Consider the following 55549-nt stretch of genomic DNA (forward strand, 5'->3'; position numbering starts at 1 on the left):
GCTGCTGGACGAGCAGCCCAGCGCGTTGGCGCGGCTGGTCGATGTGCTGGCGCGCAGCGCACTGCTGGCCGAACGCCTGGCGGCGTATCCGCTGCTGTTGGACGAATTGCTGGACGTACGCGTGTCCGGGCCGATGCCGGATGCCGCCGGGATGCTGGCCGAGTGCCAGCAGGTGCTGCCGGTGGAGGATCCCGAATCGCAGCTGCGCTGGCTCAACGAGACGCGGCTGGCGCTGAGCTTCCGCATGGCGATGGCCACGCTGGACGGCCGCCAGGGCGCGGTGGACAGCACCCGGCAACTGGCCGAACTGGCGCAGGCGGTGGTGGTCACCGTGCTGGCAATGGCCGAGGCGGACATGCGCGCCGCACACGGTGAGATTCCCGGTGGCCGCTTCGCGATCATCGGCTACGGCAGCCTGGGTGGCCTGGAACTGGGCTTCGGCTCCGATCTGGACCTGGTGTTCCTGCACGACAATCCGGCCGGCGTGGACGCCAGCGACGGCGCGCGTCCGCTGGAGCCGGGGCGCTGGTATGCGCGCCTGGCGCAGAAGGTGATGGCGCTGCTCGGTGCGGTCACTGCTGCGGGCCGCCTGTACGACATCGACGTGCGCCTGCGCCCGGATGGCGGCAAGGGTTCGCTGGTGTCTTCGCTGGCCAGTTACACCGAGTACCAGCGCGAGCGTGCGTGGACCTGGGAACACCAGGCCCTGGTGCGCGCGCGTGGTGTGGCCGGCGATGCCAGCCTGCTGGCTGACTTCGAACAGGTGCGTGCGCAGACGCTGGGCCGCGAACGCGATCCGGCCACGCTGTATGCCGATGTGTTGAAGATGCGTGGCCGCATGCGCACCGAACTGGACCGCAGCGATGCCGCGCGGTTGGACCTGAAGCAGGGCGCGGGTGGTGTGGTGGACCTGGAGTTCCTGCTGCAGACCGGCGTGCTGGCGCGCAGTGCGCAGCATGCGGCGCTGCTGCAACCACGCGATACGCCGTCGTTGATCGATGCGCTGGCGGTTGCCGGTTTCCTGCCGGAAGACACGGCGCAGGCGCTGCATGGCGCGCATGCCACGCTGCTGGACGTGGGTCTGGCCTGCACGCTGGATCGACGTCCGCGACTGGCACCGACCACGCCCGCGATTGAAGAGGCGTGTGCCGCGATTACCGCAGCGTGCAGAGCTGCAGCGTTGCCGTTCGCCTGAGTGGTTGCATCCGCCAGAGCAATGGCTTGCTTTGGGTAGGTGCCGACCGTTGGTCGGCACTATCTTTCAGCGGCGATGAACTCTGATGGAGCGTGCCGACCAACGGTCGGCACCCACCGGATCAATGGCTCGGCGATGACCTGCCGGACCGATGATCTGGCCGTTGGCCTGCTGTTGGTAGGTGCCAACCTTGGTTGGCACAACCCGTCAGCGTTCATGACCCCGGCCACAGCGTGCCAACCAAGGTTGGCACCCACCAGAGCATGTGCGGTCAGCTGGCGGCGCGCAGCGGCGCCATCTTCCACAGCAACGCGCGGAACGGCGCCAGCAGGCATACGCCGATGGCCAGCTTCACCGCCAGGTCACCCGCCGCCCAGCTCACCCACGGCAGGGCGGAACCGGCAAATGCGATCGACCAGAAAATGGTGGTATCCACCGTCGCGCTGCAGGTGGTGGCCACCATCGGCGCACGCCACCAGCTGCCACGACGCAGGCGGTCGAACACGGTGATATCCAGCAGCTGCGCCACGATGAACGCCGAGCACGAGGCAATCGCAATGCGCGGCGTGGCCACCCAGATCGACAGCAGTACCGCCACCGCGAAACCGATCCACGCCACGCGGCGCGCCGGGCCCGGGCCGAAGCGGCGGTTGATCAGGTTGCTGACCAGGAACGCGACCGGATAGCTGAAGGCACCCCAGGTCAGCCAGTCATTGATCGGGTACTGCACCAGTACGTTGGACAGCAGCACCACTGCGCCCATCGCCAGCACCGCCAGCACCAGGGCGCGCGGGGTCAGCGGGGCAAACACAGGGGCAGGACGCACGGACATGGCGAGCCAGGGGGACAAAGGGGGATCGCCCATTATCCGCCCGGCCCGCGGCAACGCCAAAACCGGTCGTTCAGCTTTACAGCACCTCGCTCATCACGTCGCCGGCGGCGTAGGCGGTCGGCACATAGGCCAGCGCCTGGCCCTGCGCGCTCTTCACGGTCCAGCCGGCGCCGGCGTCGGTCGGGTCGAAGCGCACCTGCTGGCCAACGACGAAGCCGGCGACCGGGTCATCGCCTGCAGCCGCCGGCCATTGCAGCGTTGCGGTCTGGTCGGCCTTGCCAGGTACCTGCAGGTGCACCTGGCGATCACCGGCTGGCGTGGTGGCGACCTGCTTCACCTCCATCGGCGGCAGCGGAACCGCCGGTGTGCGTGCGGCGACCTTGCCGTTGCGCTCGCTGGCCTTGAACGGGGCCTTGGACAGTTCGGCCAATCCCATCGACGTGGCCAACGGAATCGACAGCACGATCAGCGACGTGACCAGCACGCTGGTCTGGCCGCTGTTCAACTGTGGCGCGGCGCCGGCATGGACGGTGGGCACCACCAGCGCCGAAAGCAGCAGGGCAGTGGCGGGAACGCGCAGGCAACGGAACATGGAGACCTCCTGGTCAGGGTGGGGACGGCGGCTCAGCGCCGGGTATCGAAGATGTCGCGCGGGCCGGTGGCCTCGGGCAGGTATTCCAGCGGGCGGCCTTGGTTGTCCTTCAGCTGCCAGCCCTGGTCGTTGCCAGTGGGCTCGAAGTTCACGGTCTGGCCCACGGTGAACTGCACGGCCGGATCGCCGATTCCGCGCGGGTACTGCATCGACGCGGTGTTCTGCGGGTCGTTGGCATCACGCAGCAGCACTTCGCGGCGGCCGTCGACGGTGGTGGCGATGGCGCTCACCTCCATCTGCGGCAGCTTGATCTGCTGCTGACGGGCCAACGGGCGACCCGCATCCGCCGCATCCTGGGCTTCCTTCGCTGCAGCCGCACGTGCCGAGGTGACCATCTGCGTGGACATTTCGAGGCTTGGCCCCTGCGGGCCCGGGTCATGGATGATCACGATGCGGCGTTCGGCATGGGCGGCATTCGCGGCGAACAGGCCGGCGACGAACACCATCGACATCAGGGAAGGCAGCAGCGGACGCATGTCGTTCTCCTCGCGGGATTCAGGGCGTGGCGGCGGCAGCACCGGCCACCGGTACATGGGGGATCACCAGTTCCTGCTGCAGTTGGCTGCGCTGGTGCAGGAAGTCGAATACCGATTCCACCGTCACCACCGAATAGTTGCCGGAAATGCGTTCGCCGGCCGGATGGTCGGTGGTGGTGGCGTTGGCCACGAACAGGCGCGCACCCACGCGCTTGCCGAGGCCGATATGCAGCACGCTGGGCTGGTACTTCTGCTGGCGCAGCCACTGCTGTGCCTGTTCGCGCTTGACGATGGCCGGCGCGCCTTCGGTCTGCGCCATCGCTGCGGCCAGCACTTCCAGCACCCACTGGTTGGAGTTCTGGTAGTCGGTGGCGAACGGGTAGGCGACCACGTTGTACCTGGTTTCGTGCAGCGCCTTGGGCTGGATCGAGGGCGACACCAGCATCGCCTTCAACGCGGCACGCAGCGGCGCCGAGGGCACGCCGATGCGCAGGTCGGTATGGCCGCCGCTCTCGCCGACGAAGTTGCCCAGCCCTTCGTGGTACAGCTGCGAGCTGTCGGTCTTGCAGCGGTTGAGCAGGTGCATCGCGCGCCAGCGGCCGTCGTCCTCGCGCAGCAGGAACGCCAGGTGGCTGTGGCGCAGGCCGTAGCGGCTCAGATCCTGGCCACCGCGCGCGGCGACCACCACGTCCACATCGGCCAGCGCATCCAGGCGCTCGGCGGTGGTCCAGGCCACGTCCAGCATCGCCGCCTGCGACGCCACGCTCGGGTAGCGCTCGCGGCACTCGGTGCTGTTGGCCCATGCCGGTGCGGTCGCCAGCAGGCTGGCGATCAGCAGGGCGGCGCGGGGCAGGCGGGAGAAACGATCCATGTCGATACCTTCAACGGCGGGCAGGCCCGCGCGCCGATCATACGCCGCTCAGCGCAGCGGGCGGTCCACGCCCTTGCGCTTGAGTTCCCTGTCGCAGGCATCGCTGATCGGCGCGATCGGCAGCGGCGGGCGCTCGCCCGTCTTCGGATCGCGCAAGGCCGGTTGTTCGCGATACGCGTCCAGCTGCTGCTGGCACTGGTAGGAAATCGGGTCCAGTTCGGTGGGCGTGGTGGAGCAGGCAGCGAGCAGGGCCAGGGGCAGCAGGAGCAGGGTGCGCATGAAGACGTTCAGCGTGATGGGGGAAGCTGGACTCTAACCGCGCAACCGGATCGAAATGTTCAGAAAACGCTGCGCGCCCGGCACCACCGCAATGCCAGGCGCCCAGGATTGCCAGCCAGCGGCCGGCACTACCCCAGCGCCAGGCGTTGCTTCACTTCTGCCGCTACCCGAGCGGTCTCGCGCAGCGGCTCGATGCGGTCGTACTGCCAGTCCAGCCAGTGCGCCTGCAACCGCCCGCGCTCGCGCAGCTGCTGCTGGAAGCGCGCCAGCCGGCCTTGCACGGTATTGGCCAGCGCCACCATCACCGGCATGCGCGTGGCGCAGGCTTCAGAGAGCAGGTTCACCGAATCGGGCGACACCACCACGCGGTTGGCCCAGCCGAGCAGGCCGCCATAGGGATTGGTGCCGTCGCCGCCGTCGCCCCAGATCACGTGCGGCAGGTCGGTGAAGGTCGCGCGCAGGATCTCGGCCAAGGCCGGCGGCGTGCGTCGCGAGGTGGTGGCCAGGAGGCTGCCGCCTTCGCTGCGGATCTGCTCGGCCAGCGCCTGGAACACGCCCACCATCGCGGTCTCGTCCCAGGGCGCCAGCGGTGTCGGCCCGCCCACCAGCAGCGCGGTGCGCGGGCCCGGCAGGGTGCTGAAGCCGGCGAACGCGGCGCGGCCCCAGGCCAGCCAGTCATCGTCCACCGGGTTTAGGCTGCCGAGCAGGGTCAGCACGTTGCTGCCGCGCAGGGCGTCGTGTTCGGGTACCACCACCACATCCCAGTGGCGAGCGTTGATGCGCGGGTCGAGGATCTGCACCACCTGGCTGCCACGTGCGCGTAGCACGCGCAGTGCGCCGGCGGCCTGGCGACCACAGCCGATCGCCAGCGCCGGGGCGTCTGCCGCCAGCGTCGCGAAGGCCTCGCCGTAGCCGTTCACATCACCGGGCAGCCGCCGCGGCGACAGCCAGCGCCAGGGTGCGCGGGGCTGCAGGACCAGCGGCCGATGGGTGCCCTGGCGCAGCGCAGAGGCCAGCGCGACCGCCTGGCGGACATTGCCCGCACGGCCGTCCGTGACCGTCCAGGGCGCACTCGATCGTTTCACCTGTGGCATTAATTCGTTTCAGCCCTGCTGGGTGTTGCAACAGTCGCGACACTCTACACTGCGGCTCGTCGTTTCGCCCCGCGCCGCCCGCGGGCACTGACTTCCCTTAGCCGCCCTGGAGATCCACCGATGTCCCACGCGCTCGACGCTGCTGCCCTCGATCAGCTGTTCCGTACTGCCCGTACCCAGAACGCCTTCCTCGACAAGCCGGTTCCTGAGAGCCTGTTGAAGGAACTGTACGACCTGGTGAAGTGGGGCCCGACCGCCGCCAACACCACGCCGGCCCGCTTCGTCTTCGTCACCTCGAAGGACGCCAAGGACAAGCTGGCCCCGGCCCTGTCCGAAGGCAACCTGGCCAAGACCATGGCCGCCCCGGTCACCGTCATCATCGGTTTCGACCTGGACTTCCACGAGAAGCTGCCGTACCTGTTCCCGCACACCGATGCCAAGGCCTGGTTCGACGGCCCGCAGGAAGGCCGCCACGAAGCCGCCATCCGCAACGGCAGCCTGCAGGGCGCCTACCTGATCCTGGCCGCACGCGCGCTGGGCCTGGATGCCGGCCCGATGTCCGGCTTCGATGCAGCCAAGGTGGATGAAGCGTTCTTCGCCGGCACGTCCATCAAGTCGAATTTCCTGGTCAACCTGGGTTACGGTGACTCGGCGGGCCTGTTCCCGCGTCTGCCGCGCCTGTCGTTCGACGAAGCGGCGCGCATCGCGTAAGTCGCTGTATCGGTTTCGGGCCGTCATCTTGGCGGCCCCTGTTGTCCCCACCCTACGATCCGGAGAGTTCCTGAGATGAGCGCCACCCGTAAACTGCTGCTGCCGCTGGCCCTGACCCTGGCCATCGCCGCCTGCTCCAAGCCGGCCGACACCGCTGCCCCGGCCGCCGATGCCGCCGCCCCGGCCACCACCGAGCAGGCCGCCACCCCGGCTGCTGATGCCGCCGCTGCCGCGCCGGCTGCTGAAGCGATCAAGATCGCCTCGGGCACCTACAAGCTGGACCCGACCCACACCGACGTGCTGGCCCAGTGGAGCCACTTCGGCTTCTCCAATCCCAGCGCGCACTTCGGCAACGTTGAAGGCACCCTGGTGTACAACGCCGAAGACGTGACCAAGTCCACCGTGGAAGTGAAGCTGCCGCTGAGCGGCCTGAACAGCTTCACCGCCAAGTTCGACGAGCACCTGAAGAGCGCCGACTTCTTCGACGCTGCCAAGTTCGCCGATGCCACCTTCAAGAGCACCAAGGTGGAAGCCGCTGGCACCAACAAGCTGACCGTCACCGGTGACCTGACCATCAAGGGCATCACCAAGCCGGTCACCCTGGACGTCACCGTCAACGGCGGCGGCGAGCACCCGATGGCCAAGGTTCCGGCCGCCGGCTTCGATGCCACCACCACCCTGAAGCGCAGCGATTTCGGCGTCGGCGCCTATGCCCCGAACGTCAGTGATGAAGTGAAGATCCGCATCACCACCGAAGCCACCGGCGAAAAGCCGGCTGCTTGATGCATCCAACTCACTCGTCGTGAGAAGGCAGAAGGCCCGCTGAAAAGCGGGCCTTCTTTTTGGGTGCCGGTAGAGCCGGCCGCTGGCCGGCTGCATGCGGGGTGCCCGATGCTGATGGGGTTGCCGGCCAGCGGCCGGCACTAACCGGTAGACGCCAACCTGCATCTGGTGGGTGCGGACCGTTGGTCCGCACGATCCCTCAGCGCAGCGCGCCCAACCATGCCACGCACGCTTCGCTTGGGCTCTGCTTGGCCTTCACCGTCATCCCGCTCACGCGCACGAAGGTCTGCGCGGCCTGCGCCACGACCTGGCGTGCGATCAGCGCGGCCTGCTTGGTCGCGGCCTGCTGCTTGCGCAGCTGCACGATGTTGATCGAAGGCCGGCCCACCGGCGCGTACTTCTGGTCGCGGCGCAGCACGTCGGCCACCTGCGCCACTTCGAACTCGGCCTGCAGGTAGCGGTGCTGTGCCTCCACCAGCTCACGCAACGGCGTGCGCAGGGCGGCGGTGTCGGCGAACGCGGCCAGCGCAGCATCGCAGGCGGCGTCATCGGCAAAGCGGGTACGCAGCGCGTCCACGCTGGCCAGGGTCAGTTTGGCCATGTGGGCCTCGTTGCTGCAGGAAAGGAGCGCGATTGTCGCATTGCTTGCCGGCTGATGCGTTGAACCGGGCGGCGGAATACCTGTAGAGCCGAGCCCACGCTCGGCTCATCGCGCGTAGCGCGAGGGTGGAGCGAAAAGCAGCCGAGCGTGGGCTCGGCTCTACATGGTCAAGGGCGTGCGGACCAACGGTCCGCACCCACCAAGCAGGGTCCGCACCCACCGGCTGCCCGGTCAATCGCCGTCGGTTTCGTCCGGGTGGGCCTTCCAGTAGCCGGTCGAGCGGATCCAGTCGCGTGGCACGCCCAGGTGGCCTTCGATGAACTTGCGCATCATCCGCGCGCGACGCGATTCGGTGGCGATCCAGTAGAAGACATCACCTTCCGGCGCCTCGAAGTCGGTCAGCATGTCTTCCAGCAGGGTGCTGGTCGCCGCCGGGAAGCCATTGCGCTCCAGCCAGTGGATGCGCACGTTCTCGTACTGCGGCAGGTCCTGGCGTTCAGCCTCATCGCGCACTTCGATGTACGCCTGCACCTCGGCACCTTCCGGCAGCACGTCCAGCCAGCGGGCGATGGCCGGCAGCGCGGTTTCATCGCCGATCAGCACATAGGCGTCGTAGGTGTCGGCCACCACGAACGAACCGCGCGGGCCACCGATTACCAGCACGTCGCCGGCCTGCGCCTGCTCGGCCCACGGCCCGGCCACGCCCTGGTCGTGCAGCACGAAGTCGATGGCCAGCTCGCCGGCTTCGTGGTCCCACCAGCGTGGGGTGTAGTCGCGGGCGGGCGAGGGCTCCTTGCCGTCCGGGTAGCTGCGGCCTTCGGCGGTCAGCACCGGCAGCACCATCTCGCCCGCAGCGTTGGGGAAGAACAGCTTGATGTGGTCGTCGGCGCCGGGCGAATCGAAGCCGGCCAGCGCGTCGCCACCCAGCACGATGCGGCGCATGTGCGGGGTGACCTCTTCAGTGCGCAGCACGGTCAATTCACGGAAGCGCACATCCAGGCGCAGGCGCGTGTTGTTATGTTCGGTCATGGGGTTACCTGTAAAGGTGTCGCGCGGGGGCGCGCGGCGTAGGGGAGACCTGGCTGGATTCAGTCTGGCTGGGTCGTTGAAAGCGGTGATGCCTCGCTACCGGCGGTACCGTTGAGCAGGGCAGACGCCCGCGTCAGCAGCGCCGCCACTTCGTCCGCCTCGCCCTCGGCCCAGCGGCCGTGGTGATGCACCAGCGCCCGCTTGAACTCGCGCAGGGCGCAGGCCAGCGGCGCCGGCAGCGAGGCCTTGGTGATCTCGCGGGCGCGGTCGAAGGCACGCCGCTGCGCCAGGCGCACCTGGGTGCGCTGCACCTTCAGCTCGAACTCGCCGGCGGCGGTGATGCGGAAGATCCGCTTGCCGTCCACTTCCTCGGCCTCGATCCAGCCGGCCTGCTCGAAGCTGGCCAGCAGCGGGTACATGGTGCCGGCGCTGGGCGTATAGGCCTGCATGAACTGGTTGCTGATCAGCTGCATCAGCTCGTAGCCATGGCGCGGCTGCTCGCCGATCAGGGCCAGCACCAGCAGGCGCAGGTCGCCGCGGCTCAGCACACGTGGCTGGCCGTTGCGGCGGGGCACCGCCGAATCGATGGAGCGGGCTCTGGGAGAGGGGCTTCGGCTCATTTCGATATATCGGTAAACGAGTGTGCAAACGATATATCGATATGTCGAAAGCGACAACACCCGATCCGGCCACAAGCAGGTGCGATTTGGGCCACGGCCAGCCCCACCCACACCAAAAGGGGCGCCCCTTGCGAGGCGCCCCGGCGATGCTGTGGAAGGGAGCAGGGCCACCGGGCCCATCACTCACGGGCCACCTTGGGCCCACGGCCAGCGGCAATCCAGAGGCAGGTGCGACACGTTGTCGCTGGCTCAGTGGCGAAGCCCGAACGGCGCTCGCCGTGGCCCCGGCGCTGCCCCACAACCGTCATCGGCAGCAGTAACACTGCGTCCTGCACATGGGCGCAGCGGCCCGCAAGCGACAGCCCGCGCAGCCGCCAAGGCCCGCCGCAGGGCCGTCAAGGGCGCTTGCAAGCCCCTTGCGGACACTGGCCGGTTGCATCCATACGCCTGCGTAGCCAAGTGACGAAAGCCCTTGGTGCGCTACACTTTGCGGTCTAGAAATCTATACAACAGTCGCGCGCGTGCGTGCGGTTATGGGAGCGCTAATGAACTGGTTGAACGAGGTGCTGAACAACGACCCGAATCCTGTGGAAACCCAGGAGTGGATCGAGTCGTTGAAGGCCGTTATTGATGTCGAGGGCTCCGAGCGCGCGCATCAGCTGCTGGAAGGCATGGTGGAACTGACCCGTCGTTCGGGCGCCTACCTGCCGTTCTCTCCCACCACCGAGTACGTCAACACCATCGAGCCGCAGCTCGAGGCCAAGAGCCCGGGCAATGCCGAGCTGGAATGGCGCATCCGTTCGATCATCCGCTGGAACGCGATGGCCACCGTGGTGCGCGCCAACCGCAAGCCGGGTGACCTGGGCGGCCACATCGCCTCGTTCGCCTCCGGCGCCACCCTGTACGACGTGGGCTTCAATCACTTCTGGCGCGCCCCGAGCGAAAACCACCCGGGCGACCTGCTGTTCATCCAGGGCCACAGCGCCCCGGGCATCTACGCGCGTTCCTTCCTGGAAGGCCGCATCAGCGAAGAGCAGCTGGACAAGTTCCGCATGGAAGTGGACGGCGGTGGCCTGTCCTCGTACCCGCACCCGTGGCTGATGCCGGACTACTGGCAGACCCCGACCGTGTCGATGGGCCTGGGACCGCTGGCCGCCATCTACCAGGCGCAGTTCATGCGCTACCTGGAAAACCGTGGCCTGATCGAGAAGTCCGACCGCAAGGTGTGGTGCTTCATCGGCGACGGCGAGAGCGACGAGCCGGAAACCCTGGGTGCCATCGCCCTGGCCGGCCGTGAAGGCCTGGACAACCTGATCTTCGTGGTGAACTGCAACCTGCAGCGCCTGGACGGTCCGGTGCGCGGCAACGGCAAGATCATCCAGGAACTGGAAGGCGTGTTCCGTGGCGGCGGCTGGAACGTGATCAAGCTGCTGTGGGGCGGTTACTGGGATGCCCTGCTGGCCAAGGACACCAATGGCGTCCTGAAGAAGCTGATGATGGAAACCGTCGACGGCGAATACCAGAACTGCAAGGCCTTCGGCGGCGCGTATACCCGCGAGCATTTCTTCGGCAAGTACCCGGAAACCGCTGCGATGGTGGCCGGCCTGAGCGACGACGACATCTGGCGCTTGAACCGTGGTGGCCACGACCCGCACAAGGTGTACGCCGCCTACCACCAGGCCGTGAACACCAAGGGCATGCCGACCGTCATCCTGGCCAAGACCGTGAAGGGTTACGGCATGGGCAGCGCCGGTGAGGCACTGAACCCGACCCACCAGACCAAGAAGCTGGACGACGAAGCGGTGCGCCACTTCCGCGACCGCTTCAACATTCCGGTGACCGACGCGCAGCTGGCCGACGGCCAGGTGCCGTTCTACCACCCGGGCCCGGATTCGCCGGAAGTGCAGTACCTGCAGGAACGCCGTGCCGCGCTGGGCGGTTACCTGCCGCAGCGCCGCCGCAAGGCCGACAAGACCTTCGTGGCGCCGAAGCTGGAAGCCTACGAGCGCCTGCTGAAGAGCAGCGGCGAGCGCAGCTACTCCACCACCATGGCCTTCGTGCAGAGCCTGAACATCACCCTGCGTGACAAGGAACTGGGCCCGCACATCGTGCCGATCGTGGCCGACGAAGCCCGTACCTTCGGCATGGAAGGCCTGTTCCGCCAGATCGGCATCTACGCGCCGTTTGGCCAGAAGTACAAGCCGGTCGACGCCGACCAGCTGATGTTCTACCGCGAAGACCAGAGCGGCCAGGTGCTGCAGCAGGGCATCAGCGAGCCGGGTGCGATCAGCTCGTGGATGGCCGCCGGTACCAGCTACTCGGTCAGCAATGTGCCGATGCTGCCGTTCTACATCTACTACTCGATGTTCGGCTTCCAGCGTGTGGGCGACATCGCCTGGCAGGCTGCGGACATGCGTACCCGCGGCTTCCTGCTGGGTGGCACCGCCGGCCGCACCACGCTGAACGGTGAAGGCCTGCAGCACGAAGATGGCTTCAGCCATCTGGTGGCCGGTGGCATCCCGAACGTGCGCAGCTACGACCCGACCTTCGGCTTCGAAGTGACCGTGGTTCTGCAGCACGGCACCAAGCGCATGATGGAAGACCAGGTGGACGAGTATTACTACGTCACCCTGATGAACGAGAACTACACCCACCCGGAAATGCCGGAAGGCGCGGCCGAAGGCATCGTCAAGGGCATGTACCTGCTGACCGACGCCGGCAAGCCGAAGAAGGGCGAGCTGCGCGTGCAGCTTCTGGGCTCCGGCACCATCCTGCGCGAAGCCATTGCTGCCGCCGAGCTGCTGGACAAGGACTTCGGCGTGACCGCTGATATCTGGAGCTGCCCGAGCTTCAACGAACTGCGTCGCGATGGTTTCGACGTGGAACGTGCCAACCGCCTGCATCCGGAAGGTGAGCAGCGCAAGGCCTACGTGACCGAGCTGCTGGAAGGCCGCCAGGGCCCGGCGATTGCCGCCACCGACTACGTGCGTGCGTATGCGGACCAGATCCGTGCGTTCGTGCCGATGTCGTACACCGTGCTGGGTACCGATGGTTTCGGTCGTTCGGATACGCGTGCGAACCTGCGCCGGTTCTTTGAGGTTGACCGGTACTACATCGCGCATGCCGCGATTGCGGCGCTGGCGAAGGAAGGGAAGATGACCGCGAAGGATGTGGCCCGGGCGATCAAGCAGTACAAGATTGATCCGGAGAAGGCTAATCCTGTTGGGGTTTGATTGGTCAGTGTGAATCGGAAGGGCGGCCTAGAAGTCGCCCTTCTTTTTTACATTAAATAGCAAAGGATGCTGATGATTTACTCATTTCAGTATGAAGGACGATTTGTAAATCTTGTGCCTCTTCCCGTCAGGGAGGGTCGTGCTTGGAACGTTTTCAATGCACACTCCATGTCGCTACTTGTTGGTGCCAATGGGTCTGGGAAAACGGAGCTTCTCTCCAAGCTGTGCGAGAGCATTCATACAGAAGATAATTCGGCCATCGAGGTCGATGGCGTGCTATCGGACTATGGAGTGATTTACTTCACCCCGGCCCCACTTTCAAAGTCTAGGTTTCCGAGAAATGGTAAGCGGTTCAAGGTTCTAGACGGAACCAAGGTGAATTCAACGCCAGACCATGATGTTGTCGCTACTCTCGCTAGAGAATTCCAATTCGCCAATACCGTGGTTGCACGACTAGCGGTGCCGCTAGAGAGAGGTCTTGATGCAATCTTGGCGGCGGCCATGGAAATTCCAGTCCGTCTAGCGCCCGAGCTGAAGGATTATCTAGGGTCTTCCCTTAGAGACTATACTCTCGCATCACAGAGCTGGCGCGAACTTGCGGGCAAACGAGGCGGGGGGGCTGGAGGACGCCAGAGAGAAATGCTGAGGACTCAAGGAAACCTTCGAACTTCAATCAGACGGTACATGCGTCACAGATATGGGACTGGCTATTCAAATATTGTCCTCGCTGCCATTGCGTTTGAATCAAATGGTGTGCGTACTCGAGCTTCCGTAGCACGGAAGCTGCGAAATTCGCTCGAGACAGGGTTGGACGATGTTGATCGTCTTTTCCCTTCTTTTGAGAGCTTTCGCTGGGTATTTGATGAGCTTGGTAGCAAGGTGGCGAGGACGGGGGCCCCGGTCAGTGATGCCTGGCGGGCCCGACTTGATACGGAGGTTGAAGAACTCTTGCATTTCGAGATATCAGGCCTAAGCTCAGGTGCTGAGGCGCTTGTGCGGCAATTCATCGACCTGCGGTCCGCCATCGATGAGCTTCAGGTAAATGGAGTTCGTAACGTAGTTCTTATGATCGATGAGGGCGACGCATTTCTCCATCTCGCTTGGCAGCAAAAATATATCAATTTCCTTAACAGGTTCATTTATAGGGAGAGGGGGAAATTTGAGACCATTCAAGTCATAGTCGCGACTCATTCTCCAGTTCTGATGTCGGACTTTCCAAGGGATTTCGTAATTAGAGTGGGGGAGGGCGACTTGGATGCATCTCATAAGTGCTTTGGTGCTCCTCTGGAAACTATAATTGAAAGCACTGCCGGGGCCGGGACTATTGGTGAATTCTCTGCTCGAGTAATGAAGAGGTTGGTGTCAAGCGGTGGGCATAATGCTCGCGACAGATATTTGGTCGGTCAAATCGACGATCCGGTTGTAAGGAATTTTTTGGCGCGGAGGCAGGGTGATAATATCAATTAAAAATGCTTGGCCGGCTGCTGCCGTCAAAAGTCATGAGGCCTATGTGAATTCCCTTCTCAGAAAGGAAGCTGAGAGGCCAGATCCTTGGGGTAGTAAGTTCTTGAGTGAGTTCTTCTCGAATCACGAAAAGGCGATTTCCGTGGGGTCTGTTGCTGAAATTAAGGATGCTGTTTCCAGTTTCGAAAAAATAATTGATGGACGCCCTGATGGGGCCGTACGCCAGATTTTCGACAGAATAAAATCAGTTGTTAAATACTCATCATTCTGCGATAAGGAGAGGGTTGGATGGAATGCCTACTCTCTTTGCGAGGCGTTTCAGTATGTGATGTGCCCTTACTGCCAGCAGTCTCTCGCAATAACTGTTTATAAGGGAGAGGATGGCGCATTTCGGCCCACCCTAGATCATTTCTATCCGAAGCATAAGTTTCCATTTCTTGCGCTCTCACTTTACAATCTCATTCCTTCATGTCAGTCATGCAACAGTTCGCTGAAGGGATCATTGGATTTTTCAAAGACTGAGCATCTACATCCCTATGATAGTGACGAGAGCGTATCTTTCGTCATCGACGTGAATGAGTACCTGAATAGTCGCTCCCAAGGAAAGAAGAATTGGAGCTTCAGTGTCTCTTGCGCCCCCGACAGCGCGTCGGTGAATTCTGTCCGGACCTTTGCAATCAAGGAAAGGTATGCGATGGTCGGAGCGTTTATCGATAGGTTCGCTGAGAGCGCCTATCTGAGGTTCAGTTCTGACAAGGGGAAGTATAGAGAGATCCTTCCGGCGGCTGATGTTGAAGCGGAGTTGGATAGCTTGATGGGCTTCAATCCTTCTGAGTACAGGAATGAATTCATGGGAAAAATGAAGTTAAATGTTTATAATATGGTTAGAGATCATTATAAGTAATTTATAACTCGCGCATTTTCCCTCGTTAAGACGGATTGCTTATGATTGACTCTGTCTCGCGATCAAAGCGTTCTCTGATGATGGCTGGCATTCGAGGAAAGGGAACTCGGCCCGAGCTGTTGGTGAGAAAATTTCTTCACCAAGCTGGATTTCGGTATCGGCTGAATGTTGCGCGACTACCAGGGGCACCTGATTTGGTTTTAGTTCGGCACCGAGTGGCAGTATTTGTCCATGGATGCTTTTGGCATCGTCATCTCGGCTGCCGATACGCAGCGACTCCGGCGACGCGGCCGGAGTTCTGGATTGAAAAATTCGACAGTAATCGTAAGCGAGATCAGCTGGTTCAGGAGAGACTTCTTGAAACGGGGTGGAGAGTTGCAATAGTTTGGGAGTGCGCTCTCAAAAATTCAACAGGCTTTACTTTGAATGAGCTTCGAAATTTTATTAATTCGAACTCGCAATTTATTGAGCTTTCTTGGGGTCAAGAAACTAATGCGGAGTAGACCGTATCGGCAATCTGCCGAGCCATCCAAGGTGGAACTGCATTTCCAACCTGGCGGAACTGCGCACCTCGCGACCCTTCGAAGAAGTAGTTGTCAGGGAACGTCTGCAACCTTGCTGCCTCACGTACAGATAGGCTTCTCAACTGCGACGGGTCCGGGTGAATGAAATAATGGCCGTCCTTTTGAAGATGGCTTGTCACTGTAGAGCTTGACTCATCCCTGCGTTGAACCTTGAAGCGGTCAACAAACTTACCGCTTGTCCAGTTCTCATGATCCGGATGCATGGCTTCAGGGAATTCGCCAGCACCACGCGGCGACCTGCCATGAATCTTCGCGAAAGCCGATGCGTATCCATAGCGGACGAGATCCATCCACATATGAGGGCGAACCTCATGATTCAGAATGTAGCCGAGGCGCTCGTCCAGCAACCACGGCTTGAGATGCTCCGGAACCTCATTCACGGATGCCGTCCACGGCCTGGCCCTGCCGCCAGCGCCTGCATCAAGCGCAGGTACCAGTTTCGCTTGGCTGCGTAGTTCAGCTGAAACCTTCGCATCGTCAGACAGCTCTGCCGCACGGAGCAGAATCTCCCGGGCGGCATCGGGCCAGTTATCGAAATCGATATTGGTGATGCCGCTTCTGAGATGAGGCATTCCGCCGATCACTTCGCCCACGCTGTATTTGGCCGGCGCGCGATTGATCTGGCGTAGCGATGAAACGTCAATGTCCTCCCGGACACCGAAAAGAACCACGCGGTGCCGTGCCTGAGGAACACCAAGCTCCTCGGCCCTCAGAATGTAACGGCGTCCATCGTCGTCATCGAACAGACCACTCTGATCCTTTACCAAAGGGATAATTCGGTAGCGCGGGCCGTTCCGGCCACCAGGAGCTCGAAGGTCCGCGAGAATGCGCGGGAACATCAGCTCACCACCTACCTTCGAGGAGAGAATGCCCTTGACGTTCTCCATCACAAACGCAGCGGGTGAGTACTTCTTGATGATCTTCAAGTAGTGCTGATAGAGGAAGTGGCGCGGATCTTCCTCTGCCTTGTAGCCCACTACGCCCCGGTTTCTGGCGCGCCCGACCAAGGAGTACGCTTGGCAGGGCGGTCCACCAATCAGAACCCACGGGTCTTCCTGCGACGCAACTTCGCGAATGCGGGCATGAAGCACCTTGTCGTCTTCGGGATCACCGAGCTTCAACTGCCTCGCCTCATGACAGGCATTCTCCCACTCAGCCTTGGTCGCATCCGTCCAAGGCCGGTCTACTCGTCCTGCCACGTAGTCGTAGTAGCTATCCGGCACCTTGTGGGGCGCGAACTGGCGATAGAACGCGCGAAGTCGAAGCGTCCTGGCTGCATTGACCTCCATTTCGGCCGAAATGGCGATCTTGAACGGACGTGACTTTGAAGAGCGAGAGGGGGTGTAAGCGGAGAACCCTTCGCCCAGCCCACCAGGGCCTGCGAAGATGTCGACGACTGGGATGTGCATGCCTTGCTTCACAATTATAAATAGGGGCGCAGATGCGCCCCTCTAACGCCGCCAGGATGTCATGCCCTGGGGCACTTTTCAATAAGAATCAGACCACTTCGGCCACTTGGGCCGCTGCGTCCTTGAATACGCTCGCAACGGTGTCAGCGAGCTCCTGATCTCCCAGTACGCCAAGATCAACGATCTGGTACCTGAGGCGCAGGAGCTTTATGGCGCAACGCATGATGTCTTCCATGTTCCCTTTGGACTCACTTGCTGCCGCTTGGGCCCAACCGTGGGCGATAGCTTTTGCAAGTACCCAGTTCCCGCCAATCAGTGGACGCTCAAAGATCGCTACATGGGCGTCCTCTGTCAGAGCTCTCAGCAGGCGCCACCGATCAACGCCCGCTTCGGGTCCCAAGTCAAGCGCTGACGCTCGCATGTAGAGCCGCTGCAGAGCATTACGTACCCCGCCGCTGAATCGCTCTTGAGACTTGCTCTCGAATCGCCAGCGCACAACGTCGGGCAGCAATACAGTGGTCAGATAGGCCCAGACGTCATCCCGCAACCCTTCGCCACTTGCTAGTGAGCCAAACGACGCAAGGGCAATGGCTGCGTCACGATCGAACTTGGCGCGCCCGGTCTGCCCCGACAAGGTGGGAAACCCACACCCCTCCGCAGTCTTGCGAATAGTCGCGGCGATCTCTTCAGCCACACGAAGCTCTCTGACTCCCCCACTTGCTGCATAGCTCGATAGTGAGGCGTGGTCATTCAAAAAGGCTACGGCATCGTCGGACGAGTAATCCGTGCCGAGCTCCGCCACCAGGCGGCTGACGCCCAAACGGGACAATCTTGGGAGAAGAATGGTGGTCATGTGGTCTGCTCTCCAACATCGGCGGATGCAATCAGTGCAGCGTTGAATGCCCCAGGGTCACTCTCGAGCAATCGGACGATACCTGCTAGCCCGCCTTCGTTGGGGAACGCCTGACTGAGCCAGTGATTCGCCACCGCGCCAACCGAACCCTCCTCGAACGCTTCGAGATCCAAGTCCTTGCTGTTACGCAGGAGAATGGTCGAGCACATGTGTGAGGCGACGCCGCCAAGCACTGCCTGGATAGTTGCGCGATCACCCAACAGGAACTTCTCAAGGAATGTCTCCTCGTCAGAGTTGACATAGAGAACGACCTTCGAGGAAAAGTCGCCGGAAAGATCCTCTGGCCGCCATTCGACATACCAAGGAGCATGCTCATGCGGCTTGCCGGCGAAGGCAGCTCCGAAGCCAATGGCGGAGACCGGGAATCTGGAAGAGCCTCCGTCTTCGATCAGCACATCACAACTGCTCTCCCACAAGCGAGACCCTTTCAGCACTGGTGAAAGTGGCGTTGCTTCACCGGACGGCGTGGTCAACGCAATCGTCAAACGCATGACCAGCTGAGAGGACAGCGTGCTGCCTGGAACCGATACCTCCAGAAGGGCTGATGGGTTTTGCTTGGAGAGTGGGAGCGCCTGTGCGTACTGAACTTGCCTAGGCAACTGCCCCTGTCCTGTTCCAATCAGAAGCTGTGCGGATGCCAGCCAATCTCCCTCTCCAAACTGAAGCGACTCGGACGCGGAATCCCAATCAATCTGAACACTCCCGCGTACGACCAAATCGCGGGCGTAGTCCCAGTCAGCCAGGACTTCCGGTGCAGGAAGAAGTGGAGCGTTGGGGTCTCCCACGAACCAGCCACTGAACTGGACCGCTTCATCGGGAATTCTTAGGTACGGATACGCGATTCTGCTCATGCCGCGTCCTCACTAAGTACTCGGACTGCGACAGTCACAGCAGCGCCCTTGACCATTCGAACAACCGCGGTAACCTCCCCGCTCAATAGCCCAACGTCGAGGATCTGACCCTTGCAGCTCAGGTCGTGTGCTTCCAGTGACACGCTGTGTAGTCGTGGAAGCAGATTCGAGGGTACGTCTTCTGCACTGATTCCATTGCCATCAGCGACCAGCTTCGGCTCGACGATGAGCGTCAGTGGTCCTTGGCTCCCGTCATTGGTCAGATCAACCCTGAACGTCGCAAGTGCTGCGCCGTCTTGAGCAAGAGAGAGTCCAATCATCTCGGGTGAAGATAGCCGGACGCCCTTCTTGGGTGATGGACCACCGCGCCTGGATGGTTCAGGTTTTCCAGCGCCGCGGGCGCTTGTGGGTGAGAGAAAGCGCCCCATTTGCCCAGCAGTTGCCGCGAGACTGGGGGACGCCGGGTCCGCTGATCTGCTGAGCGACTTGGTAGGCACAAATGTATCGGCATGGGTTCTGAGAGCCCGCATGCCGACTCGAACCATCGTCTGTTGCTTTCCTTTGGGAAGATTGTCCGGTGCCCAGTCATCGTGCGTTGGTGGCTCCGCCTGAGCAAAGGCTTCCTCCACCTCCGACTCAGCCGAGCAGACAAAAACCCCTGCCCACTCATGCAGGGAGTCTGGATAGGGGGCGCCGCGTAAGTACTTCACCACTAATTCGACAGGGCGCATCAAGGCAATGTGCGATGCACCTGCCAGGATGTCTTCACCATTGGAAGAAGCCAGTGGATGCCTCTGCGCCGCGACCCCCGGGGCGAATGCGAGCTTGCCCAATGCCTTTGCAGGACGCTGAGATCGAACGTCCTTCAATGAACCCGCATTGGAACGAATGTCGGCGAGTGCCCGGCAGAAGAGGTCCAGTGGCGGGAAAGCCTCAGGCGCTGGGACATCCAGCGGCTGGCCGTCAATCTCGATGCTGACCGTCAGGCGGCGGTCAGCCGCGGTCGAATCCGACATTCTTGGCCAGAAGTTCAGGAGTACGCACGTAATCAGCTCACGACCCAGTTCCTGGGTGGAAGAGACTTCAAGCTCGGGATCTACGATAACGATAGAGGTCCCGCTATCAGCCTCGGATCGAGAGAACATCCCCAACTCGCCACTCAAGTCGAGTGCGTGCGCTCCGGTCGCGGGAGCCACGCTGTCGCTGCCCGCGGGCATGCCCCACCAGTGGCGCCCCGTGAAACGCCGAATGCCAGTTCCGAAACTCGCGTCGAAAGCCTCTCCCAAGTGGCAGGCCATAAGACGGCGAACCGGCTTTCCCTCATTGAAAGTTTGGCTATCAACTAGGACAAGCGAGCACGAACTCATTGCGTAGAGCGAGCTCTTTCCATAACCGTAGGTGCCGCCACCTTGGTGGCTGTCTCGTGCTGCCCCAACGTTCTTGAGGAAGTTGACGAAGTTAGCCCGCTCCTCTCCCGACGGCGCGACATCGGCCTCTACAGGGCCAGAAAGGCCCACCGTACCAAAATCGGCTATCTCAAAAACCCAGAGTTCGGGCTTCTCCAAAGAGTCGCTGAGAATCTGCTTGGAAGGACCGCCGGCTGGCATCTGGGCCAACACTGAGTTCGACAGGGTGTTCCGCTCGGTGTCCCTCAACTTTCGCAGGCGAATACGTGCCTCAGGGGATCGTCCAGGCAGGGTTGCGTCAATTACGTTCTGCAGACTCTCGCGCACTAATGTCTGAAGCAGGTTGAGATTGGGTCTCCCCAACAGTCGCTTGAAGCCTTCCCCCGCAAGGTTCCCATTCTTTGAGAAGGGTTCGCTGTACAGCTCAAGTTTCATGAGAAGACCGCCTCGTAGACGTGTTCATGCTGAGTGCTCGGTACCAATTGGTCCGCGGCTGAACCCAAATCAATCGTGTATTGGACATCGCCAACGCCGGCCGGAAGTTGTCCATGTGGCAGCAGGCTGGTGGTGAGCCTTGGGAAGTTGTCAGAGACTGAATAAAGCCTGATGGCCTCCAAGGTGGTGCGCAGAGCGTTCCACTCCGGAGCCCTGGAGTCCTGACAGCCCATCGATGCCAGACGACTGACAATGGCATCTTCCTTAACTCCCAATGCGATCAACTCTTTGCAGAGCTGTTCTACATAAACATTTCCGGCCGCAGCCCTCTCAAGCACTACGTGAGCTAACCAAAGCGGGGTGTCAGCGGGCGGAGAGAGCTGTTCGAGCCCATGGATGTGCACATTTGAGCTCTGCAGAAAGGCGGTGGACTTGACTTCCAACGCGCCGCCTGGACCTCGAAAGTCGTGTCGTTGACCCAAGGGGCCGGTCCAGGAGTCAACTGCCTGCGCGCTTCGCCTTACACCCTCTCGAAGAACCACAAGCTCGCCGAGCAAGCCGAGCACCGTGCTCACGTCAACCGGAGCTTGAGGCTCCTCTGCCAGTAGAATTCGAAAATCTCTGATGCAGGACGCCACGGCGGCCAGCGGAGGTATGCCGTCTGCGATTCTAGAAATGATTTGCGTGCAGAGATCGCCGAAAAGACTCTCCAGTCGCCGCTCGCGAAGACCAATGTCGACGTAGAGCGACCAGATGCCACTGAGCGAAAGTCGCGTGATAGATATATCAACGCTGGGTCCCCCAAGCTTTCGTACATCAGAGGCCGACACCCCAGCTGACACTGGAATCAGCAGTCTCGGAGCTGCGTCAGGTGTAAGTGCATAGCGAATGGCACCAAACCCGGAGTCAACCCCTGCGGCCACCGTTGCGACGTCCACTCCGTCTCTCCGCTGCGTGCTGCTGCGAAGCGAGAGCCAGTGTTCGTGGGCAGTCTCACGCATCCTGCGCCTGCTCTGTATTGCCTGCTTCCCCATCCTCGAGCTGATCTGGCGTAGGGACGTTCAGTTCCACGCTGAAGTAACGACCGGTTCGGTCAATGTGCCCTGGGAATACGAATCCGAGGCCGATGAGGTCGCCCTTGGCGTTCAGTGCTACGCGATGATCGCCGGCCCTGCTCGGTTCAGAGACACTGTCTATCGGGTACACCAAGAGAAGGGGAGTATCGGGACGATAGCTCTTCAGCTTTTCCCATCCATCGGTCGACTGAGCATCAGAGTCCTCAACATCAGCGAGCACATCTTGTTTCGACATCAAAGCCTTGATGTCGGCATAGTCAGATGACTCGGGCAACCTGGAACGAATGACAGGTCCAATGTCACTCAGGCCACCCAATTGGACTCGCCGCTCAGCCCTGCTGGAGCTCACAATCGCGACATTCCAGAACGGCATGCGACTGGCGGATCCATCAATGTAGGTCAGCAACATCTCCTTGGTGAGATTTAGCTGCTTGTCGCACATGCTGTAGTTGGCCAAGAACTTTCGAACTACAGTGCCGGGAACATCCATGAAGACGTTGTCCTTTATCCGCGAGTACTTCTCAGCAATCAGCTGGTCAACAAGGCTCGCCGCGGCGCTCCAGTTCCTGGAAACCACGTCCGAGTCGGTGTGATCAAAGCGAGTCGTTTGCTCGTGCTTTCCGTCGAAGCTGATGCTCGTCCTGATTGCATGCCGCATCTTCGCCGCTGACGTGATCGCGAGTCCGGGAATTGACCGAACCTTTACTGCGAAGTCCAGTGGCGAAACCTCTGCCGAACGATAGGTGGAAATTTCCTTTCGGATCTCCTCTTCTACCTGCGCCAGCGCTCGGAAGTTTGATATCAGGTCTTGGGTCGTCCAGAGGCGCGGGAGATCCTCGTATCCCTTTCTGAACCCAAACCAGCGCCCCATCTGTAGCAACGTGTCGTACTGGCGAGAGGTGCGCAGGAAGAAAGACACTGAGAGTCCTTCAAGGGTAAGTCCGCGCGCCAGCACCGATCCGCCCACGACAATGTAGGTCTTCGCATCGCCAGTAAAGTCCAGGCGCTCGAGACTCTCGCCGTTCTCAACAACGAGTTCCAAGGCTTCCAGAACCTCCGGGAGGAGGGGCTTGAGTGTGCTGTCCAAGAGTGTTGGGTCGCTCTGATCACTCAGGGGGCTTCTGACAATCTCCTCTGAGAAAACTTGGCGCACCAAGTCTCCGACGGCTCCGGAGAGCGATTCAATAGAGCGACGATTGGCTGCCAGCCAGGCGCGAATGGCATCCGCCATGCTGTCGTGCTGTGCAATGTATGCGGAGGTGTGAACAAGCATCGTCATGTGCTCGCTCTGCTGCCCTCGCGCGCGGCGAACGGCGCAAGTGATCAGGAACCAGACGATTGCCTTCTGAAGCTGAGGCGTCACATCCGGCGTGAAAGTTTTGTGGCCGTTCTTTCCCTTAGGAACCAGCTGATCGACCTCTTCCGACGGTATGGATCGGAACATGTCTCGTCCGAAGTCGACAGCATCATCGTCGGCGGATGCGTCGGCCTCACCGAAAACCTCAAGTGTGCCGAAGTAGCCCTTGGGACGAGGCAGTGCTGTAATGAAGTCCTCGGGATAGAGGTCGTCCAGTTTGTCTGCGCGAACCGGGAACGGATTGATGAATACGTTTGCAAACGGCGTGGCGGTATAGCCGACGTACGAAACGCAAGGCAGCGCCGCTATCAGCCTTCGGATCGCTTCGTTGATCCGAGTCATCTCTTCATCATCGGCACCGGAATTCACGGATGCCTGATCGCACTCGTCATCGATGATCAGTGCCTTGAGCTTTCGCTTAATTGGCCGAGCCGTATTTGTCACAGTCTCGAGCAATTTCTCGAGGCGCGTAGACTCCTTTTTAATTACAGCCAGCTGAGCGCCACCCTTGTGCGGCATCACAAATTGACCGTTTGGAGGCCTGACAAAGTCGCCGCTGTCTTCCGCAGTGGTGTACTTCTGCCACAGGGTGCCGTGCCTGTTCACAACATCTGCTTCGATGCGGCGCTGAGTCTGTGCACGAAGCTTGTTTGTGACGCCACCGAGAAGAATGATCAGGTTGTAGCCAGCATCCACGGCCTTGGCGATGACCGCGGTCATATTTGCAGTCTTTCCGGACTGGACATAGCCAACGACCAGTCCCCGACATCTGAACTCATCCTCGGCTGGATTCGCGAGCAGGGAGACGATCTCGGAGGATGAGTCATCCAGCGACTCGGATGCATCCTTCCACTTTTTGACTTCGCGGAGATAGTTCAGAAGCGCGGGCCAGTGTTTGTCATGTTCCGTCGGCCCCTTGTACCAAGTCGGCCGTGGCTTGATCAGCGAGTTCTTGCGCAGGATCTCTACGTTCTGGAACGACGAACGCACCAACTCGATAGCCGCCTGGAAGTTGGCATCCATCTGTTCAGGGAATGGGCCCATCACCGTTTCGAGGGCCTGGCGCGCCGCCGCCGCGGCTGCGTCCAAGGTGTCATAACTTGGCAGCTTCTCCCGGATAATCGTGGAGAGAGCTTCTACTTGTGTATTCAAGTCGGCATCCTGCGCATTCGTAAACTGGGGGCGGCGACAGGCATCGAGCCGAATGCGCCCCCTGCGACATCCATGCCCTTTGGGAGGGTCGTCAGAGAGTGACCCTTGTCTCTGATTGTTTACGACAAGAACCGTCCATGCAACCACCATTTGGTCGCATTCGGCCTCAAATTCGGCTATCCCCTCGGATCTTCAGCCTTCAGCCGAGCGTCGCCCCTTGGCGAGCACTGTAGGCTTGTGAACATCGACAGCCGGGCTTGTGACATGAGCCACACAGGGCTTGTGTTGCCAGCCGAAGCAGTAAGCAACGCTCAGGTGGACGCCTTTACCTCATGGGCCAACCGAGCCTGTTGGTTTTGACCTTGGGGTGCCCGTACCTACGGTGCCAAGCAGATGGCCTGTGGTGCGTGATCGAGGGGATGCCGGTGCAGGCTCTTACCGCTGCAGCTGCACCCACTCGCGGACCATCACCGTCAACGAAAGTACCGCCATCAGTAGCCCCTACATTTGCCGGTCGACCAGACGCTTCTCGGGCGCGCCATTCTACCGCGTGAGCTCCTTAGCCAAGTCCAGTTCGGCTGGGGCGCGTAGGGGAGGCTAAGGTGCAATTGGCGTCAGCCAACTGCATGGGGACGACGAGGTCGAAGTGAGCCGGTCCCGTGAATGCAGATATCCACCAGGGTGGTATCAGCCTGGTGGCACACGCCGCTGGGTCATCCTGTATGCCGGTGGCGGTCTTGCCTCTGCACCAATCGATACGCACTACGGTTCCGGCACAAGCCGCATGCACCAATGCGAGAGCGCCGGCACAACGCAGGGAGAATCAATCTCCCTGCCCGCATACAACACAATCACAAGCTGCTCCAACGAGTTGTCCACCAGCATCACGGGCTTGCCGTCGCAACTGACCTCGAAGTATCTCTCTCCCGCGTACCGCGCGTCCTGCACCACGCCCTCACGCACAAGTCGAACGGCTTCCTCGCGCATGACAGCGAATTCAGCGTCGGACACCTTCCGAAACGTCCGCAGTTCCAGGTCGGCCTTGGGTACATGCCGGCTCGCGATCGCCGCAGACAGCGCCGCCAGCAGCACAGCGCCATAGATCAGAAGCTTCATTCGACGCTCTGCAAACAGGGGATGGACTGGAAGGCGAACGGTCAGCCGATGGCACGCGGATGGCCAGCAGCCGCGCGACAGACGGCCAGGTCCAACTGGGCTACTCCCGCACGTGCAGCCGCTCAGCAACCTGCGCAGTCAACGCCACGCACGCCATCTTCAACCCTTCCATCACCCGATCCCCCAGGTACTCCTCGGGCGCGCCGTTCTGCCGAGTCCGCTCCGCAGCCAACATCAGCTCCGCCACCACACGCAGCCCCGCCAGCGCGCAATCCGCATCCGCCAGCTGAAGACACCGCCCAGGCAGTTGATGCCGCTCCGGCCAAGGCTGGCCGTCCGCAGCCGCACCGGTTCCGATGCGGTGCAGCGTAGCGACGAAGGCGTTGGGGTCGGCAGACGGTTCGCGCTCGCGTTCGGCGTTGTCCGGATCGTACTGCGCGTGCAGGGAACGGAAGTCCGATGTGTTCATGGCAATGCTCCGTACAGGACAGATAGCAGCGCCACCAATAAAGGTGGCGGACGGTGCGGGCTCGAAAACCGGTAAATGCCAGACCGGCGGGTCCGAAGACCCCCACGCACCGCCCGCCATGGAACGCGAACGGATTGCCAGCCGACGCCACATAAAAGGTGACGTCGGCTGGCAAGCGCATACAGCTGGCATAAACACGGGTTTTCGAGTCCCGCGCCACCCTTTTCCGGTGGCACGCCAAGAGATACCCGCGCAGCTGCCAAATGCCAAGAAACTGCAGAACCGACGATTGCCAGTCCTGACGCTTTCGGCATTGTCGCACACGGTGTTAAGCCAGCAAGCGATTGCGCCGCAAGGGTCTTGAAGGGCTTGGCGCTATTGGCTCCAAGCGCAGGAATGCCCGCAGCCACGGTCATGGCGTAGGCCCAATTGCGACAGATTGGAGCAGCGGTTCAGCCGGGCGGCGCCTCGGCCGTGGGCACGAAGGTCAGACGGACCCGAACCCGCGCATGCAGCGCGACGCCCTCAACCACGACCGGATCAAAGCGCCACTGGCGCACTGAGGAAAGGGCCGCACGATCCATCTCCCGCAGTCCGCTGGACCGCGCCACCATCACGTTGGAAACGTGGCCCAGCTCATCCAGCTGAGCAACCAGCAGCACCTGCATGGGAGCCTGCAGAAAGGTATCGGGCGGCATGGTAGGGACCGTTGAATACTCAATGGCAGGCGCCTGCTGCAGCTCGAGGGTGGGGTTGTCACCGCGCTCTACGAACACTTCAGTGGAAACCTGCGGGTCTGCCGCCATGGCCATGGCAGGTGTAGCGCCCAGCAGCATCAGAACGAGGTTCAGTGCCAGGGCGGTGTTGAAGCGGGGCATACGTGGTTTCCATTCCGGTGCGCTGCAAGCATAGCGGCCATCCCCTGGCATCGCTTGCCTTTAATGTCGGCATGCCGGGCGGCCGCACGGTTCACACAGGCAGGCCCGGCCGTGGCTATAGCGCATCGTCGCGCTCCAGGTCGTAGTCGCTGCCGAACGCCAGCGCTGCCTCGCGTGGTGGAAGGTCTGCGTAGCAGCCCAGCAGGTACTCATCCATGCCGGCATCGCTATGGTCGATGGCGAACAGGTGTAGGAGCTCCTTGTCGAAGGTTTCCAGCCATGTGGGTTCGATCTTGGTCACGGTCATCCTCCCGAAGCAGGGGAGGATGACCTGGGGAGGTCTCAGGGACTGAGATCTCTGGCGCCGAGGGAGGCCGCCTCAACCTGGGGCGCTCAGCCCATGCGCATGGCGTGGCTCTGCTGTTCCTGCGTACGTGCATCCAGCGCCTGCTGCTCATTTTGACGGGCGAGCTCGCGCTGATCGCCAACCACAGCCAGTTGCTGCAGCGACTCAGCCACCGGCGTTTGTGCAGCCACGGCAGTGGGCATTCCTGCACGCAGGTGCGCAGGGTCAGATAGGTCGCCTTGTACAACAAAGATGGTGTGACCCGCCGCCTGATTGGCTGTGGCGTTGCTCAGCACCACATGGTCCACCTGTTCCAGACCCTGCTCGCGTGCCCTCACTGTCAGGCTGGCGGCGAGGTTCTCACTGGTCGCGTCGAAGGGGCGGCCGTGCTTCTCATCCAGTGCAGCGACGCCCTGGCGAATCTGCTGATGGAGGGCATAGTCCGGGCTGCCTGGCTCTATCGCCGCGATTCGGCGTCCTTCCGTAAAGAGAGGCTCGGGCTCCTGCGTAGACACCACGCGCGGGCTCTTGGCGATCTCTCTGTAGGGATCTTCAGGATGAAACTGCTTCGCCTTGACCTCGCGTTCCAGGCGAACCTCGCGGGTCTCGTTCAACGCGGAAATCTCGGCGGGATCGGTCTCTTTGGTTGTTCTATCGAGCGGGGGAACGCCCACTGTGCGGTTCCAGCTGCCGTCTTTGGCGTCGTAGCTGTGATAGTCGAACTTGGTACCAATCACGTTCGGATCTACGGCGTCGCGCTGCAGGAGCGCTGCGCCCTCGAACTTGCTCAGCTCAACGAAGTAGAAATGCCCAGCGGGCTGCGGCATATCCAGGTGCACGCTGACGGCCGTCTTGCCAGCACGGAATGCGCCGGCAGCGCTGTTGTCGAGCATGTTCTGCCAGACCTTTTCGGCTGCCTGCTCGCCGCGTTTGTGCTCCGTGGACACCAGCAGCAAGCGTGGCGTCCAGCAGTTCACATTGAGGTCGTTCTTTTCGAACGAAACATCGTGGGATTTGAGCGTGCTGGTGTAGGGCAGGTTGAGTGCCAGATCGGGCCTGCCGGCCTCCATCCAACTTCTGCGCTCCGCCAGGTCGTTCCTGATCAGATCCTGGCCGAAGGTCTCTTGCCTGCGTTCGGTGAACGCGACGTTCTTCTCGTTGCCGAACAGCGTGGCCTGTTGCTCGGCAACGGCGGTTGCAAAGCTGTTGGCCACCCGGCCGGGGAGGCTGTCGTTGCGCACAACACCCAACGCCAGCAGGCCGTAGCCATCATTGTCGGGAAGTTGCGCGAGATAGTTCCAATACAGCTCGCGATTTCCCTCCTTCGCGTAGGAGGACAGGACACGAATGTCCTTATCGGTAAGTCCGCTCATGATTCATCCTTGAGATACGGTTTACGGCTGAACGCGATAGCGGCTCAGAAGATCACGCACGCTGTTCTCCAGGCGCTGCCAGTCGCTCAGCATGACGCGTGCATAGTTCATCTCGATGGCGATGCTATCGCCCACGTCCACGATGGAATGGCGGCACATTGCGATCTGGCCTTCGCCGGCGCGTTCAAGTGTCTTTCCCTGAACTACAAGTCCGTCAGGAATGCGGTCTGCCGGGTCGCAGCTGATGAACGTTGTCAGTTGCCCCTCCGCCGAGCGGGCCACATACCAGTCTGGCTCCATCCCCGGGTTGTGCACGTAAGGCCTGCCCAGCGCAGCCTCTGACTCCTTTGCATAGGCTGCCATCAACGATGGGTCGATCGAATAGGGCGTCAGGCCCCATCGCTCGGGTTGTGCAACGCGTAGCGCAAGATTCTCTACCGGGTCTCTTCGCTCCAGCGACCCCGGCGCGCTGGTGGCCTCACTGCTGGACCGACGTGCCAGATAGTTCTGGATGGGAACGCGATCGATGTACCTAAGCTCGACCAGTACCTGCCGCCGGCTGTCCTGCGTGCTGCGCACCGGGCGATCACCAGGAGGCGCTGCATCGAAATCAGGCCAGAACACAGTGAGCATGACGCCCCCATCGGCCAAGGGGCCCGTCTGGTTGTAGTAGAGGTTGGCCGGGAACATGAAGCGGTGCGGGCCAAGCCGAGCTTCCACCGGCTGCATTGTGTAGGTCTGTCCGCCCACCGTACGTGGGCTGGTTGCGCTTTCGGACATGGGGGTTCCGTTCGGGTCCTTTTCCGTGGATGGGGCCTTCGCGCAGGCGGTGGTGCTCAGCACGGCCACCAGGGCGAAGGAGGCAAGCCGGCAAGCCGGTGCTCTGCTCATGGGCGATTCCCTTGCATGATCGAAACGACTATAGAACGGTGGGATGGCAAGCTCCAGTCGCTGCGGGGACCTTGCTTGCGCCCGGGTCCATTACTGCACGCTGGCTCACATATTCAGCAAGTCGCGAACGGCGTCCTCTCTCCCTCCACCTGCCGCCCATCCCACCTGTGCCATCATCCGCCCAGGACCGCAGCACCCATCAAGGCTGAACAGGCATGGAGCAGGCAACACGCTACACCGCAACGCTGTACCTGGCCGCCCCCGGCACCCCGCTGAAAAGTGGAGGCCTCTCGCCGCGCGGCCACATGTACCTGCAGGTGGCGGCAGGTGACGAGGCCCACAGCTACGGCTTCGCACCGCCGCGCCACGCGCCGGGCGAAGCCCCCACGGGTGCGCAATACGCGCAGGTGCGGCACGACGATGCCGACGAGCATCTGGACCCGTACTACAGCCGCACTCTGGAAATCACCGAGGAGCATTACGGCTGCCTGCGTGACTTCGCCGAGGAACCGGCCGAGTTCGAATTCGATGTGGATCGCCCGGCCACCATCAACCGCTGCAGCGATTTCGTCTGGGCGGCGCTGCATTACGCTGGCCTGCATCCGCTGCCGGCGCCGCTGGACGGCGGCAGCAACCTGGGCGAGTTCGCGGTGCTGTTCAACCTGCCGGAAATCCAGTGCATTGCGGCGCCGTTCCCGGGTAGTGATCTGAATGCCGAAACCCATAACGCGATGCCCGAGCGCGAGGCCGAGCATCATCGCCAGGGCGACCGTGCCAGCGATGAGCCGCCGCCGACGCCGATTGAAGTGGCCGGCACGCTGCTGGACCCCTCGCATCCCGACCATCGCCTGTTCTCGCAGCTGATCCAGAAAGTGGCCGAGCTGGACGCCGCGCATGGCCGCCCGTTCGATGCGGCCAGCCAGCGCATCAGCGCCAGCCTGCTGGTGCTGGCCAAGCAGAACAATCTTTCGCGGGTGGACCACGTGCTGCTCAGCCAGCCGACGAAGAGCAGCCATGCGGCAGAGAGCATCTTCATCGTGCAGGGCGATCGTAATGACCCGGGGCACCGCCGCGCCAGCATCGCCACCGAAGTGGCGGCCAAGACCGATGTGGCCGATTCGCTGCGGTTGAAGGAGCAGTAACCCGCGCGCCTGCCATACGTGTGCAGGCGCACGCCACGCCCCCCACCTGCTACCATTCCCCCGCAACCCCAGCCAGCCCACCCCGCGCAGACAGATGCGGGGCGGGCCGTCGCAGTACGGCCCAGCGAGCCAGGACACCTTCCCGTGCCCATTCAAGGACGCTCGCATGTTCCGTAATCCTCTCTTCCGCTCGGCCGCGCTGGCCGTTGCCGTTTCGCTCAGCCTCGGCGTGCCCTCCGCATTCGCCGACAACGCACCCGCTGCCAGTTCTACCGCCGCCGTGCAGCGCCAGGCCGTGGCCAAGGGCCTGTACGAGCTGGCCTACAGCCCGAAGCAGAACGCCGTGTTCGTGGCCTCCTCCGGCGGTTTCGGCGATGACGCCGGCCCGGCCCTGGTGCTGCGCCTGAACCCGTCCACGCTGGCCGTGGAAACCCGCATCCCGCTGGAGCGCAAGGCGTTCGGCGTGGTGCTGGACGACGCCCACAACCGCCTGTACGTGGGCAACACCGTGGACCTGTCGGTGACCGTGGTCGACACCGCGCAGAACAAGGCCGTGGGCACCATCCAGTTGATGGAGAAGAAGACCGGCAAGGACGGCAAGGCCGCCTACACCCACGACCTGCGCGAGCTGGTGGTCGACAGCGCCGCCAACCGCCTGTACGTGACCGGCCACAGCAGCCAGCCGGACGTGAGCAGCGTGCTGTTCGTGATCGATACCACCACGCTGAAGGTGATCAACACCATCGACGGCCTGGGCAATGCCAAGGCGCCGGGCCTGGCGCTGGATGCGGCCAACAAGCGCGTCTACACCAGCAACCTGCTGGCCGACCTGGTGGTGGTGGGCACCGATTCGAACAAGGTGGTGGCGCAGCACAGGATCGCCGCCGAGCAGCCGATGAACATCGCGCTGGACCCGGCCGGCAAGCGCCTGTTCGTGACCGACCAGGGCTCGGAATTCCTGCGTGGCTACCAGGCCAAGAGCAGCGGCCTGGTCAGCAAGCATCCGGGTCAGCGCGTGCTGGTGCTGGACCGCAGTACCGGCAAGGAACTGGCCAGCATCCCGACCGATGCCGGCCCGCTGGGCATCCTGCTGGATGCACCGCGCAAGCGCCTGTACGTGACCAACCGCGAAGCCGGTACGGTGACCGCGTACAACAGTGACAGCTACCAGAAGGTGGCGACCTACAAGGTGCCGACCCACCCGAACAGCTTGGCGCTGGATGCGAATAACAACGTGTTGTTCGTGAGCATCAAGAACGGCGAGAAGGATGACAAGGGCGCTGACGAGAGCGTGGCACGGATTCAGCTGTAATGAGGTGACGCCGGGGCACGCCCGGCGGCGAGCCGCGTGAAGAAGGCAGGGTGAAGACCCTGCCTTTTTCATTGGCCGGTTGCGGCGCCAGCAGCCGGCGGCTAGGGTTGAACCTCATGGCAGGGAGCCAAAGGATCTGAATCATGCTGGGTATCCACCGCTGGCTGCGCGCCGGCCTGGTCTTCACGCTGGCGGGCGCACTCGGCGCCTGCAGCAGCCGCGTACCGGATGCGCCGGAGCCACTGGATCTGGTCAAGCCAATCATCGTTGCCGAGCCTGGCCAGGCGGTGCGGTTCGAGTTCGAGACGAATGCCCGCAACTTCAAGCCGGGTCGCACGTACGCGCTGGAGCTGGAGTTGCAGCGCCAAGGGACACGAAGGCCGGACGAGCCTGACGTGGGCACATCAAGGGTCCCGTTCGAGGTGACCCTGCAGCAATGGGGCACTGATGCCTGGAAGGATGTTCCCACCTACGACAGCTATCAGGCCGGGGTGCTCAATGCAGGTGAACAGCTTCCGGAATGGCATGCATCCAGCGAATGGCGGTATACGTCGCCGCACATGGGCAGTGACGGCCAATACACGCTGAGCCTGGTTGCTCTGCCACTGGAGCTTGATACCCGCTATCGCGTACAGGTTCGCACTGCGCAGGCCTCGCCGGAACTGCAGCATTACTCGGCTCAGTTGCGGGTACACGCAGCCCGGCCGCCAGGCAAGTAATCACTTACCACTGGAAGGAACGAAAGAATCACCTTATGGACAAGCCGCGCTATACCGTAGAGATCGTTATTGCTGCACCTGGCACACCGCTGATCGACCCCAGGACGCACAAGCCGGCCGTCGACGCTGAGGGTGTTCCGCAGACGTCCGCCCCAGGACATATGTTCTACGTCCTGCATGCACCCGGCGTGCCTGCGAAGAGCTATGGATTTGCTCCCAAGGAGCACGGAAGCATGAATGGTCCTGGCGCCATCATGGAGGATGACGCAACGGTCTATAGAGACCCGCGCTACACCCGTACCCTCGAGATCAGCGAAGATCAGTACAGGAAGCTCCAGCAGTTCGGCTCGGACCCGGAGAAATTTGGTTTCAGCAAGCACTATCAGGATGTTCGCCACAACTGCGTGGACTTCACTTGGGAAGCGCTGAATCACGCGGGCATCCAGCGGAAAGGCAGCATCGACGTGAACGCGTTGGGTGGTCCCGCCGGCCAGCTTCTTCCGGATGTTCGCATTCCTCTTGACATCAAGGGGGCAGGCAAGGATGCATTCCGACCGCTGCGCAACATCCACGGTGTGGATAGCATTGATCCGCCGTTTCCGGACAGCGAGCTCAACCAGAGGAAAACCAATCCCCTGCCGGAGCGCAGTCTCAAGCAACACATGCTGAGTGATGCCGAGGGCATGGGCGAACGAAGCGGTGATCTTCTGGCCCGGCACAGCAACGACCCGCTGCTCTCGCAGATCCACCAGGGCGTGGCCCGGCTCGATGCAGAGCGGGGCCGTGCCTTCGATGCCACCAGCGAGAACATCAGTGCCAGCCTGTACGCGCTGGCCAAGGCCAATGGCCTGACCCAGGTCGACCACGTGCTGTTGAGCGATCGCACCGCGCAGGCCGATGTGGCGCAGAGCATCTTCATCGTCCAGGGGGAGCGCAACGACCCGGCACAGTTGCGGGCCAGCATGCCAACGGCGGTGGCCGCGCAGACACCGGCAGAAATCTCCTTCGAGCGCGCTGAGCAGCTGTCGCAGTCTGGGCAGGCGCGTACGCAGGATGAGCTGCAGCAGCGCCAGGTGCAGGAGCAGTCCGGGCCGCGCATGGCCTAGGGCGGCAAGCGTACGGCGAGCCGACGTTCTCGCGGTGGGCCGCTGGTAACGCTGGAGGCGGCTCAGCCCAGGCGGTGTGCTGGGTTCTGCTGTTGTTCCTGCTCACGGGCCTGCTGTTCGGGCAGCTGCCCCATGGCCGGCTGCTGCGGGGCAATGCCGAGCTTCTGCATCGACTGCTCCACCGGCGTCTGCGCGGCCACTGCGGTCGGCATCATCGCCCGCAGGTGCGCCGGATTGGCCGGGTCGCCCTGTACTACGAAGATGTTGTGTCCCGCCGGCTGGTTGGCCGTGGCGTTGCTGACCAGCACGTGGTCGACCTGCTGCAGGCCCTGCTCGCGGGCCAGCACGGTCAGGCTGGCGGTCAGACGCTCGCTGGTCTGGTCGAACGCACGGCCGTGCTGGGCATCCAGTGCGGCCACGCCCTGGCGGATCTGCTGGTTGAGGCCATAGTCGGGGTGGTTAGGGGTGATCTCTGCCATGGCGATCGAACGGTAGCGGTGGGTCGTGGGGGAACCCTCCAAGTATAGATCCGGCCCGTGAAGTGCGCCCGAGGGGTCAGTCCGCCGGCCGATGGTCGTAGCTGATCACCCGCTCGGCCAGCCAGCGCCCGTCCACGCGGCGCCAGACCTGGATGAAGCGGGCCTGGCCGGTCCAGTGCTCGACACCCTTAGCATCACGCTCATGGAAGCGGTGGTCGCCGATCTCCAGGGCGCGGTCATCGTGCAGCGGAAACACCTGCAGCGAGCTTTCCACCAGCTCGCGGCGCAGATGGGTGCGGTTGGCGCGGGTGCTCTCGCACAGGGCGGCCACGCTGCGGCGGAAGTCGTCGCGCTTGCTGGCGGACTTGCCCGCCTTGTCATGGAAGAACTCCATGTCTTCAGTGGTCATGGCCGCGGCCTTGTCGGCATCGCAGTCGTCGAACGCGGCGGCGAACAGCTGCGCGTCGGCCTGGTGGATCTGCTCGCGCAGGTCATCGGAGGGCGCGGGTGCGGCGGCGAGGCCGGCGGCCAGCAGGGGCAGGGTGAGCAGCAGCATGGCGAGGCTCCAGGGCGGGATTCATGCAGGCTCGCACGGTGCTCCGAGGGCCGCAGCCGCGCTGCGACGAAACGGGATTTCCAGGGCGTGAATGCCCGCATCTATGGATTGGCCGGGGGGCGCCCCTTGTGCAGGCGGTGTCATGGCGACCGGCGATTCCATCACGGTCGCAATAGGGGCCGGCCCATAGCCTGAAAGCCTACCCTTCCACAGGAGCTCCCATGCCTGCTTCCCGCGTCCGCCTGCACGTTGAAGACACCGGTGGCGACGGCCGCCCGGTCATTCTGATTCACGGTTGGCCGCTATCCGCCGACGCATGGAAGACGCAGGTGTCGATCCTGCGCGACGCCCAGCACCGGGTGATCAGCTACGACCGGCGTGGCTTCGGCCGCTCCGACAAGCCGGCAGAAGGTTACGACTACGACACGCTGGCGGGGGACCTGGCCGGGGTGATCGAGGAGCGTGACCTGCGCGACGTCACCCTGGTCGGCTTCTCGATGGGCGGTGGCGAGGTGGCGCGTTACGTGGCCAGCCATGGCCAGGATCGTCTGCACAGCGTGGTGTTCGCTGCGGCGGTGCCGCCGTTCCTGCTACGCAGCGACGACAACCCGGAAGGCCCGCTGACCCAGGACAAGGCTGACGAAATGCGCAGCGGTCTGGAGAAAGATCGCGAGGCGTTCTTCGATGGCTTCACCCGCGATTTCTTCAGCGCCAATGGCCAGCTGATGGTGACCGAAGAGACGCGTCAGGCGGCCATCGCGCTGTGCCATCAATCCGACCAGACGGCGGCGCTCGGCTGCATGAAGGCGTTTGCCACCACGGACTTCCGCGATGACCTGAAGAAGATCACGGTGCCCACCTTGATTCTGCACGGCGACAGCGACGCCATCGTGCCGTTCGAAGGTTCCGGGCAGCGAACGCATCAGGCGATTGCGGGCAGCGAGGTGGTGATCCTGGAAGGTGCGCCGCATGGCTGCAACACGAGCCACGCCGATCACTTCAATCTGGCGCTGCTGAACTTCCTGAAGCGGTAAGCTGCGGCCATGCGCCAGACCAAGACACCCCCGTGGAAGAAGCCCAACCCGAAGGGCCAGACCTCGCAGCCGCTGTCACCTGCACAGAAAGAGGCGGCGCGGCAGCGTGCCGAAGAGAATGGGCGACGTTATCCGAATCTGGTGGACAACATGTGGGCCGCGAAGCTGCCGCGCGGATCGTGATCTGTAGAGTTGAGCCATGCTCGACTCCGCTCTGCATCCATCCACGCATGGCGTGGATCTACTGCAAAAGCAGCCGAGCGTGGGCTCGGCTCTACAGGTTGGCCAGCGGCTTCCAGCCGGGTTCCAGCCAGGGCGCGATCTTGTTCTGGCGGACGGTGATGGCCTCAACCGGCAGCCCCGCCAAGCGCGCAAGCTCTGCACGCAGCACATTGGTATCCACCGGCAAGGCCGCAGCCACCTGCAGCCGATCACCCTGATGCCTCACCTGTACCGGTAGCGTGGCGTGCGCGTCATGCTCGCCGCCGGTGCGCCCGATCGGGTAGCGCATCGCTACCGGCCGCGACAGCTGCGCCAGTGCGGGCTGCCACGCCTGCAGCACGAGAGGCTGCCCGGCAGCGGGAACCTGTACTTCTGCAATCGTGGCCGGGTAGCCAGTGAGACTCTCGACCATCACCTGGAAGCGCGCGCCATCCGGCATGACCAGCACGGCAGCGATCAATGCGGAGAGCGAAACGAACACCGCCGCGAGGTTCCAGCTGCGCGGCGCGGTGGCCGGGCGAGTCGCAGTGCGCAGGCCCGGTCTGCGCCGCAGTTTGCGTGCGTAGATGCGCCGGTCCTTCCGGCGCGGGCTGGTGCTGTGCTCGGGCAGGTTCAAGGGAACCCGTGGAAGGCGCGCTACGCGGGCCTTGATCAGGCGCGACAGCAGCATCCACGCGATCACGAATGCCAGCAGCGGAAGCAGCGTTCTCACCCACAGATACAGCGTGACCATCCACAACACCTCTACGTACGACCATCCATGCTCATCCACATCCTACCGGGACCACGCGACGGTTGTCGTATCCGCCAGCCGACAAGCACAGGGCGCTTGGTTAGGATGGTCCTTTGTTGTCACGGATGAACCGATGGTCTCTGCCGCTACCCGCTTCTGTCGTATCTGTGGTCCTGGCCCGATCCTGCTGGCACTGCAGGTGGTGGCGCTGCTGGCGGTAGCGCTTGCAGCCGGCTTCTTCCACTACCGCGTGGGACTGCTGCTGGAGCCGGTGGATGACGCATGCGGTGGGCCTGACCCGGTCGCGCGCATGCAGGTGGCCGAACAGCTGCTGGCGCGGTCCACTGCGCTTGCACCATGGCAACCGTTGCAGTGGATTCCGATGGCAGGCGTGGCACTGGCGCTGCTGGGCGCGATGTCGATCAGCGTCTACCGCCTGGGCCGCTTGTCGGAACGCCTGCGACGCGCCAATTGGGGGTTGATGGCCCTGCACGCCGCGATCCTGGCGCTGGCCCTCAGGGCATTGCACCTGTACGACATGGCGTGGACCAGCGTAGCCAAGCTGTCCCCGGCGGCATGCCTGGTGGAACTGGGCGAGCAGGGCCGGCTGCCGCTGGCACAGGCGCAACAGGTGGTGTTCGGCATCCTCACCCGCGAGCACGCGCCGCTGCTGCGCAATCCCGATGACCTTGCCCTGGTGCTGGTCGCGTTGATACTGGTGGCAATGGCTGCAGGATTCATGCTGTGGCGGGCGATCGTGCGCGAACGTCAGGTGCAGTCGCCCAGCCCATAACGGATGTGTGACCAACCACGCGCCCGCAATCGCGCTACAGTCTGCGCTTCGCTCCTGCAAGGAAGTGCTGATGCGTTGGTTGCTGCGTGCTGTGCCGTTGCTACTGTGTTCGTTGGCGGTACACGCCGCTGAAGTGGATCGTCGGATCGCGGTGACCATCGACGACCTGCCCTGGGCGCGGGTGGACGAGATCGTTCCGCCGGATCTTCAGTCGCGGCACGAAGCGCTGATGGCGCAGCTGCATCAGGCAGACGTGCCGGTGGTCGGCTTCGTCAACGGGAACAAGCTTGAGATCGACGGGCAGGTGCAGCCGGCGCGGGTGCAGATGCTGCGCGACTGGCTGGACGCCGGTTATGCGCTGGGCAACCACACCTACTCGCACATGGACCTGAACGCCAAGGGTGTGCCTGCGTTCCAGCAGGATTTCCTGCGTGGCGAGACGGTGCTGCGGCCGTTGCTGGCCGAGCGCGGACTGAAGCTGCAGTGGATGCGTCACCCCTATCTGCGTGCCGGGCGCACGCCGGACGAACGCGCGGAGATGGACGCGTTCTTCAAGCAGCATGGCTACCGCGTGGCGCCGGTGACGGTCGACAACGGCGAGTGGGTGTGGGCGTTCGCCTATGCCAACGTGATGAACGAGCAGCCAGATTCCCCGGCGCGCGAGGCCACGCTCGCGCAGCTGCGCAAGGGCTATGTGCCGTACATGCTGAACAAGCTGGACTACTACGAGAAGCAGTCGCAGGCACTACTGGACTACGCGCTGCCACAGGTCTGGCTGATGCACGCCAACGAACTCAATGCGGCCACGTTCGCCGAACTGGTGGCGGCGACGAAGCGCCGCGGTTATCGCTTCATCTCACTGGATGAGGCGATGCGTGACCCGGCCTATGCACGTGGTGCCGAAGGCTACAGCGGCCGCTACGGCCCGAGCTGGCTGCACCGCTGGGCGATGGCGGAGAAGAAACCGAAGGAGTTCTACGCCGGTGAACCCGAGGTGCCGACGTGGGTGATGAAGCTGGCCAAGGTGGATTCGGAGTGAGGCTCAGCGCTTGACGGCCAGCACGCCGTCAAGCGCCAGCTCGGCCTTGAAGCCGGCCTTTTCCAGGCGCTTGGCCACTTCACGCGGCACGTCGCGGCCGCTGGTCAGCTTGTTCGGGGCGCCGGTGTAGTGGAACAGGCGCCCGCCCTTGCGGATGACGCGGGCGAGGTGGTCGTAGAACACCTGCGAGTACAGTTCGCCGGCGATGCCAAAGCGCGGCGGGTCGTGCAGGATCGCGTCGACACTGTTGCTGGCCACCTGTTCGATCTGCTGCGAGACATCGCCGTGGCTGAACTGCAGGCGGCCACCTGCGGCAGCCGAGTCTGGATCCGGCGACCACGGGTTGAGCGTGCGCAGCCACATCACGTCGGCATTCTTCTCGAATGAGCGGATCTGGCCGACACCGGCCTCCAGCGCGCAGGCGGCGAAGTAGCCCAGGCCGCCACAGGTATCGAGGATGACCTTGCCGGCCGGGGCGACCAGCTCGACCTTGCGGCGCGCGTCCTCGAACGGTGACAGCTTGGAGGTCGGCAGCATCTTGATGCCGTCGATCTCGAAGGTCGGTGCGCCCCATTCGGTCGGCACCAGCTTGATCAGCGAACCGCTGTAGCGCGAGATTGGCGCGAAGTCCTCGCCGTCCCAGTAGTACAGCGTGCGGTCCTTCAGCTTGCCCGGCCACGGGTAGGGCTGGCCACGGAAGTGGAAGCCGTCGGCATCCAGCGCCACGCTGTCCTCGCTGCGGCCGAGGTCGAGCGAACCCTGCCAGTCGGCAGCGCGCTTGTCATGGGCACGGCGCAGGGTATTGGCGCTGTCGCGGGTCAGCAGGGGGCCGGTGTAGTGGGGCACGGCGGGTACCGGGGCGGTTCGGGGGAGGGCATGGTACCGCAGCTGTTGTAGCGCCGAGTCCACCCTCGGCGCTACCGCTGGCGGGTGCAGCTGAAGCCGTGCGTGGCTCCTTCTCCTGAGATCGTACCGATGCCACGCGATGGCTGCATGCCCTGCAGCGCGCACGACCGACGGTGGACCTCCTGGGTTTCCGGTGGCTGCCGATCGAAGTCGTAGCGCAGGCTGCCGTCTTCCTGCAGCAGCCAGTGAACGGTAACGCGCTCGTGGCGACCATCACCGAGATCCCAGTCCAGGGTGCGCATGATCAGGGTCTGGCCATCGGGCAGCTGCCGGACTTCGTCATAGGCACCCTGCGTCTTCGGCGCGCTTACCGCAAGCAGCAGAAACAGCAGCATTGGCATCGCTCCTCAAAGAAGACAGGATGTACCCATATTGCCCTGAGCCGCCATGAGAATCATTGCGTCTTACGGGCACTTCACTGCATACACCGGCCCAGCACCGATCAGCATCAACGCCATGTAGTCACTATCACTGGCCTTGCCCTTCAGCGTCGCGTCCTTGTTGAAGTGGAAGATGCCGAAGCCACCGGCCATGCGGATCAACGCGCTGTCGATCTGCTCGGCGTCATCGCGGAAGTAGCGGCTGATCTCGCTGCGGGTGGCCTTGTGCAGGGCATTCGGCTCGCGCTGCCACTGGTCGCCGCGGCTGAAGGAGACGAAGTACTGGCCGCCTTCCTTGTCGATGCGGAAGTCGGCCGGTTTGCGCGCGCCGGTGGCGAAGCAGCCCTGCAACGGGTCGGCGCTGAAAGGAAGCCCGGCGTCGCCACCGCATGCAGTGAGCAGCAGGAGGGCACCGGGCAGCAGCAGGCGGAGCGTGCGCATGGGATGTCCCTACGGGGCAGGTGCGGCTAGTGTAGGCAGCACACGGGCGTGGCCCGTACAGATATTCGGCAAGGACACAGGGGTTTTCGGATGGCGCAGGGCAAGGCACCGTGGTGCGGCGTGGCCAGTTGGCTGGGGATCGTGGTGGGCTGGGGTGCGGGCAGCCTGGCGGCGCAGGCGGCGGTGGCCGCAGGCGGCAATGGCATGGCTGCGGGATTGGGCGTGGGTGTGCTGGGCGCGGCGCTGGTGGGCTGCGGTCTGGCGGTGGCCTCGCGCGTGCGCGGTGAGCGTTGGCCGTGGATCGGCATCGGTGGTGCGGTGCTGAGTGCGCTGCCGCTGCTGATGTACCTGCTGCGGATGATGCTGAAGCTCTGACTGTAGAGCCGAGCCCGTGCTCGGCTGATGGCCTGCGACAGCCGAGCATGGCTCGGCTCTACAAGTGCGACGGCAGCCGGACAGAATCAGCTGCGGTGGATCTCCACCGTCACATGCACCAGCTCTTCATGGATTGCCAGTGCGTTGCGCACGGTATCGGCATCCAGACGGGCGTCGCTGGTAACCACGCTGGCGCTGACCGCGTACTTGCCGCGACCGACCTGCCAGACATGCAGGTCGGCCAGGCGTGCCGGCCACGGGCCCTGTTCGATCACTTCGCGCACTTCGGCCACCACTGGTGCATCCATCTGCGCGTCGAGCAGGATGCGGCCACTGTCGCGCAGCAGGCTCACGGCCCACACCGTCACCAGTACAGCGCCGACCAGGCCCATCACCGGATCCAGCCAGGTCAGGCCCAGCAGCTTGCCGCCGAGCAGGGCGACGATGGCCAGCACCGAGGTGGCGGCGTCGGCCAGCACGTGCACGTAGGCCGAGCGCAGGTTGAGGTCGTGACCGTGCGCACGGCCGTGATCGTGGTGTTCGTGGTCATGCGCGTGATGATGGCCATGCTCATGCCCGTGGTAGTGATGCGCGTGGCCCGGGCTGTCGTGCAGCCACCATGCGCAGAGCAGGTTCACGCCCAGGCCCACTGCAGCGATGGCGATGGCTTCGTTGTAGTGGATCGGCGCCGGTACCCACAGCCGCTCCAGAGACTGCACGGCCATCAGCGCGGCGACGCCGAGCAGGGCGATGGCGCTGGTGTAACCGGCCAGGATCTCGATCTTCCAGGTGCCAAAGGCGAAGCGCGGATCGTGCGCGTAGCGGCGCGCGCAGCGGTACGCGAACACCGAGAGGCCCAGCGCCAGCGCGTGCGAACTCATGTGCCAGCCGTCGGCGAGCACGGCCATGGAGTTGAACCACCAGCCTCCGACGATCTCCACCAGCATCATGCCGACGGTGACCCACAGGGCGCGGCGGGTATTGCGTTCGGCCAGCGGGTTGCCGTCGTCGAAGCGGTGTTCGTGGCGACGGGCGGCGGCGAGGGCGTCCAGGTGCATGGGGGGACCAAGGGGGGTGGAGTGGATACCCCCATAGGGTATATGATCCGGTCATGGCCCATGTACACAGGAATCGAAAGCAGCTGCTGACCCGGGTGCGCCGCATCGCAGGTCAGGTGGCGGCGTTGGAGCAGGCGCTGGACACGCCCGAGGGGGAAGCGGGTGACTGTGCGGACGTGCTGGTGCAGGTCGCCGCCGTGCGCGGTGCAGCCCACAGCCTGTTGATGGAGCTGCTGCACGAGCACCTGCAGGAACACGTGGTGGGTGCCGACGACCCGCAGCAGCGGGCGGACGAGGCCGCGGTGCTGGTCGAGCTGCTGCGCCGCTACGGCAAATAGGCCGAGCGGGGGTAGAGTCGACTGTTAGTCGACTGCTCTTCGCCCAGGCGGCATGAGATCCCGCGCTTCGCGCGAGAGCCGACTAACAGTCGACTCTACCCTGCGTGCCGGTGCCGCGCGTTCCAGATATGCGTGGCGGCCAGCAGCAGGCTGCCGGTGACCGTCATCGGCGTTTCCCATTCATGCGAGGGCAGGGCCAGCGCGCCGGCCAGCAACAGCCCCAGACCGGCACCGGCGGTGGCCCAGGCCAGTGCGGGCAGCGGGTGACGGCGCTCGGCCCGCCACAGCGCGTAGCCGGTCAGCGGCAGGGCGATGGCCACGAACAGCAGATGGACCCATTCCGCTTCGGCCCAGGTGCCGAACAGCGGCAGCGCGGCGGCAAGCAGGGGCAGCGCCAGGCAGTGCAGCAGGCACAGGCTGGACAGGGCGACCGCGCCGGCATCGAGCAGGGCGGCAGAAGGCGACTTCATCGGGGGAGGTTCCTTGCGCAGCAATTGTTATACAGTAACATTTCCGTTCCGCAGCCAACCCGCTCCGACATGAACACTGTTTCCCGCGCCGACCGTCGCCTTCCGGTCACCGTGCTGTCCGGCTTCCTGGGGGCCGGCAAGACCACCCTGCTCAACCAGATCCTGCGCAACCGCGAGGGCCTGCGTGTAGCGGTCATCGTCAACGACATGAGCGAGGTCAACATCGATGCGCAGCTGGTGCGCGAAGGTGGGGCCGAACTGCGCCGCACCGAAGAGACGCTGGTGGAGTTCAGCAACGGCTGCATCTGCTGCACGCTGCGCGATGACCTGCTGCAGGAAGTACGCCGCCTGGCCGATGCAGGTCGCTATGACTACCTGCTGATCGAATCGACCGGGATCGGCGAGCCGATGCCGGTGGCGGCCACCTTCGCGGTGCGCGACGAGCACGGCTTCAGCCTGAGCGATATCGCGCGCCTGGACACGATGGTGACGGTGGTGGATGGCAGCGCCTTCCTTGCCGACTTCGGCTCGACGTCGCGACTGGCCGAGCGCGGCCAGCAGGCCGGCCCGGAGGATGACCGCGGGGTGGTTGACCTGCTGTGCGAGCAGGTCGAGTTCGCCGACGTGATCGTGGTCAGCAAGGTGGACCAGGTGGACGACGAGGTACTGCAGGACACGCTGGCCGTGCTGCGCGGGTTGAACCGCGACGCCAGGCTGCTGCTGTCCAGCTTCGGCGATGTGCCACTGGCCGAACTGCTGGATACCGGTCGCTTCGACATGGAGCGTGCGCAACGTGCACCCGGCTGGGTGAAGGAACTGCGTGGTGAGCACACACCCGAAACCGAGGAGTACGGCATTGGCAGTTTCGTCTACCGCTCGCGGCGGCCGTTCCATCCCGGGCGCTTCGCGCGCGCGCTGCAGTCGGGCATGCCCGGCGTGATCCGCAGCAAGGGCTGGTTCTGGCTGGCCAACCGCATGGACTGGGTGGGCGAGCTGAACACCGTTGGCGCGGCGACGCGCACGCAGGCGGCAGGCTTCTGGTATGCCGCGCGCGATCGCGTGTGTGCCGGCCTGGAAGATACCGCGCCGTTGTTGCCGCCGACACCGCTGCCTTACAGCGACCTGGGATGGGCGCGGCAGCAGGCCGATTGCTGGAGCGCACCGTTGCCGGGGCCTGAGGAATTCCCGGATTCGGCCGCGCACACGGCGATGCAGCGGCTGTGGCACCCGTTGTGGGGGGATCGGCGCCAGGAGCTGGTGGTGATCGGTGTGCACATGGACGAGCGTGCGGTGCGTGCAGAGCTGGATGCCTGCCTGCTCAACGACCAGGAGCTGCGTGCGGGGCCATTGCTGTGGCAGCAGCTGCCGCAGGCGTTCCCGGTGTGGAAGCGCTGATCGAACGGCTCCTGTAGAGCCACGCCATGCGTGGATGGCGGTTCAATCGGCCGTTACCCGCCTTGTAGAGCCGAGCCCACGCTCGGCTGGCGGATCATTCCATCCACGCATGGCGTGGATCTACTGCAATTGCAGCCGAGCGTGGGCTCGGCTCTACAGAATCGAATCCACGCATGGCGTGGATCTACAAGGCGTCACGCCACTGCCAACCCCCGGTGCTCACCTGCAGCACCTGTGTCGGTTGCAATGCCTGCAGCAGGTGCCGGTCGTGGCTGACCATCACCAGCGCGCCCGGCCACGCCGCAAGCAGTTCCTCCAACGCCTGCAACGCGCTCAGATCCAGCGCATTACCGGGTTCGTCCAGCAGCAACAGTTGAGGCGCGGGATCGGCATACAGCACGCTGGCCAGCGCACCCTTTACCCGCTCGCCATCGCTGAGGCTGTGGGCGGCCCGCTGGATGCGCTGTGCATCCAGTCCGAGCAGGGCCAGCCGCGTGCGCAGCTCACCGGGGTCCGCGCGCGGATTGGCGGCCTGCACGGTGTCGAGGATGCTGCGCGCGCCGGACAGCCCCAGCAGCTGCTGGTCGAGCAGGGCCAGTGGTGCATGCCGTTGCACGGTGCCACTGCATGCAGGCAGCTGGTCGGCCAGCACACGCAGCAGGGTCGATTTTCCAGCACCATTGTCACCGACCAAGGCGATGCGCTGCCCTCGGCGGATCTCCAGCTGCAAGGGGGCGGCGCAGCCGTGCGGCAGCACCAGCGACTCTGCTTGCAGCAGGCGTGAACTGCCGCGCTCGCCCGCACCGGCAAACAGCGCCAGTTCCGGAGCCGCGTGAACCGCTGATGCTGCTGCGCGCAGCTGGTCGGCACTGGCCTGCAGGCGCTCGGCCTGCACCTGCTGCGCGCGGCCATGACTGGCCTCGGCACGCTGCTTCTGCCTGCCGAGCAGGATCGGGGCCTGGTTGACCTGCTTCGCATCACGGTTGCCACGTGCCTGGCGCTGCTGCTGGCGTTCGTGCTGTTCGCGCGCGCTGCGTTGCTGCTGCCGATGCTGCGCACGTGCATGGTCAAGCTGGGCGGCGGCGGCTTCACGTTCGGCGGCGCGCGCGTCGGCGTAGTGCTGCCACGGCCCGCCATAGCGGTGCAGTCCGCGCGCGTCCAGTTCGACGATCTGGTGCATGTGCCCAAGCAGCTCGCGATCATGGCTGATCGCCAGCAGGCCGCCACGCCATTGCTGCAGCTGTTCGTACAGCTGTTGGCGATGGCGTGCATCGAGGTGGTTGCTGGGTTCGTCCAGGATCAGCCAGTCGGCACCGCTGGCCCAGGCACCGGACAGCGCCACCTGCATCGCCTGGCCACCGCTGAGGCGCGCGGCCGGCTGGGCGGGATCGAGGTCGTCGGGAAGCTGCAGCGCCCGCCATTGCTGCTGCAGGCGTTCGCGCAGATCCCAGCGGTCGCCGACGCGGGCGAAGTCGGCCTCGTCCACGCTGCCGGCTTCGATGCGTTGCAGTGCGGCCAGTTCCGCGCCGACACCGGCCAGCTCACCGACCGTGCCGACGGGTGGATAGCCGGGCGTCGGCAACAGGAACACGCGGCCACTGCCGCGAACCTGGCCGTTGTCGGGCAGCAGCCGGCCGGCCAGCAGGCGTGCGAGCACGCTCTTGCCGGCGCCATTGGCACCGACCAAGCCGGTGGCGACCGGTTCGAATGAAAACGTCAGATCGGAAAACAGCGGGCGGCCGTCGGCCAATCGATACGACACGCGATCGAGCGTGAGGGAATGCGGGGTCATGCGACCTCCATGGATGCCGGGTTCTCCCCTGCGCGCAGGGGCGGGAAGAGTCAGGCCGTCTAGTGGGAAGACGGCGGCATCAATGGCGCATTGGTCGCGAGCCTCTTGGAGGAATGAGCGGCCAGTATAGCGGCAGTGGCTGAATGGTCAGGTGTGCGGCCGCCGGGCATGGCCCGGCGCTACCGATGGTCGGGCGGTTCTGTAGAGCCGAGCCGATGCTCGGCTTCCTTTCGCCGCGAGACGCATCCACGCATGACGTGGATCTACGGCACGGTACCCAGGCGGGCGCCGACGAAGTCGATGAACACCCGCAGCTTCGGCAGTACGTGTCGGCCCGACGGCCACAGCAGATGGAAGGTGCCGCAGGAATGCACGTGTTCGTCCAGCACCGTGACCAGGCGGCCGTCGGCCAGGGCATCGCGCACCGAGTGCGCCGGCACGAAGGCCAGGCCGATATCGCGCAATGCGAGCGCTACCCGCGCTTCGATGGTGTTGGCCACCATGTGTACCGGCAGTTCCTGCGGCGTTTCATCGTCGGACCAGTGGATAGGCCACAGTTCCAGCTTGCCGGTGCTGGGGAAGCGGTAGTGCAGCAGCGTGTGCTGCATCAGGTCGGCCGGCGTGCGGGGCGTGCCGCGGCGCTGCAGGTACGCCGGCGAGGCAACGACACGCCGCGGGAATACCCCCAGCCGGCGTGCGTTCATCCGCGAGTCGCTGGGTTCGCCGACGCGCAGCACGGCATCGAAACCTTCCTCGATGACATCAACCAGGCGGTCACTGAAGTCCAGGTCCAGGCGGATATCCGGATACGCCGCCATGAATTCGGCCATCAACGGCAGGGTCAGGTCGCCGACCAGGGGCAGGCTGATGCGCAGGGTGCCACGGGGCGAGGCGTGCGGTTGTGCCAGCTCGGTGCGCGCGGCATCGCGCTCGTCGAGGATGCGCCGGCAGCGTGCCAGGAACAGCTGGCCCTCGGCGGTGAGGGTGATGCTGCGCGTGCTGCGGTGGAACAGGCGCACGCCCAATGCCTGTTCCAGCCGCGAAACGCATTTGCCGGCGGCCGAGGCCGAGATGCCCTGCAGGCGCCCGGTCTCGACGAAGCTGCGGGTATCGGCCGCGTGCACGAAGGTCTGCAGGTTGGCGAGGTTGTCCAGGACTGACATGGGCGTGCAGGCAATGAAAGCGGCAGGGTAGATTGGCGCGGCCGTAGCGGGCGGCTCCGCCATCGCAACACTGTGGTGCGGGGTGGCGTGGGGACCGTTGCGGCCTTGCAGTTCCGGCCATCATGCCGATTGCGGACTGCACGGTCCATGATGCCCGGAGCGGCAACCGGCTTTTTGCGCTGCGCCGTGCTGCCTAACGTGGCGGGCCTCTCCCCACGGATTCCCGCGATGAATGCCGCTCCTTCCCTTGAACCCGCGCCGACGCTGCCTTCGGTGCAGCGGCTGCTGCAGCAGGTGCACCCGCAGCGCCTGGTCGGTGCGGTGGTGCTGGTGCGCGAGCACGGTGTGCTGCGCCACGCCAGCGCGACCGGGCTGGCCGATCGCGAGTCGGCCATGCCGATGCAACGCGATCAGCTGTTCCGGCTGGCCTCGGTGAGCAAGCCGCTGTTGACCACGGTGATCCTGCGCTTGGTGGCCGAGGGCGTGCTCGACCTGGATGCACCGGTGCAGCGCTGGCTGCCGGACTTCCGCCCGGCGCTGGCCGATGGCAGCACGCCGCCCATCAGCCTGCGCCAGCTGCTCAGCCACAGCAGTGGGCTGGGCTACCGCTTCCTCGAAGCCGATGCGAAGGGTCCCTACGCACGCGCTGGCGTCAGCGATGGCATGGACGCGAACCCGCTGACGCTGACCGAGAACGTGCGCCGCATCGGGCAAGCGCCACTGCTGTTCGCGCCGGGCAGCCAGTGGCTGTACTCGCTGGGCGTGGACGTTGCCGGTGCCGTGGCTGAAAAAGCGACCGGTGAATCCCTGCAGGCACTGTTCGAGCGCTTGCTGGCCGCACCCCTGGGCCTGCGTGACACCGCCTTCGCTGCGCGCAACGCGGCACGGCTGGCCACGCCCTATGTGAGCGACACACCGCAGCCGCACCGCCTGCGCGAAGGCGAGGTGGTTGCTCCGTTCGAGGGTACCGTCGGTATCGAGTACAGCCTCGCGCGCGCCACCGATGCCAGCCGTTTCCCTTCGGCCGGGGCAGGCCTGGTCGGTAGCGCCGATGAAGTGATGGCGGTGCTGGAGGCCTTGCGTGATGTGCAGCGTTCAGGCCTGTTGCCGCCCGCACTGGCAGCGGAGATGGCCAGCCCGCAGGTGGGCGAACAGGGGCCGCCGGAACCGGCCGGCTGGGGTTTTGGCCTTGGCTTTGCGGTGCTGCGCGATGCGCCCGCCAGCGGTACGCCGCAGAGCGCAGGCACATGGCGTTGGGGCGGCGCCTACGGGCACAGCTGGTTTGTCGATCCTGCGCGCGGGCTGAGCGTGGTGGCGCTGACCAACACCCTGTACGAAGGCATGGACGGTGCCTTCGTCGATGAGCTGCGCGATGCGGTCTATGCCGATCTGGAGACCGCGCGATGAGCGGCCATGCCATCGATGCGGCCAGCCCGGCCGGTGAAGCCACACGCCTGCCGTGGGCGGGACTGCTGGCGCTGGCCGGCGGCGGCTTCATTACTCTACTGACCGAAACCCTGCCTGCCGGCGTACTGCGGCCGATGGGCGAAAGCCTCGGTGTGAGCGACGCGGCGGTTGGCCAGCTGGTCAGCGTGTACGCACTGGGCTCGGTGATGGCCGCACTGCCGATGACCGCACTGACCCAGCGCCTGCCGCGACGTCCCTTGCTGCTCGCCGCGATTGCCGGCTTCGTGGTGGTCAATACGCTGACTGCACTGAGCAGCAGTTACCCGCTGATCCTGGCCGCGCGCTTCCTGGCGGGCGTGAGCGGCGGGCTGCTGTGGTCGCTGGTGGCCGGCTACGCCGCGCGCATGGTGGTGCCCTCGCTGCAGGGCCGGGCGATTGCGGTGGCGATGGTCGGATCGCCGCTGGCACTGTCGCTGGGCGTACCGGCGGGCACGTTGCTGGGCCAGCAGAGCGGCTGGCGCTGGGCATTCGCGCTGATGAGCGTGCTGGCAGTCGTGCTGCTGGCCTACGCGCGCTGGGCATTGCCCGCGTTGCCGGCGGCGGCGGCCGGTCAGCGTACGTCGTTGGCTACGGTGTGGCGCATGCCGGGCGTGCGCAGTGCGTTGGCGGTGATGGTGCTGTACGTGCTGGCGCACAACGTGCTCTACACCTACATCGAACCGCTGGCGGTGGAGGCCGGTGCCGGCCCGTGGCTGGACCGCCTGCTGCTGGCCTTCGGCCTGGCCGCCATCGCCGGCATTGGCATTGCCGGCTGGGGTGTGGACCGTCATCTGCGCACGCTGGTGTGGGCCGCGGTGATCGGTTTCATCGTGCCGGTGCTGACCCTGCTGTTGTGGCCGGGCCTCGCGACGCCGCTGCTGCTGGCGACGATCCTGTGGGGCGTGGCCTTCGGCGCGGTGCCGACCCTGTTCCAGACCGCATTGGCACGGCGTGCCGGTGCCGCCGCGGATCTGGCGCAGTCGATGCTGGTGACCGGTTGGAACCTGGCCATCGCCGCCGGAGGTGTTGCAGGGGGTGTGCTGCTGCAGGCGGGCGGCCCGAACCAGTTGGGATGGCTGCCGTTGCTGCTGCTGGCGGTGAGCGTGGCGTGGTTGCTGGCACGGCCGAAGGCCTGGGCGTAGGCGCAGGTCAAACGTTACGGAGGTGCCGGCCAGCGGCCGGCACTACCGTGGTCCACGCCATCCACGCATGGCGTGGATCCACCGAGCGCAGCGACCCGCGTTTGCTTTTGCTTTTGCCTTCTTCCGTTGATTCCGTGGCGGGACGCCGCCGGAACCTGTCAGAGGCCGGGGCGGTCGGGTTCGCGGGGGTGTCCGCGGCATGGATGCCGCGGCCAAGCCCCCATGGACGGGTTTACGGCGTCCCCCGCGAACCCGACCGTCCCGGCCACCCCGGGGATAGCAGTACGCGACCCACCACGAGGGGCTCTGCCGTTCGCCGTCCTACTCCACTCCCTCACGCTCGATCGGCACGCTGCGCGGATTCTGCATGTGCTCCCGCGCCGCGCCATAGCGCTGCTGCCGCTTGTGATGGAACACCACGAACTCATCCCGTGGCAGCGGCCGCGAGAACAGCCAGCCCTGCGCGAACTCGACCTTGCGGGTATGCAGATACGCCAGCTGTGCCTCGGTTTCAACGCCCTCGGCCACCACCCACAGGCCCAGCTCCTTGGCCATGTCGATGATGTGCGGCGTCACCGGGCTGGTTGCACTCTCGGTGCCGATCGCATCGATGAACGACTTGTCGATCTTCAGCGCGTCCAGCGGCAGCTGTTCCAGGTACTGCAGGCTGGAGAAGCCGACGCCGAAATCGTCAATGGCCACGCTGTGCCCGGCCCGACGTGCCTGTGCCAGCATCGTGCGGGCGCGGTCCAGGTCGAGGAAGCCGCGCTCGGTGGCCTCCATCCAGATCTGCTGCGGCAGGATGCCGCTGCCGGCCATGTGCTTGGAGATCATCTTCAGCGCGCGGCCGCTGCTGATGTCTTCGGCGGCCAGGTTGATCGCGATGTGCGCGCTGCGGTCGGCCACCAGCAGCTCGCGCATGTCGCGCACCACGTTCTCGATCACCAGATCGGTGACCGCGCCGATCATGCCGGCCTCTTCGGCCAGCGGAATGAACAGGTCCGGCCGCACCTGGGTGCCATCCGGGCGCTGCCAGCGCACCAGCGCTTCGGCGCCGACGCAGATGCCGGTATCCAGTTCGATGATGGGCTGGTAGTGCAGGTACAGCTCGCGGCGGCGGATCGCCGTGGCCAGCTCGCCGCGCAGCGACAGGCGGCGACGCGACAGCCAGATCACCAGGCCGGCACCGACAGCGGCCAGCAGAACGCCGATCGGCACGAACAGCCACGCCTGCTGGCGGAAGGTCGCGGCGAGCGCGGTACGCGGTGTGGTCGCGATCGCCAGCCACTCTTCGTTGCGGGCGGTGGCGTACAGGGTGTTGTGGTCCAGGCCTTCACCCGGCGCGCGCAGCAGGGTCTCAAGCAATGCCGGATCCATGCCGTCCTGCCTGGCCAGGAGGCGGCCGTCCGGGCTGGCCAGGGCAAGGCGCACGTTCGGGTCGGCGATGACATCGACGAAGCGGCGCGGATCGACCAGCACGTCGTAGTTGCCATACAGGATCGACAGGACCTGGCGCCGTCCGCTTGCCTCGGGGCGCACATCCACGGCGATGCCGGCGCCATCACTGGTGACGTGGTCGGACTTGGGCTGGTTGACGTCGGACAGGAACGGCCCCCACGACGTACAGCGTAGCTTGCCACCCTCGAAGTAGCCCATCTGGTCGACCGACGGCGAGGTCATCACCAGCGTCTGCATGCGCCGGATATGGTCGGGCCCGCAGGCGTTGTGGGCGCCGACCTCGGCCGACTGCAGTGCCGCCAGTGCTTCCTGGTAGGACTGGTCGGCGCGGCGCAGGGCACGGCCGGCAATGTCGCGCAGGCGTTGCTGCTCGACGCTGACCGCACGGTCCCAGGTGGCATAGGCCATCACCGCGATCGGCACGGCCGCGGCCAGCAGCGCCAGTGCGGTGCCACCAATGATGACGCGCAGCCGGCTCATGGCCGGGGCTCCAGCGGGGCGGGCAGGGCAGGGCGCATGGTCGGGCCGATCCTTGGGCAGGTGCGGCTATCTGAGCATGGCGCCGGGCCGGGCGGAATGGGATGAATCCGGTATTTGGTCACATTGTGATGAAAGCGGCCAAGTTTGACGGGATTGGCTCATCCGGCGCTGGCGCTCCTGCCTGAGGAGGACTACCGTCGAACGCTTCGCCCGCCCTTTTGCCCGCGCCCATGACCGAGCCCGCAACGCCCCCCGAGCACCTGCGCCGCAGCCTGTCCAACCGCCACCTCCAGTTGATCGCCATTGGCGGTGCCATCGGCACCGGCCTGTTCATGGGGTCGGGCAAGACCATCAGCCTGGCCGGCCCGTCCATCGTCTTCGTCTACCTGATCATCGGCGCGATGCTGTTCTTCGTGATGCGCGCGATGGGCGAACTGTTGCTGTCCAACCTGCAGTACAAATCCTTCATCGATTTTTCCACCGATCTGCTCGGCCCCTGGGCCGGCTTCTTCTGTGGATGGACCTACTGGTTCTGCTGGATCGTCACCGCCATCGCCGATGTGATCGCGATCGCTGCCTACGCACAATTCTGGTTCCCCGGGCTTGAAGCCTGGAAACCGGCGCTGGCCTGCGTGATGCTGCTGCTGTCGTTGAACCTGGTGACGGTGAAGCTGTTCGGCGAGATGGAGTTCTGGTTCGCGCTGATCAAGATCGTGGCGATCTGCGCGCTGATCATCACCGGTGCCGGATTGGTGGCATGGGGCTTCACCTCGCCCAGTGGCCATACCGCGGCGCTGTCGAACCTGTGGAATGACGGCGGCATGTTCCCGATGGGCCTGGTCGGCTTCTTCGCCGGCTTCCAGATTGCAGTGTTCGCTTTCGTCGGCATCGAGCTGGTCGGCACCACCGCCGCCGAAACCGCCGACCCCGAGCGCAACCTGCCCAAGGCGATCAATTCGATTCCGGTGCGCATCATCATCTTCTACGTACTGGCGCTGATCGCGATCATGGCCGTCACCCCGTGGCGCCAGGTGGTGCCGGACAAGAGCCCGTTCGTGCAGCTGTTCGTGCTGGCCGGTATTCCGGCCGCGGCCAGCCTGATCAACTTCGTGGTGCTGACCTCTGCCACGTCCTCGGCCAACAGCGGCATCTTCTCCACCAGCCGCATGCTGTACGGCCTGGCCGAAGAGGGCCACGCCCCGCGCGGGTTGTCGAAACTGTCACGCGCCGCCGTGCCGGCCCGTGGCCTGCTGTTCTCGTGCCTGTGCCTGCTCGGTGGCACGCTGCTGATCTACCTGATTCCGAACCTGGTGACCGCCTTCACCCTGGTGACGACGCTGGCGACGGTGCTGTTCATCTTCGTCTGGTCGCTGATCCTGGTGGCCTACATGGCCTATCGCCGTCGCTACCCGGAGCGCCACGCTGCCTCGATCTTCAAGATGCCCGGCGGCGTTGCCATGTGCTGGGCCTGCCTGGTGTTCTTCGCTGCCGTGCTGGTGCTGCTGAGCCTGCAGGCCGACACCCGCCAGGCATTGATCGCCAGCCCGGTGTGGTTCGTGCTGCTTGGCGTGGGGTATTGGGTGCGCCGCAGGACCGCGAAGTGATCCAGGTGTTCCGTCACATCGATTGATCCATCGTCTCCAGGCAGCTTCATCCACGCATGGCGTGGATCTACTGTCAGCCGCAGGAAACTGTCGAGGGCCACACCTACCCGACCAGCCCTCAACAGCCCAGCGCTGCTCTGGGTATTGACGTTGCCTCTGCAGGTGCAGGGCGCAGCCCTGCCGGCCCCCATTCACCCAACATTAGCGGGCGCGGCCGGATGATCCGGCCGCCATGTCCCGTCGCCCTCTCCTGCTCGCGCTGTTGCTGCTGCCCAGCCTGTGGCCCGGGCTGGCTGCCGCGCGCACCGTCTACCGTTGCGTGCAGGGCAACACCGTCAGCCTGGCCACCGCGCCGGAACCCGGTTCACGCTGCACCCCGAAGGAAATCGACGACAACGCCATCCAGACCCCGAACCTGTGGGGCAACATGGGCGTGTTCAGTGGCGTGCTGTACGAGCGCGAGCAGGATGGCGCGCTGGTCTACTCCACCCGCAACCTGCCCGGCTCGCGGGTGTTCCTGAAGTTCACCATGGCCACGCCGCCGGGTGAGCCGGCCCACGAAGGCCTGGGCAAGGTCGGCAGGCCGCAGCTGGCGCAGCACGCCAAACAGTTCAAGGCCGCAGCCAAGGCCACGGGCGTCGATGACGCGTGGCTGCGCGCGATTGCCCATGCCGAAAGCAACTTCGATGCGCTGGCGGTGTCCAGCAAGGGCGCACAGGGCGTGATGCAGCTGATGCCGGACACCGCGCAGGAGTACGGCGTGAATGATCCGTTCTCGCCCCAGCAGTCGATCGATGGTGGCGCCCGCTACATGCGCGCGCTGCTGCGTCGCTACAACGGTGATCGGCCGCTGGCGGCGGCTGCGTACAACGCCGGCATCGGCGCGGTCACCCGCTACAAGGGCGTGCCGCCCTATGCCGAAACCCTGGCCTACGTGGACAAGGTGATGGCCCTGTACGCACGCTACCGCGAGGCGATGGGCATCCGTACCGAGGTGCCGGCGCGCTAGGCCAGTGGCGCTGTACGCGCGGTGTAGAGCCGAGCCCATGCTCGGCTGCGCCAATTGCAGCCGAGCATGGGCTCGGCTCTACACAAAAGCTCCTCAGCGCGAGGTGGAGGTGCTGACCAGTTCGTAGCGTTCGATGCGGCCCAGGCGGGCAACCTCGGCCTGCACGTCGGCGCGTTGCTTCAGCGCACGCCAGGCCGCATCGATCTTCACGTCACCGGGCAGCGACGGATAGGTGCGCATGTCCTGCAGGGAGGCCAGTGTCTCGCCGCGCTCGACGGGTGAGCGCAGCTGTTCGATCAGCACGGCAGCGGCGCCGTCGAGATTGCCCTCGTCCAGCAGCATCTCGCGCTGGAACAGGCGCGCGTCATCGCCCTGGGCCAGGATCGCTGCACGCGCGGCCTGTTCGGCCTTGGCATCGCCACGTTCACGGGCGGCAACGAACTGCAGCAGTGCCTGGGCCGCCTTGCCGTATCCGGCCAGGCCCGGCATGTCATTCACCGCGGTGGCGGCATCCTGCATGCGGCCCAGCGAACTGAACACGAAGCCGACGTTGAACTGGTGCTCGGCACCATCCGGGCCCAGTGCGCCGATGCGTGCGGCCAGTTTGGCTGCCGCCAGCGCATCATCGGTACGGCCCAGCCGGCGCAGCGCCGTAAGCCGGCTGTTGAGCAGCCACGCCACCCATTCGGCTTCCGCCGCCGAGGGCGACTCGCCCTCGGCCGCCGCACTGGCCATGCCATCGGTCAGTGCCAGCACTTCCTCGTTGCGGTCCAGCATCAGCAGCGTGCTGCTGAACTCGGCCATGCGTGCATCCAGCGCCCGGTCGAGCAGGCCGGAAACCCGCAGTTCGTCGAGGTGCTTCTGTGCAGCCTGCACCGGATCGAAGCGGGCATCGGCGCGGTCGACATAGCGGTCAAACCGTTTGTCACTGCGCAGGCGGATGATTTCGGCGGGACCGGTGATGCGCGCCAGCGTGGTGGGAATATCGTCGCCACGGCCGTTGTCGGCCTGCAGCGTGGCCAGTGCCAGCCACATTCCGGTGGGTTCCAGGCCGCCGCTCTTCCAGCCGTTGTCGAACAGCGCCTGCAGCAGTTCCATGCGCTGCTGCGGCTGGTCCCGCAGGCGGAACTGCAGGTAGTTGATCGCGTGGCGGTCCACCGGCAACGGCGCGTCGGCATGCTTCAGTGCCTGCACCAGGTGCTTCGTGGCGGGCGCTGGTTGGTTCTCGGACAGTTCCACCGAGACCAGGGTCAGCAGGATCTGCGCATCGTCCGGCAGTGCTTCCTGAGCGCGCTGCAGGTAGCGGCGGGCCTGGTCGGGCTTCTTCTGCACCATCGCGGTCCAGCCGGCCACCTGCGCGGCGCGGCCGCGATGTTCGGCATCGAAGTCATCCAGCATCGGATCTTCCATCAGCCGTTCCATCGCGATCAGCGCGCCCAGCGTGTTGCCACTGCGCGACTGCTGGATGGCCTCATCCCATCGCGTGGCATAGGCCTGATGCATTGCATCGGCGGCGACGGACGGCTTCTGTGGCACCACCGTGATCGAAGCGGTGGCGGATGAACTGGCCAATGCGGCAATCAGCAGGGCGGCGAGGGGGACGATGCGGGGCATGGAGGATCTCCATCCGTGGGAACCGCATTGAACCCGCTGCAGCCAGCGAGAACAAGCGCGATGGATGGAACTCTGGCGTTTGGCCGTACGATTGGCCATGGCGGATCGTGCGTTCAGCGTCTATTGTCGGTGCCTCTTCAGGCAGCAGGCAGGCAGCGCAGCACGATGGCACGGTGGCAATGGATGGCGGCAGGCGTAGCGTTGGCGACGGTAGTGGCATTGGCTGCGACCTGGTGGGAGACACCGCTGCATACGCTGGCTGAACCGGTGGGTCCGGTTCCCACGCCGCTGGCGTGGACCGCGCAGATCGAACCGCTGGCCGGCGATGGCCACCCGGGTAACC

56 protein-coding genes (2 of these 56 only partly in view) are annotated in these 55549 nt (G+C 64.3%); 23 read left to right on the top strand and 33 right to left on the bottom strand.

Annotated elements, in window-relative coordinates; genetic code table 11:
* Nucleotides 1-1195 carry the end of a bifunctional [glutamate--ammonia ligase]-adenylyl-L-tyrosine phosphorylase/[glutamate--ammonia-ligase] adenylyltransferase gene (glnE, locus tag AC13FN_RS16815; RefSeq protein WP_054170804.1) on the top strand. 1601 nt of this gene lie to the left of the window's left edge, so only the last 1195 of its 2796 coding nucleotides appear in the window; the start codon falls outside the window, past its left edge; the stop codon is at nt 1193-1195.
* Between the two features lie 271 nt (nt 1196-1466).
* Here the strand turns inward: glnE and AC13FN_RS16820 are convergent, their stop codons facing one another.
* From AC13FN_RS16820 to AC13FN_RS16845, 6 genes are all read right to left on the bottom strand, one after another.
* Complete coding sequence (locus AC13FN_RS16820) at nt 1467-2027, bottom strand: queuosine precursor transporter (protein ID WP_054170805.1); 561 nt, start codon at nt 2025-2027, stop codon at nt 1467-1469.
* Nucleotides 2028-2103: 76 nt separating this feature from the next.
* Nucleotides 2104-2619: a hypothetical protein gene (locus tag AC13FN_RS16825; RefSeq protein WP_049412249.1), complete on the bottom strand. Its 516-nt coding sequence runs from the start codon at nt 2617-2619 to the stop codon at nt 2104-2106.
* 32 nt (nt 2620-2651) lie between these two features.
* Nucleotides 2652-3155 (bottom strand): hypothetical protein, encoded by a 504-nt coding sequence (locus tag AC13FN_RS16830; RefSeq protein WP_054170831.1) that lies wholly within the window; start codon nt 3153-3155, stop codon nt 2652-2654.
* 19 nt (nt 3156-3174) lie between these two features.
* Entirely contained in the window at nt 3175-4026 is an 852-nt protein-coding gene (locus AC13FN_RS16835; protein WP_482985048.1) for a DUF2145 domain-containing protein, read from the bottom strand.
* Nucleotides 4027-4074: 48 nt separating this feature from the next.
* A complete protein-coding gene (locus AC13FN_RS16840; RefSeq protein ID WP_046984459.1) occupies nt 4075-4305 on the bottom strand; it encodes a hypothetical protein in 231 nt (76 codons plus the stop codon).
* Between the two features lie 128 nt (nt 4306-4433).
* Nucleotides 4434-5399 (bottom strand): mitochondrial fission ELM1 family protein, encoded by a 966-nt coding sequence (locus AC13FN_RS16845; protein WP_054170809.1) that lies wholly within the window; start codon nt 5397-5399, stop codon nt 4434-4436.
* A gap of 120 nt (nt 5400-5519) precedes the next feature.
* On the opposite strand from AC13FN_RS16845, the gene AC13FN_RS16850 reads away from it, so the two are divergent.
* Nucleotides 5520-6110 (top strand): malonic semialdehyde reductase, encoded by a 591-nt coding sequence (locus AC13FN_RS16850; protein WP_054170811.1) that lies wholly within the window; start codon nt 5520-5522, stop codon nt 6108-6110.
* A gap of 75 nt (nt 6111-6185) precedes the next feature.
* The gene (locus AC13FN_RS16855; protein WP_005407837.1) at nt 6186-6893 is read left to right on the top strand and encodes a YceI family protein; all 708 of its coding nucleotides are present in this window, start codon (nt 6186-6188) and stop codon (nt 6891-6893) included.
* 199 nt (nt 6894-7092) lie between these two features.
* Here the strand turns inward: AC13FN_RS16855 and AC13FN_RS16860 are convergent, their stop codons facing one another.
* The 3 genes from AC13FN_RS16860 to AC13FN_RS16870 form a co-directional block, all read right to left on the bottom strand.
* Nucleotides 7093-7494, bottom strand: coding sequence for a hypothetical protein (locus AC13FN_RS16860; RefSeq protein WP_262235211.1), 402 nt, complete (start codon nt 7492-7494; stop codon nt 7093-7095).
* A 231-nt stretch (nt 7495-7725) separates the two neighbouring features.
* Nucleotides 7726-8523 carry a siderophore-interacting protein gene (locus AC13FN_RS16865; protein ID WP_418081982.1) on the bottom strand — a complete coding sequence of 266 codons (798 nt, stop codon included), beginning with the start codon at nt 8521-8523 and terminating at the stop codon, nt 7726-7728.
* Nucleotides 8524-8582: 59 nt separating this feature from the next.
* The gene (locus AC13FN_RS16870) at nt 8583-9143 is read right to left on the bottom strand and encodes a PadR family transcriptional regulator (RefSeq protein WP_126560607.1); all 561 of its coding nucleotides are present in this window, start codon (nt 9141-9143) and stop codon (nt 8583-8585) included.
* A 545-nt stretch (nt 9144-9688) separates the two neighbouring features.
* Between AC13FN_RS16870 and aceE the strand changes: the two genes are divergently transcribed.
* The 4 genes from aceE (at nt 9689) to AC13FN_RS16890 (ending at nt 15247) form a co-directional block, all read left to right on the top strand.
* Nucleotides 9689-12376, top strand: coding sequence for a pyruvate dehydrogenase (acetyl-transferring), homodimeric type (gene aceE / locus AC13FN_RS16875; RefSeq protein WP_014035776.1), 2688 nt, complete (start codon nt 9689-9691; stop codon nt 12374-12376).
* Nucleotides 12377-12442: 66 nt separating this feature from the next.
* The gene (locus AC13FN_RS16880; RefSeq protein WP_341926220.1) at nt 12443-13843 is read left to right on the top strand and encodes an AAA family ATPase; all 1401 of its coding nucleotides are present in this window, start codon (nt 12443-12445) and stop codon (nt 13841-13843) included.
* 43 nt (nt 13844-13886) lie between these two features.
* Nucleotides 13887-14744, top strand: a complete 858-nt coding sequence (locus AC13FN_RS16885) for an HNH endonuclease (protein WP_341926218.1) — start codon at nt 13887-13889, stop codon at nt 14742-14744.
* A gap of 41 nt (nt 14745-14785) precedes the next feature.
* Entirely contained in the window at nt 14786-15247 is a 462-nt protein-coding gene (locus tag AC13FN_RS16890) for a very short patch repair endonuclease (RefSeq protein ID WP_341926216.1), read from the top strand.
* Here the strand turns inward: AC13FN_RS16890 and AC13FN_RS16895 are convergent.
* From AC13FN_RS16895 to AC13FN_RS16950, 12 genes are all read right to left on the bottom strand, one after another.
* Complete coding sequence (locus AC13FN_RS16895; protein WP_482985049.1) at nt 15226-16737, bottom strand: DNA cytosine methyltransferase; 1512 nt, start codon at nt 16735-16737, stop codon at nt 15226-15228. The two genes, AC13FN_RS16890 and AC13FN_RS16895, sit on opposite strands and share 22 nt — an antisense overlap.
* An 88-nt stretch (nt 16738-16825) precedes the next feature.
* Nucleotides 16826-17590 carry a DUF6339 family protein gene (locus AC13FN_RS16900; protein WP_197654777.1) on the bottom strand — a complete coding sequence of 255 codons (765 nt, stop codon included), beginning with the start codon at nt 17588-17590 and terminating at the stop codon, nt 16826-16828.
* Entirely contained in the window at nt 17587-18501 is a 915-nt protein-coding gene (locus AC13FN_RS16905) for a hypothetical protein (protein ID WP_197654778.1), read from the bottom strand. Before AC13FN_RS16905 ends, AC13FN_RS16900 begins: the two co-directional genes overlap by 4 nt.
* Complete coding sequence (locus AC13FN_RS16910) at nt 18498-20342, bottom strand: hypothetical protein (RefSeq protein WP_482985050.1); 1845 nt, start codon at nt 20340-20342, stop codon at nt 18498-18500. Before AC13FN_RS16910 ends, AC13FN_RS16905 begins: the two co-directional genes overlap by 4 nt.
* Nucleotides 20339-21376, bottom strand: coding sequence for a PD-(D/E)XK motif protein (locus tag AC13FN_RS16915; RefSeq protein ID WP_478415597.1), 1038 nt, complete (start codon nt 21374-21376; stop codon nt 20339-20341). Before AC13FN_RS16915 ends, AC13FN_RS16910 begins: the two co-directional genes overlap by 4 nt.
* Entirely contained in the window at nt 21336-23927 is a 2592-nt protein-coding gene (locus AC13FN_RS16920) for a Z1 domain-containing protein (RefSeq protein WP_341926206.1), read from the bottom strand. The genes AC13FN_RS16915 and AC13FN_RS16920 overlap by 41 nt, the downstream gene beginning before the upstream one ends.
* A 762-nt stretch (nt 23928-24689) precedes the next feature.
* On the bottom strand, nt 24690-25043 hold the full coding sequence (locus AC13FN_RS16925; RefSeq protein ID WP_241885907.1) for a hypothetical protein: 354 nt from the start codon (nt 25041-25043) through the stop codon (nt 24690-24692).
* Between the two features lie 100 nt (nt 25044-25143).
* Complete coding sequence (locus AC13FN_RS16930) at nt 25144-25512, bottom strand: hypothetical protein (RefSeq protein ID WP_227844368.1); 369 nt, start codon at nt 25510-25512, stop codon at nt 25144-25146.
* Nucleotides 25513-25964: 452 nt separating this feature from the next.
* On the bottom strand, nt 25965-26390 hold the full coding sequence (locus tag AC13FN_RS16935; RefSeq protein WP_341926203.1) for an energy transducer TonB: 426 nt from the start codon (nt 26388-26390) through the stop codon (nt 25965-25967).
* Nucleotides 26391-26505: 115 nt separating this feature from the next.
* Entirely contained in the window at nt 26506-26697 is a 192-nt protein-coding gene (locus tag AC13FN_RS16940) for a hypothetical protein (protein ID WP_478415599.1), read from the bottom strand.
* 86 nt (nt 26698-26783) lie between these two features.
* A complete protein-coding gene (locus AC13FN_RS16945) occupies nt 26784-28109 on the bottom strand; it encodes an XVIPCD domain-containing protein (RefSeq protein WP_019336262.1) in 1326 nt (441 codons plus the stop codon).
* 21 nt (nt 28110-28130) lie between these two features.
* Entirely contained in the window at nt 28131-29000 is an 870-nt protein-coding gene (locus AC13FN_RS16950; protein WP_019336263.1) for a hypothetical protein, read from the bottom strand.
* 215 nt (nt 29001-29215) lie between these two features.
* On the opposite strand from AC13FN_RS16950, the gene AC13FN_RS16955 reads away from it, so the two are divergent.
* From AC13FN_RS16955 to AC13FN_RS16970, 4 genes are all read left to right on the top strand, one after another.
* The gene (locus tag AC13FN_RS16955; protein WP_482985051.1) at nt 29216-30142 is read left to right on the top strand and encodes an XVIPCD domain-containing protein; all 927 of its coding nucleotides are present in this window, start codon (nt 29216-29218) and stop codon (nt 30140-30142) included.
* Between the two features lie 166 nt (nt 30143-30308).
* Nucleotides 30309-31454, top strand: a complete 1146-nt coding sequence (locus AC13FN_RS16960) for a YncE family protein (RefSeq protein ID WP_482985052.1) — start codon at nt 30309-30311, stop codon at nt 31452-31454.
* Between the two features lie 143 nt (nt 31455-31597).
* Nucleotides 31598-32173 (top strand): hypothetical protein, encoded by a 576-nt coding sequence (locus AC13FN_RS16965; RefSeq protein WP_010484173.1) that lies wholly within the window; start codon nt 31598-31600, stop codon nt 32171-32173.
* A gap of 35 nt (nt 32174-32208) precedes the next feature.
* Nucleotides 32209-33279 (top strand): XVIPCD domain-containing protein, encoded by a 1071-nt coding sequence (locus tag AC13FN_RS16970; RefSeq protein ID WP_482985053.1) that lies wholly within the window; start codon nt 32209-32211, stop codon nt 33277-33279.
* A 62-nt stretch (nt 33280-33341) separates the two neighbouring features.
* On the opposite strand, the gene AC13FN_RS16975 is transcribed toward AC13FN_RS16970, so the two are convergent.
* Nucleotides 33342-33758, bottom strand: coding sequence for an XVIPCD domain-containing protein (locus AC13FN_RS16975; protein ID WP_482985074.1), 417 nt, complete (start codon nt 33756-33758; stop codon nt 33342-33344).
* 76 nt (nt 33759-33834) lie between these two features.
* Nucleotides 33835-34314: a DUF4440 domain-containing protein gene (locus AC13FN_RS16980; protein ID WP_049480254.1), complete on the bottom strand. Its 480-nt coding sequence runs from the start codon at nt 34312-34314 to the stop codon at nt 33835-33837.
* A gap of 221 nt (nt 34315-34535) precedes the next feature.
* Between AC13FN_RS16980 and AC13FN_RS16985 the strand changes: the two genes are divergently transcribed.
* Both AC13FN_RS16985 and AC13FN_RS16990 read left to right on the top strand, forming a co-directional pair.
* A complete protein-coding gene (locus tag AC13FN_RS16985) occupies nt 34536-35348 on the top strand; it encodes an alpha/beta fold hydrolase (protein ID WP_312392559.1) in 813 nt (270 codons plus the stop codon).
* Between the two features lie 9 nt (nt 35349-35357).
* Nucleotides 35358-35531: a hypothetical protein gene (locus tag AC13FN_RS16990; protein ID WP_005412082.1), complete on the top strand. Its 174-nt coding sequence runs from the start codon at nt 35358-35360 to the stop codon at nt 35529-35531.
* A gap of 91 nt (nt 35532-35622) precedes the next feature.
* Here the strand turns inward: AC13FN_RS16990 and AC13FN_RS16995 are convergent, their stop codons facing one another.
* The gene (locus AC13FN_RS16995) at nt 35623-36303 is read right to left on the bottom strand and encodes a hypothetical protein (RefSeq protein WP_482985054.1); all 681 of its coding nucleotides are present in this window, start codon (nt 36301-36303) and stop codon (nt 35623-35625) included.
* Nucleotides 36304-36436: 133 nt separating this feature from the next.
* On the opposite strand from AC13FN_RS16995, the gene AC13FN_RS17000 reads away from it, so the two are divergent.
* The gene (locus AC13FN_RS17000) at nt 36437-37096 is read left to right on the top strand and encodes a hypothetical protein (protein WP_482985055.1); all 660 of its coding nucleotides are present in this window, start codon (nt 36437-36439) and stop codon (nt 37094-37096) included.
* Between the two features lie 70 nt (nt 37097-37166).
* Nucleotides 37167-38135 (top strand): polysaccharide deacetylase family protein, encoded by a 969-nt coding sequence (locus tag AC13FN_RS17005; protein WP_482985056.1) that lies wholly within the window; start codon nt 37167-37169, stop codon nt 38133-38135.
* Between the two features lie 3 nt (nt 38136-38138).
* Here AC13FN_RS17005 and AC13FN_RS17010 read toward each other — a convergent pair whose 3' ends face one another.
* From AC13FN_RS17010 to AC13FN_RS17020, 3 genes are all read right to left on the bottom strand, one after another.
* Nucleotides 38139-38981: a class I SAM-dependent methyltransferase gene (locus tag AC13FN_RS17010; protein ID WP_482985057.1), complete on the bottom strand. Its 843-nt coding sequence runs from the start codon at nt 38979-38981 to the stop codon at nt 38139-38141.
* A gap of 71 nt (nt 38982-39052) precedes the next feature.
* A complete protein-coding gene (locus AC13FN_RS17015; RefSeq protein WP_235651294.1) occupies nt 39053-39376 on the bottom strand; it encodes a hypothetical protein in 324 nt (107 codons plus the stop codon).
* A gap of 69 nt (nt 39377-39445) precedes the next feature.
* Nucleotides 39446-39862, bottom strand: a complete 417-nt coding sequence (locus AC13FN_RS17020; protein ID WP_482985058.1) for a hypothetical protein — start codon at nt 39860-39862, stop codon at nt 39446-39448.
* Nucleotides 39863-39952: 90 nt separating this feature from the next.
* Here AC13FN_RS17020 and AC13FN_RS17025 point away from each other — a divergent pair, with 90 nt between their 5' ends.
* Nucleotides 39953-40237 (top strand): hypothetical protein, encoded by a 285-nt coding sequence (locus AC13FN_RS17025; RefSeq protein ID WP_272774308.1) that lies wholly within the window; start codon nt 39953-39955, stop codon nt 40235-40237.
* 86 nt (nt 40238-40323) lie between these two features.
* Here AC13FN_RS17025 and dmeF read toward each other — a convergent pair whose 3' ends face one another.
* Complete coding sequence (gene dmeF / locus AC13FN_RS17030; protein ID WP_482985059.1) at nt 40324-41295, bottom strand: CDF family Co(II)/Ni(II) efflux transporter DmeF; 972 nt, start codon at nt 41293-41295, stop codon at nt 40324-40326.
* Nucleotides 41296-41348: 53 nt separating this feature from the next.
* On the opposite strand from dmeF, the gene AC13FN_RS17035 reads away from it, so the two are divergent.
* Nucleotides 41349-41633, top strand: coding sequence for a metal-sensing transcriptional repressor (locus AC13FN_RS17035; RefSeq protein ID WP_049449310.1), 285 nt, complete (start codon nt 41349-41351; stop codon nt 41631-41633).
* A 95-nt stretch (nt 41634-41728) separates the two neighbouring features.
* Here the strand turns inward: AC13FN_RS17035 and AC13FN_RS17040 are convergent, their stop codons facing one another.
* The gene (locus tag AC13FN_RS17040; RefSeq protein WP_482985060.1) at nt 41729-42103 is read right to left on the bottom strand and encodes a MerC domain-containing protein; all 375 of its coding nucleotides are present in this window, start codon (nt 42101-42103) and stop codon (nt 41729-41731) included.
* A 69-nt stretch (nt 42104-42172) separates the two neighbouring features.
* Here AC13FN_RS17040 and AC13FN_RS17045 point away from each other — a divergent pair, with 69 nt between their 5' ends.
* Nucleotides 42173-43498: a GTP-binding protein gene (locus AC13FN_RS17045; protein ID WP_482985061.1), complete on the top strand. Its 1326-nt coding sequence runs from the start codon at nt 42173-42175 to the stop codon at nt 43496-43498.
* A 184-nt stretch (nt 43499-43682) separates the two neighbouring features.
* Here AC13FN_RS17045 and AC13FN_RS17050 read toward each other — a convergent pair whose 3' ends face one another.
* Nucleotides 43683-45290: an ATP-binding cassette domain-containing protein gene (locus AC13FN_RS17050; protein WP_482985062.1), complete on the bottom strand. Its 1608-nt coding sequence runs from the start codon at nt 45288-45290 to the stop codon at nt 43683-43685.
* A 263-nt stretch (nt 45291-45553) separates the two neighbouring features.
* Nucleotides 45554-46453, bottom strand: a complete 900-nt coding sequence (locus AC13FN_RS17055) for a LysR family transcriptional regulator (protein WP_482985063.1) — start codon at nt 46451-46453, stop codon at nt 45554-45556.
* A gap of 228 nt (nt 46454-46681) precedes the next feature.
* Here AC13FN_RS17055 and AC13FN_RS17060 point away from each other — a divergent pair, with 228 nt between their 5' ends.
* Nucleotides 46682-47860, top strand: a complete 1179-nt coding sequence (locus tag AC13FN_RS17060; RefSeq protein ID WP_482985064.1) for a serine hydrolase domain-containing protein — start codon at nt 46682-46684, stop codon at nt 47858-47860.
* Nucleotides 47857-49041: an MFS transporter gene (locus AC13FN_RS17065; RefSeq protein WP_482985065.1), complete on the top strand. Its 1185-nt coding sequence runs from the start codon at nt 47857-47859 to the stop codon at nt 49039-49041. Before AC13FN_RS17060 ends, AC13FN_RS17065 begins: the two co-directional genes overlap by 4 nt.
* Before the next feature lie 321 nt (nt 49042-49362).
* On the opposite strand, the gene AC13FN_RS17070 is transcribed toward AC13FN_RS17065, so the two are convergent.
* Nucleotides 49363-50979, bottom strand: coding sequence for an EAL domain-containing protein (locus tag AC13FN_RS17070; RefSeq protein ID WP_010484153.1), 1617 nt, complete (start codon nt 50977-50979; stop codon nt 49363-49365).
* A gap of 230 nt (nt 50980-51209) precedes the next feature.
* Between AC13FN_RS17070 and cycA the strand changes: the two genes are divergently transcribed.
* Both cycA and AC13FN_RS17080 read left to right on the top strand, forming a co-directional pair.
* Nucleotides 51210-52583: a D-serine/D-alanine/glycine transporter gene (cycA, locus tag AC13FN_RS17075; protein ID WP_049436983.1), complete on the top strand. Its 1374-nt coding sequence runs from the start codon at nt 51210-51212 to the stop codon at nt 52581-52583.
* A 232-nt stretch (nt 52584-52815) separates the two neighbouring features.
* Complete coding sequence (locus AC13FN_RS17080) at nt 52816-53592, top strand: lytic transglycosylase domain-containing protein (protein WP_482985066.1); 777 nt, start codon at nt 52816-52818, stop codon at nt 53590-53592.
* A gap of 93 nt (nt 53593-53685) precedes the next feature.
* Here AC13FN_RS17080 and AC13FN_RS17085 read toward each other — a convergent pair whose 3' ends face one another.
* Complete coding sequence (locus AC13FN_RS17085) at nt 53686-55206, bottom strand: tetratricopeptide repeat protein (RefSeq protein WP_482985067.1); 1521 nt, start codon at nt 55204-55206, stop codon at nt 53686-53688.
* Nucleotides 55207-55371: 165 nt separating this feature from the next.
* Here AC13FN_RS17085 and AC13FN_RS17090 point away from each other — a divergent pair, with 165 nt between their 5' ends.
* Nucleotides 55372-55549 carry the beginning of an NHL repeat-containing protein gene (locus AC13FN_RS17090; RefSeq protein ID WP_482985068.1) on the top strand. It continues 1904 nt past the right edge of the window, so the window shows 178 of its 2082 coding nt (coding positions 1-178); the start codon lies at nt 55372-55374; its stop codon lies off the right edge, out of view.

The organism is Stenotrophomonas sp. 115C5 (assembly GCF_056861055.1).

Bases quoted from the DNA above. Each gene is read 5' to 3' on its own strand.
- AC13FN_RS16820 (WP_054170805.1), bottom strand. From the start codon at position 2,027: ATGTCCGTGCGTCCTGCCCCTGTGTTTGCCCCGCTGACCCCGCGCGCC.
- AC13FN_RS16825 (WP_049412249.1), bottom strand. From the start codon at position 2,619: ATGTTCCGTTGCCTGCGCGTTCCCGCCACTGCCCTGCTGCTTTCGGCG.
- AC13FN_RS16830 (WP_054170831.1), bottom strand. From the start codon at position 3,155: ATGCGTCCGCTGCTGCCTTCCCTGATGTCGATGGTGTTCGTCGCCGGC.
- AC13FN_RS16835 (WP_482985048.1), bottom strand. From the start codon at position 4,026: ATGGATCGTTTCTCCCGCCTGCCCCGCGCCGCCCTGCTGATCGCCAGC.
- AC13FN_RS16840 (WP_046984459.1), bottom strand. From the start codon at position 4,305: ATGCGCACCCTGCTCCTGCTGCCCCTGGCCCTGCTCGCTGCCTGCTCC.
- AC13FN_RS16845 (WP_054170809.1), bottom strand. From the start codon at position 5,399: ATGCCACAGGTGAAACGATCGAGTGCGCCCTGGACGGTCACGGACGGC.
- AC13FN_RS16850 (WP_054170811.1), top strand. From the start codon at position 5,520: ATGTCCCACGCGCTCGACGCTGCTGCCCTCGATCAGCTGTTCCGTACT.
- AC13FN_RS16855 (WP_005407837.1), top strand. From the start codon at position 6,186: ATGAGCGCCACCCGTAAACTGCTGCTGCCGCTGGCCCTGACCCTGGCC.
- AC13FN_RS16860 (WP_262235211.1), bottom strand. From the start codon at position 7,494: ATGGCCAAACTGACCCTGGCCAGCGTGGACGCGCTGCGTACCCGCTTT.
- AC13FN_RS16865 (WP_418081982.1), bottom strand. From the start codon at position 8,523: ATGACCGAACATAACAACACGCGCCTGCGCCTGGATGTGCGCTTCCGT.
- AC13FN_RS16870 (WP_126560607.1), bottom strand. From the start codon at position 9,143: ATGAGCCGAAGCCCCTCTCCCAGAGCCCGCTCCATCGATTCGGCGGTG.
- aceE (WP_014035776.1), top strand. From the start codon at position 9,689: ATGAACTGGTTGAACGAGGTGCTGAACAACGACCCGAATCCTGTGGAA.
- AC13FN_RS16880 (WP_341926220.1), top strand. From the start codon at position 12,443: ATGCTGATGATTTACTCATTTCAGTATGAAGGACGATTTGTAAATCTT.
- AC13FN_RS16890 (WP_341926216.1), top strand. From the start codon at position 14,786: ATGATTGACTCTGTCTCGCGATCAAAGCGTTCTCTGATGATGGCTGGC.
- AC13FN_RS16895 (WP_482985049.1), bottom strand. From the start codon at position 16,737: ATGCACATCCCAGTCGTCGACATCTTCGCAGGCCCTGGTGGGCTGGGC.
- AC13FN_RS16900 (WP_197654777.1), bottom strand. From the start codon at position 17,590: ATGACCACCATTCTTCTCCCAAGATTGTCCCGTTTGGGCGTCAGCCGC.
- AC13FN_RS16905 (WP_197654778.1), bottom strand. From the start codon at position 18,501: ATGAGCAGAATCGCGTATCCGTACCTAAGAATTCCCGATGAAGCGGTC.
- AC13FN_RS16910 (WP_482985050.1), bottom strand. From the start codon at position 20,342: ATGAAACTTGAGCTGTACAGCGAACCCTTCTCAAAGAATGGGAACCTT.
- AC13FN_RS16915 (WP_478415597.1), bottom strand. From the start codon at position 21,376: ATGGGGAAGCAGGCAATACAGAGCAGGCGCAGGATGCGTGAGACTGCC.
- AC13FN_RS16925 (WP_241885907.1), bottom strand. From the start codon at position 25,043: ATGAAGCTTCTGATCTATGGCGCTGTGCTGCTGGCGGCGCTGTCTGCG.
- AC13FN_RS16930 (WP_227844368.1), bottom strand. From the start codon at position 25,512: ATGAACACATCGGACTTCCGTTCCCTGCACGCGCAGTACGATCCGGAC.
- AC13FN_RS16935 (WP_341926203.1), bottom strand. From the start codon at position 26,390: ATGCCCCGCTTCAACACCGCCCTGGCACTGAACCTCGTTCTGATGCTG.
- AC13FN_RS16940 (WP_478415599.1), bottom strand. From the start codon at position 26,697: ATGACCGTGACCAAGATCGAACCCACATGGCTGGAAACCTTCGACAAG.
- AC13FN_RS16945 (WP_019336262.1), bottom strand. From the start codon at position 28,109: ATGAGCGGACTTACCGATAAGGACATTCGTGTCCTGTCCTCCTACGCG.
- AC13FN_RS16950 (WP_019336263.1), bottom strand. From the start codon at position 29,000: ATGAGCAGAGCACCGGCTTGCCGGCTTGCCTCCTTCGCCCTGGTGGCC.
- AC13FN_RS16955 (WP_482985051.1), top strand. From the start codon at position 29,216: ATGGAGCAGGCAACACGCTACACCGCAACGCTGTACCTGGCCGCCCCC.
- AC13FN_RS16960 (WP_482985052.1), top strand. From the start codon at position 30,309: ATGTTCCGTAATCCTCTCTTCCGCTCGGCCGCGCTGGCCGTTGCCGTT.
- AC13FN_RS16965 (WP_010484173.1), top strand. From the start codon at position 31,598: ATGCTGGGTATCCACCGCTGGCTGCGCGCCGGCCTGGTCTTCACGCTG.
- AC13FN_RS16970 (WP_482985053.1), top strand. From the start codon at position 32,209: ATGGACAAGCCGCGCTATACCGTAGAGATCGTTATTGCTGCACCTGGC.
- AC13FN_RS16975 (WP_482985074.1), bottom strand. From the start codon at position 33,758: ATGGCAGAGATCACCCCTAACCACCCCGACTATGGCCTCAACCAGCAG.
- AC13FN_RS16980 (WP_049480254.1), bottom strand. From the start codon at position 34,314: ATGCTGCTGCTCACCCTGCCCCTGCTGGCCGCCGGCCTCGCCGCCGCA.
- AC13FN_RS16985 (WP_312392559.1), top strand. From the start codon at position 34,536: ATGCCTGCTTCCCGCGTCCGCCTGCACGTTGAAGACACCGGTGGCGAC.
- AC13FN_RS16990 (WP_005412082.1), top strand. From the start codon at position 35,358: ATGCGCCAGACCAAGACACCCCCGTGGAAGAAGCCCAACCCGAAGGGC.
- AC13FN_RS16995 (WP_482985054.1), bottom strand. From the start codon at position 36,303: ATGGTCACGCTGTATCTGTGGGTGAGAACGCTGCTTCCGCTGCTGGCA.
- AC13FN_RS17000 (WP_482985055.1), top strand. From the start codon at position 36,437: ATGGTCTCTGCCGCTACCCGCTTCTGTCGTATCTGTGGTCCTGGCCCG.
- AC13FN_RS17005 (WP_482985056.1), top strand. From the start codon at position 37,167: ATGCGTTGGTTGCTGCGTGCTGTGCCGTTGCTACTGTGTTCGTTGGCG.
- AC13FN_RS17015 (WP_235651294.1), bottom strand. From the start codon at position 39,376: ATGCTGCTGTTTCTGCTGCTTGCGGTAAGCGCGCCGAAGACGCAGGGT.
- AC13FN_RS17020 (WP_482985058.1), bottom strand. From the start codon at position 39,862: ATGCGCACGCTCCGCCTGCTGCTGCCCGGTGCCCTCCTGCTGCTCACT.
- AC13FN_RS17025 (WP_272774308.1), top strand. From the start codon at position 39,953: ATGGCGCAGGGCAAGGCACCGTGGTGCGGCGTGGCCAGTTGGCTGGGG.
- dmeF (WP_482985059.1), bottom strand. From the start codon at position 41,295: ATGCACCTGGACGCCCTCGCCGCCGCCCGTCGCCACGAACACCGCTTC.
- AC13FN_RS17035 (WP_049449310.1), top strand. From the start codon at position 41,349: ATGGCCCATGTACACAGGAATCGAAAGCAGCTGCTGACCCGGGTGCGC.
- AC13FN_RS17040 (WP_482985060.1), bottom strand. From the start codon at position 42,103: ATGAAGTCGCCTTCTGCCGCCCTGCTCGATGCCGGCGCGGTCGCCCTG.
- AC13FN_RS17045 (WP_482985061.1), top strand. From the start codon at position 42,173: ATGAACACTGTTTCCCGCGCCGACCGTCGCCTTCCGGTCACCGTGCTG.
- AC13FN_RS17050 (WP_482985062.1), bottom strand. From the start codon at position 45,290: ATGACCCCGCATTCCCTCACGCTCGATCGCGTGTCGTATCGATTGGCC.
- AC13FN_RS17055 (WP_482985063.1), bottom strand. From the start codon at position 46,453: ATGTCAGTCCTGGACAACCTCGCCAACCTGCAGACCTTCGTGCACGCG.
- AC13FN_RS17060 (WP_482985064.1), top strand. From the start codon at position 46,682: ATGAATGCCGCTCCTTCCCTTGAACCCGCGCCGACGCTGCCTTCGGTG.
- AC13FN_RS17065 (WP_482985065.1), top strand. From the start codon at position 47,857: ATGAGCGGCCATGCCATCGATGCGGCCAGCCCGGCCGGTGAAGCCACA.
- AC13FN_RS17070 (WP_010484153.1), bottom strand. From the start codon at position 50,979: ATGAGCCGGCTGCGCGTCATCATTGGTGGCACCGCACTGGCGCTGCTG.
- cycA (WP_049436983.1), top strand. From the start codon at position 51,210: ATGACCGAGCCCGCAACGCCCCCCGAGCACCTGCGCCGCAGCCTGTCC.
- AC13FN_RS17080 (WP_482985066.1), top strand. From the start codon at position 52,816: ATGTCCCGTCGCCCTCTCCTGCTCGCGCTGTTGCTGCTGCCCAGCCTG.
- AC13FN_RS17085 (WP_482985067.1), bottom strand. From the start codon at position 55,206: ATGCCCCGCATCGTCCCCCTCGCCGCCCTGCTGATTGCCGCATTGGCC.